Here is a 41,206-nt window from a genome sequence, read left to right on the forward strand (position 1 = left end):
ACCACTACAGCAACGTACAAATGTTTTTTCCAAGCTGATCAAGCTGTAAAAATCAACTCATACACCATCTTCACAATCAAGGTAATGGATACGACCAAGAACAACGGACGGACATAACGTACCCCCGTTTTGATGGCCATTTTGGCACCGAGGTTTGCCCCCAACAGCATCGCAATCCCCATGATGAGCCCAGTCATGAAGACGACCTTGCCCTCCATTGTGAAGACAAAAAGCGCTGAAATGTTACTGGCCAGATTCAAAATTCGGCCATTGCCAGCTGCAATCACAAAATCATAGCCAAACAAAAGCACCATCAGAAAAACAAAGAACGAACCGGTTCCCGGCCCGAAAAATCCATCGTAAAATCCGATTAAAAAGGTAAAAGGAATACCGATGCCAAGCGTAAATTTGGTCAGCCCTTTGTAGTTGGAATCTTGACCGAATCGTTTGTTAAAAAGGGTGTAAACAAAAATGAGTGCCATCATAATAACGACAAGGGTCTTCAAAAACTCCTGAGGAACGAACAGAACTGTTTTCGCTCCGAAATAGGCGCCGACCAGGGAGACGGGAAACAAGATCAGCATGAGCTTCTTGTCAAATTTACCGCTCTTGATAAAGGTGTAGGAGCTGGTGGCAGATGAAATCGTGCCAGCCAACTTGTTCGTGCCAAGAGCAAGGTACGGTGGCATTCCTAGACCGAGCAGAGCGGGGAGAGAGATGAGCCCACCTCCACCAACAGTACTGTCAATGAAAGCTGCAACGAATCCAAAGACGGCGAGAAGTACGATCGTTGATAAGTCCATTTCCACTAGTAATCACCTGATTCTCTTCGTTTGTAATAATCCAAGTCTAGCACGCTCCTTTTCGTTTGCAAGATAGAATTTCTTTGAAATAGTAAATAGATTAATATACTTTGCATACCGATTTGTTGAAAAACTGTTTGGCATACAGTATAATGAAGTCGTAAGCTTGACCTACATAATTTGAGGAGGAATGTTACAATGGCACATCAACTTCCTGCATTGCCTTATGCACACAACGCTTTGGAACCACATATCGACGCGCAAACCATGGAAATCCATCACGGACGCCACCATGCTACTTATGTCAACAATCTGAATGCAGCTCTAGAAGCACACGCTGACCTGCAAGGTAAAAGCATTGAAGAGCTCATCAGCAATCTGGATGCTCTGCCTGAGTCCATCCGCACTGCTGTTCGCAACAACGGTGGAGGCCATGCTAACCACACATTGTTCTGGGAAATCATGAGCCCGAACGGCGGCGGCGCACCAACTGGTGAACTGGCTGACGCAATTAACGCGGCATTCGGAAGCTTTGACAACTTCAAAGCAGAATTCGCAAAAGCAGCTACTACTCGTTTCGGTTCCGGATGGGCTTGGCTGACTGCAGAAGGCGGAAAAGTAGCAATCAGCTCTACTCCTAACCAAGACAGCCCAATCATGGAAGGTAAAACACCTATCCTTGGTCTGGATGTTTGGGAGCATGCATACTACCTGAACTACCAAAACAAACGCCCTGACTACATCGGTGCGTTCTGGAACGTAGTAAACTGGGATGAAGTTAGCAAGCGTTTCGCAGCAGCGAAGTAATTGTAACTTTACCAGCTATAAGGCTTGTCGTTCTTTAGGAACGGCAAGCTTTTTTTGTTCAGAGAAAAGAAACGGCATCAATTCTGGATACACTTGTAACCGTGATGATTATGCGATATAATACTTACAAAAAGTAACTAAGTTTAAAAAGTATAGAGGAGAGTGTACGCATATGATGCCGTCTTTTTTCATTGCACATGGTGCCCCGTTACTTGCTATAGAAAACAATGCCTATACAGAAGCACTGAACAAATTGCCTGGCCTGCTCCCGCGCAAGCCGCGTGCTATTGTCATTTTTTCCGCTCACTGGGAAGCCTATGATCAAATGGTGGGAACCATGGACACCTTCCCGACCATTCACGATTTTGGCGGTTTTCCGCAAGCGTTATACGAAATCGAGTACCCGGCAAAAGGAGAGCGTGAAGTAGCGGATGAAACCATCCGCCTTCTTCAGGAAGCGGGTATTCCTGTTGCTTTGAACACGACAAGAGGCTTGGACCATGGACACTGGGTTGTTTTGCGCCATATTTATCCGAATGCAGATATTCCTGTTGTTGCCTTATCAGTTAATCCGAACCTGACTGTGAAGGAGCAATATCAGATCGGCAAAGCACTCAGTCCGCTCCGCAAAAAAGACGTTCTGATCCTCGGCAGTGGCGGAACTGTCCATAATTTTTCCTATATGGACCTAAGAGAGTCTGGTAGTAATACCTTTGAGTGGGCGGAGCAATTCGAAGACTGGCTGCAAACAACATTGACTGACTGGAATGTCGAGGATCTCGCCAACTATCGCGAACTTGCTCCACATGCCGAAAAAGCTGTTCCCGCGTATGGAACCGAGCATTTTGTCCCACTCGTGTACGTCATGGGTGCTGCCGACGATGAGCGTACAGCGAAGCGCCTGCATATGAGCATCCGCTATGGAAGTCTCACTCACACCCTTTGGCAGTTTGGTGATCCCAAATAATGACCGTGCACATGGAGGATGTTTATCGGGAGTATAAATCATTACTGTTTTCCCTTGCGTACCGGATGACTGGCTCGGTAACGGAAGCGGAGGACATTGTTCAGGATACTTTTCTTGTATTGGCAGGTACCGACATCCAAGACATTCACCATGTAAAAAGCTATCTGTGCAAAGCTGTGACCAATCGTTGTCTGGACGTATTAAAATCAGCCCGTTGGAAGCGGGAGCAGTATGTAGGGGAATGGCTGCCGGAGCCGATGTTGGATGCTTCGGAAACCAATGATCCCTTGCAAACGGTGATTGCCGAAGAAGCCGTCTCGTATGGCTTACTTGTTCTCTTGGAAAAACTACCGTCGACGCTACGGGCCGTTTTTGTGCTCCGAACAGCACTCGACTACGAATACAGCGAAATTGCTGCGATGCTCGGAATGACCGAAGTAAATTGCCGTAAGAAGTTTAGCCTTGCGAGAAAAAAGCTGGCTGAAGCAGGTTATCAGGCGATCGTCCCTCAGTCGAGTCGGACTTCGAGTTTGGTAGAACAGCTAATGCAGGCCATCTCCAAGTCAGATGCGAAGTCGTTGATCGGACTTTTGACAAAAGATGCCGTGTTTGTCAGCGATGGTGGCGGGAAAGTCCGTGCGGCTATTCATCCCATCTTCTCAGATGAGCGGATTACTGCCTTCTGGATGGGGGTATGGCCGAAGTGGGCTTCTCATGCTACTATGCAGATTCGCTCGATCAACGGTCAAGATGGAATCATCGTCTACTCCGAAGGTCAGCTGAAAATGATCATTCAGATCACTATGAATGAAGAAGATCGCATTGCACGCTTGTACATGATGGTCAATCCAGATAAGCTTGCCCATTTGCAAAAAGAAAATGGATGATTCGTCACAAGAACGACGCTTCACTCGTCTTTGAGGGTGAAAGCAAATTCGAGTGGAGAGGAAAGATGAATCATGCAAGCTAGAATCAATCATCGTACAGTAAATCCCGAAGCGTATCAAATTATGCTCAAGCTGGAAAAATTCGTGAATGAGAGCGGCTTGGACAAAAAACTGATTGAGCTGATCAAAATTCGTGCCTCCCAAATCAACGGCTGCGCTTTTTGCATGGATATGCATACGCAAGATGCGCGCAAGCTAGGTGAGACAGAGCAACGAATTTACTTGCTCAGTGTATGGAGAGAATCCGCGGTTTACACAGAGGCAGAGCGCACCGTCCTTGCTCTGACAGAAGCAGTCACTGTCATTACAGCTAACGGTGTTTCTGAAGAGCTTTATCAGCAGGTTCGCGAGCATTTTGACGAGAACCAGTACGTTTCCCTGATTATGGCAATCAACACGATCAACTGCTGGAACCGAATTGCGATTTCTACAGGAATGAGTGCTCCGTATAATAAGTAAAGATCAGTCAAGCAAAAGACACGTCTCTTATAATGGAGCGTGTCTTTTTTCGTTGCTATACATCCATCTCGACTTTTCTGCCGGGATAGAACTGATTCTCTTCGGAAAGTGGGTTACCTTTGGCGGTCAGTGCAGTAGGCGTAATCCGGAAGATGGCGGTTGTACTGCCCATCGAAGAACGATACTTGATGACATGCTGCAAAGGCAACGGTTCTGAATAGTAGCCGGGTACGTACTTGTCGATCATGGATTGCATCGCATCGCGCATTTCCTCAGGTTCAGAAACACGCTCAATTGTTCCGGCGATAAACAAACTCATGTAAGCCGTATCGACATGGGCAGGCACAGGTGAGGCGATCGTGCCGTACTCCTCGCAAACACTGAAACATACGCGGTTGTTGCCATTGATCATTTCGATTTTTCTGCCAGAATCCGCGCCGTGAAAATAAATACAGCCATTCCACCAAGCAAAATTCAAAGGCAGGATGTACGGCTCGATTTCATTGGACAAGCCGAGATGGCCGACCTTTGCCACTTGCAAAAATTGGTCAATTTGCTCCTGATCAGTAATGGTACGCTTGGAATAACGAATTGGTATCATGTCGAGTCCCCCAGTCTGTCGTTGTTATTTTGATCGTAATGGGTATTTGACTAGGGGAACAGGTGCAATTTTGGTAAAAATGAACGGGTCAGATGACCAAAAAATAACCGCCCTCTTTTAGCAGGGGCGGGAGTCTCGTCTTATTACGAGCGTTTGGAGTCCAATTTTTTAGTGAGCTGTTCTTCTCCGCGGTGGATCCAGCCGACGAATGAATCGCGGATGGTCAGATCAAAATCGAGGTAGACCACGGCGACGAACATGTAGTGACTTTTCCCTTGAAAACGCGAGCGGTAGCGCAGATCAATCCATTTGACCTCATAGCCAAAGGAACGCTCCTTTGTTTCTACATGCACATGATGAGTAAAAGCGAGGAAGGACTGGACTTTGTAACTTTTCTTGGCTGCCGCAATCCGCTCATTTTCCGGTTTGATGGAGAAGGTGTCCAAGATGACGACGTCCCCCGAAATGACTTCACCTACATACCAATGCTGCTCTGTCTTTGCGACGAAGGTCCAATACGTCCAGGAAAGTGTAGGGATGATGGTGAAGGTACCAGCTTTGCCGATTCGTTGGCGAACCAGCTCCGTCGTACGTCTTTGCACCTGACAACGCCAGTAGTAGTATCCGGCAATGATCACGTATATCCATAAAAAGACGTGTCCAGGATGCGCGCCTGCCGCCCATAGCATAAAGCCGACGAGATGAGCAGCAAAAATGAACGGATCGAAAATGAAAATGGCGTTGAGCGCCACCCATTTGTCGCGAAACGGGTACAGGCCCTTTGTGCCATAGGAATTGAACAAATCAACGAATACGTGTAAACAGACGGCCAGGAATATCCAGCCGAGCAAATGCAGCCAATGGGGCTGTGGCATTATGGCCTGGATGAGAACAAAAATGGCTCCAGTCCAGAGAAATAAAGCGGGAACCGAGTGAGAAACGCCTCGGTGGTTGCGAATGTAGGCAGCGGTACCACGAAGGCGGACTAAGCCATCCAAATCAGGTGCCTGCGAGCCAATGACCGTTCCAATCATGACGGCCATTGCAAGTGACGGAGTAGAAGCTACGACAGGATCAAGATAGGCGAGCCCGGCCAATCCAAAGCCCATGGCAAAATGTGTGGCTGTATCCATGGAATCGTTGTCTTCCTCCCTTCCTTCCACTGTTATTGTTTATTATAGCGTTTGCCTAAGGTTAATTCCCGCCCGTTCTGAAAATATTTGTGTGCTTGTTCGTACGGGGTGGGAAAGGTATGATGAAAGCGTTGAATCGGTAAAGGAGGAACACGTTGCATGCTAACGGTTTTCATTGAATACAAGCTGGATACTGAAAAACGAAGTCACGCTCTGCGATTGCTCACCTCGATGGCTGGGCGAATGGAAGCGATGGGTGCACATCAGTATCGCTTAATGGAGGGCCTGGATCAGCCCGGTCTGTTTGTCGAAACATTTGAGGTCGAGACTGTTCAAATATACGAAGAAATCAAGGCAAGTCGATTGGCAGATCAAGACTTTTGCGACTGTATTTCCGGCGGAGCTGCAAAACTGCATGTGTGGGCGTTTCGTCCCGCTTAAACTGGGTTGAAAAGGAGTAGAGTAAACGGAAATGGCAAGAAAAAAAGAAAGCTTGAAATATACACTTCCTGAACAATTTCATGTGTTTGGCTTTGCTCAGGATTTGCTGGCCTGGTACGACTCACAAAAGCGGGATTTGCCTTGGCGGATCAACAAAGACCCATATCGTATCTGGGTATCGGAGATTATGCTTCAGCAAACACGCGTTGAGACCGTTAAACCTTATTATGCGAATTTCATGGAGAAATTTCCGACAGTGAGTGAGTTAGCGAAAGCACCCGAGGAAGATGTCTTAAAAGCGTGGGAAGGACTCGGTTACTACTCCCGCGCGCGCAATCTTCAAGCTGCAGCCCGCGAGGTAACGGTTCGCTATGGAGGCGTTGTGCCGGATACACCAGAAGAGATTGCTACACTAAAAGGTGTCGGGCCGTATACAGCAGGTGCCATTCTTAGCATTGCCTATGAAAAGGCGGAGCCGGCTGTGGATGGAAATGTTATGCGTGTTTTTTCACGCCTGCTGTATTTAACCGATGACATTGCCAAGCCTGCCACAAGAATCAAAATCGAACATCTCGTACGCCAAGTCATTCCAGAGGGAAGAGCGGGAGATTTCAATCAGGCTTTAATGGAGCTGGGAGCGATGGTCTGTGTTCCACGCACTCCGCAATGCTTGACCTGTCCAGTGTTTGACTACTGTATGGCGCGCCAAGAAGGAGTGGCAGAAGAGCTGCCGGTCAAAGGCAAAGCCAAACCTCCACGTCCTGTTGATCTGCAAGTAGGTATTATCATTCGCGACGGCAAAGTATTGATTAATAAGCGTCCCGATCAGGGGCTACTCGCCGGCATGTGGGAATTTCCTACTGTTGAAACCGAACAGGAAAGTGATGCTGCCAAGCAGGAGGCACTCGCAGTTGGTTTGCGTGAACGATTCGGAATCGATGTAGAGGTCATGCAGCCGTTAGGGACGGTTCAGCACGTCTTCTCCCATTTGCAGTGGAACATGCAAGTATGGTCCTGTGACTGGATCGAAGGGGAAGAGCTCCCCGCTCATGCAAAATACGCTGCTTGGGAGGAATTAGATGCTTACACCATTCCGATGGCGCATCAAAAAATTCGTGAGCTGTTGGGACAAAAATAACAGGTAGGCAAAGCTGTCGGGCATTTCTCGGCAGCTTTTATTTATTTCATCAGACCGATGTGACGCAAGCCGTGAGATATCCCGCCATCATCGACGTGGCGCGTGACGTAATTGGCATGCGGCAACAAAGCTTCATGCGCATTACCCATGGCGATTCCCATCCCGACATAAGAGAGCATCTCTTTGTCATTCAGACCGTCTCCAAAAGCAACTGCCTTGCTTGGCGCAAGCCCGATATGGGAGAGAAGCGCTTCAATACCAAGCGCTTTTGAACCGCCTTTTGCAAAAACATCCATACAATACTCATGCCAGCGTATAAACGTGAGAGCGGGAAGCTCTTCTCTGTATTGCTGCTCATGCGCATCTGGTGTAAACAACAGCGCTTGATAAATGTTTTCAGAATGGGCGAAATCCGCATTGTGATCAGGGGAATCAAGCTTCAATTGCTGAAAGGTCCAATCCAAATACGGATGCTGCTTATGGGTAGAAAAGCCCGCCGTACTGCCTTGAAACAGGATAGGATGGTCATGCTGGGCCGCGATCTGTTGCAATTGATCGAGTGTTTTGGTCGGGATGGGGCGATCATAAATGGTTGTTCCTTGATAGACGACATATGCGCCATTGCAACTGACATACGAGTCGATGCCGCACCGTTTGGCAAGCTCGTCAAAATAATAATGAGCTCTACCTGTTGCTAAGACGACCTCGATCTTGTTTCTTTGCAGCTCTTGAATGGCTTCGAGTGTATCCGGTGGTATGACTTTCTCTTCGTTGATGAGTGTCCCATCAATGTCTAAAAAGACGATTTGATACTCCATGATTTCACTCCCCACTTTTCTCTTTTGAATCATTATAAAGCTTCGAGAGAGGGGAAGAGCAGTGGAAAATAAAAAGATCATGCCCCCGCAGACATGATCTTTGTGAAACTGTTACTTTTTATCGAATCAAAAACTCTGGAAATTGTGTCACGATCTGATGCTTTTGTTCTTCGATGCGTTTCAGCGCTTGTTGTTGCATGTATTTTGCTTCAAGCTGCTTCGGTGTCAATTTCCGTTTCTCAATAATGATTGTGAAGAAAATCATTGGAATGTACATGAGTGTATCCCTCCCATCCCGTTAGTTTGGTGCAGTCAGCTACCGTCTATCGCTTTGACTCCTGTAAACCTCATCATCTGACGCCGTTGTTTGTTTTTCATACTAAAATCCCTCCTGTAGTCAAGTAGTGGTGTCCATTAAATGCGGCTCACAAATTGTGCAGCTTCAAAAGCGTGTTCTTCGGCGCGTTCTTCGAGATAGCGACAGCGAGCAGATTCTGCGAAAAGTTTCTCTGCTTGTTCCTTATTGCGTTCAATCTTGACAGTGAAAAGCAAGAAGTTCAGTACCATTACCAGTCACCCCCTTTCAAGGTGGAAAATGTTAATTCATGAGAAAGAAAAAGACCACGGGCGAAAGCCTGCGGTCTTCTGGCAACAAAAACGGACATGCCGTTTTGAAGGGCATAGAAAGACCACAAGCAACAACGCCTGTGGTCGGTAATAGACGAAAAGGAAATGTTGAAGAGTACGAATACTACTGGAATTCGTCGACCCAGGAGGCGCTGCTATATTCAGTTGTAACATCCACAAGACGATCCATAAGAGCTGGTTTCAGGTTCATTGCTATCATCATCATGGTGCTGCCTCCTTTCTTTCAGAAGTAGTAGTGTGAGTGGAACGTACTCTTAGAATATGGCATTTTTTTCTTGTTGTAAAGCGATTTTTTACCTATTTCTAGAAGAAAGTATATTCTGAATATAATAAAAGATAATAAAAAATAAACAAATATGTAGTCTGGTGGGCAATGGAAAGTTTACAATGAGACATATATCGGGTAACCATATAGGACAATCATGACACCAGAAAGGTGATGCTAGCGAATGAAAACACCCAGACTTACTGTGAAATCCAAGCTGATCGCTACATTTTCCACGATATTAGTGGTCCCCATGCTTTTGCTCGGGCTGCTCTCTTATCAGAGTGCCAAGACAGAGCTGTCAAATGAATTGCTTACGACTGCCTCTGAAAATGTTCGGTTGGTAGACGCGCTTTTGAATCGGACACTGATGGAGCAATCAAGGAATGTGGGGTGGATCGCTGCTGATATTGTACGCAAAGACATTCAGGAAGAGAACAGGGTGATCACCAAAAAGAAATTGCAGCGTTTTCTCGCTTTAAACTCGGAATTGAGTGAAGCGTATATCGGGGACGAGAATGGCGGCATGATGACTGCAACCGATTCCAAGCTCCCGGACGGATTCGACCCGCGAAAGAGAGATTGGTACATAGCAGCCATGAAGCAGCCAGGAAAGACCATCATTGTGGACCCGTACATAGATGCCATTACCGGCAAAGTCGTGGTAGGAATTGCGATGGCATTGCCTGATCAGTCCGGTGTTTATGGAATTGATATTCAACTGTCAGCGCTGGACGCGACGGTCAAGCAAGCGAAAATCGGTACCCAAGGATTTATGACGATTTTGGATAAAAACCGAAAAATGCTAGTCAATCCAAATGGAGAGTCTGGCGTTGAGGTTGCAGAGTCTTGGGTGGATACTGTATATGCAAAAGAGTCAGGTCGATTACAATTTCAGCACGAAGGAAATCCTGTCCAAGCCGTGTTTACTACGAATGAAAATACGGGTTGGAAGCTGGTTGGCGTGATGTATGAAAGCGAAGCAGGAGAAGCAGCAAATCCGATTTTTTACACGATGCTCGTGATTATAATTGCTGCGCTGGTGGTAGCTGGCGGAATCATTTACGTGATTTTGCGCTCCTTACTCCGTCCTTTGCGCATGTTGACAGAAGCAGCGGAAAAAATGAGCCAAGGCGATGTGACACAACAAGTACATATACGTAGTGACGATGAGTTGGGTACGTTGGGCAAAGCCTTCAATCACATGGCGGAATCTCTTCGTTCCTTGCTCCATTCTGTGAATGATTCTGTTCAGCAGCTGGCTTCTTCGGCAGAGCAGCTCTCTGCAAGTGCGGACCAGACAAGCAAAGCGACAGAACAGATTGCAGAGACCATGCAAGAAATGGCGGAAGGAACTGAGCAGCAAGTCTCCCATACGCAGGAGGGTAACGCAGCAGTCGAACAAATGTCGGCAAGAATTGGTCAGATCGCAGAGCATACACAAAACGTTTTCATCGCAGCTCGGGAATCGTCAGACTTGGCAGTGACCGGAAACATGGCCATTCAATCGGCTGTGTTGCAAATGAATGCATCCAGCGAATCGATTCACGGTCTGGCAAAAGTCGTGGATAATTTGGGTACGCGTTCCCAGGAAATCGGAAACATCGTGGATGTGATCACTGCCATCGCAAACCAAACCAATCTGCTCGCACTAAATGCGGCAATCGAAGCGGCTAGAGCAGGGGAGTATGGACGAGGCTTTGCTGTGGTGGCTGATGAGGTACGCAAGCTGGCAGAGCAATCCGCAAGCTCGGCACAACAAATTAGTCAGCTGATCACCGCGATTCAAGCGGAGACAAACCATGCTGTGCTTGTCATGGATCAGAGCAAGCGTGAAGTCACGCAAGGTATTGAAAAAGTGAACGAAGCTGGCCAGTCCTTCGAGCAAATTCAATCAGCCGTCAATGAAGTGGCAGAGAAAATCGGTCAGGTATCTGAAGCGACAAATGATTTCTCCACAAGGGCACAGAAAGTGGTTGAGATTATTGGTCATATTTCCGAAGTGACACTGCAAGCGTCTGATGGAACACAAAGTGTATCCGCAGCTGCCCAGGAGCAGCTAGCCTCTATGGAAGAGATCGCTTCCTCAGCCGTTTCTCTCGAACATCTCGCGGAGGAATTGCAAAACCAGATCGGCCAATTCCGTATCTAAAAACAAGCCCGGGTGCCGTGTCTACATACACGAGCAGCCGGGCTTTTTACTTAATCGTAAATAGGTGACGAGGAATGATCCCATCCCCCGCTGTCTCCATTCACAGGCCCTCTGGATTCAAGCTCATGGATGACTTTGACGTGAAGAGAGGCTCCTTCTGCACTGAGGTAAGCTGCCAATTGCGAAAAATTGTGATGGTAATAAAGCAGCTCATTCATTTCCCAATCAGCTAGTGGCACCATGGTTAATTCGGATAATTCCCGACCTATGTACACCCTGCCATTCCTCCTTATGTGGTAGTGGTTGCCTGATACCGCGAGCTTAGTATGGCTATAGTTGAGAGGATCAAGTCATGCCGGGATTTTTTCCGTAGGTAGAAAAAGCGCAGGTGGAGTTGTATAATGAAAAGGTGATTTTTACATATTAGTACCTGCTATTAATAGTTGGTCAGGTTGGGAGGTAATCTTTTTATGAATACAACGAAAAAAGTTGCACTGGTTACTGGCGGGACCCGAGGGATCGGAAAAGCGATTGCTCTTCAATTGGCGGAACAGGGTTATGACCTGGTGCTGAACTATTTGCGTAACCGCACTGCGGCAAGAGAAGCAGCAGCAGAGCTGGAAGCAAAGGGCGCTCGTGTCCATCTGATCAAAGCCAATGTAGGGGATGTAGCAAAAATCAAAGAATTGTTCGCAGAAATTGACCAGGAATTTGGTCGCTTGGATGTCTTTGTGAACAATGCGGCATCGGGTGTATTGCGTCCGCTGATGGAGCTGGAAGAAAGCCATTGGGACTGGACCATGGAAATTAACAGCAAGGCGCTGTTGTTCTGTGCGCAAGAAGCGGCAAAACTAATGATCAAGGGTGGCAACGGCGGAAAAATCGTGAGCTTGTCCAGCCTTGGGTCCATTCGCGTACTCGATAACTATACAGCGGTTGGCGTATCGAAGGCAGCTGTAGAAGCGATTACTCGTTATTTGGCAGTCGAGCTTGCACCGCATAATATTGTAGTAAACGCTGTATCTGGCGGAGCGGTGGATACGGATGCACTCAAACATTTCCCGAATCGTGAAGAATTGCTCGGTAGCTCAGCAGAGCGTACGCCAGCAGGACGCATTGTGGAGCCGGAAGATTTGGCTAATGCTGTGATGTTCTTGCTCTCCGACAAAGCGTGGATGGTTCGCGGACAGACATTGATTGTAGACGGCGGTATTTCTCTTTTGACATAATGATTTATTGTAGATGGAGTATGGAGTTGGAGACTTTGTGGTGTTGCGACACAAGACAAAGTTGTCCATGTGTTGTACAATAGAGGAAGAAGGTTACGAAGGAGGCAACACATGCTGATTCGTCCGTTTCGACTCGGTGACTATTCGGCTATCACACGTATTTGGCAGGAGACGGGGTTGGACCAATCGGACAAAGAGTCATTGAACGATTTGGCCCAGCATTTGGCTTGGGACAGCGATCTGGTAATGGTTGCGGAAATTGAAGGCAGAGTGGTAGGGGTCGTGGTTGGCACGATCGACGGAGCACGTGCCTATTTCTACCGATTGGCTGTACTTCCAGAGATGCAAGGCTCAGGTATTGGTCGCGAACTCGTTGAAGCAATTGAAAAGCGTTTCAAGCAACGAGGTGTCAATAACGTCTTGATCATGGTCAATCAATCAAATCCGGAAGTCCTTCCGTTTTACCTTTCACTTGGCTATGAAGTACAAAAATATGTTACACTTTCCAAAAAGCTCTCTTCTTAAAGGAGGCTTGTCCCCATTCAAATAGAGAAGAGAAGAAAGGGGAGAGTCATGTCACCAACTCCGGGCTCCAATATCCGCATAGAAAGTTATAAACATGACCATTCGTTGCACCGCATATGGGACAAATCTACGTTGATTCATACCAGTGATGCGGTGGTGATTGGGGGAAATGATCGGGTCAAGGTGACAGAAGCAGACGGGCGGGAATGGCGTACGCGTGAACCGGCCATTTGTACATTTGGTAGAGGCCAGTGGTTCAATACCATTGCCATGATTCGTGATGACGGTATTTATTATTATTGCAACATTGGTTCGCCCTTCAGCATGAAGGGACAATTGCTAAGCTACATAGACTATGATCTCGACGTAAAAGTGTTTCCCGATATGACGTACTCGATTCTCGACGAAGAGGAGTTTCTTTTACATAGCAAACAGATGAACTATCCTCCATTTGTTGTGGAAAGAGTGCAGACAGCATTGCGAGAGGTGCTGGATTGGGTAAGCGCACGACGTGGCCCTTTTCAAAACGGCTTCGTCCAACGCTGGTACGAGCGTTATCTTTTAGTACGAGATGATGAGGAATAATCCCTTTCCCGAATGACCGGGGGAGGGATTTCCTTGTTTGCAAAGGAGGTATGACGCTTGAGCATACGCCGCTATTTGGCTTATGTCCTGCCCTATTGGAAACAAATATTGGGCACTATATTGATTGGAATTATTAAGTTCGCGATCCCACTTGCTCTGCCACTTCTTATCAAATACGTCATTGATGACCTGCTGCCAAGTCCGCTTCCTCAAGAGGAAAAGCTGAGACAGCTATTTTGGCTGATGCTCGGGGCTTTTTTGTTATTTACCGTCGTTCGCACCCCTGTTGAGTACATCCGGCAATACTATGCACAGTGGGTATCCAGTCGTATCTTGTTCGACATTCGCAATCAATTGTTTTCTCATTTACAACGACTGTCGATGCGCTACTACAACAATACCAAAACGGGTGAGGTCATCTCTCGGGTCATTAACGACGTGGAATCAACCAAAAGCTTCGTGGAAACAGGATTGATGAATCTTTGGTTGGACCTGATTACGATTACATTGACGATGGGGATCATGCTCTATATGGACGTGGAGCTGACGATTGTCGCGATTATCGTTTTCCCTTTGTACAGTATCTCCGTCAAGTTTTTCTACAAGCGCTTGCGTCAATTGACAAAGGATCGTTCCGCTGCACTGGCGCATCTACAAGGGTATTTGTACGAACGTGTAAACGGCATGTCGCTCATCCGCAGCTTTGCATTGGAAAAGCAGGAGAGCAAGGAATTTGCCAAGGAGAACAATCAGTTTCTGGATAAGGCACTGGCACATACGCGGTGGAATGCCCGAACCTTCGCTGTGGTCAATACCGTGACGGATATCGCACCACTTCTGGTCATTGCCTATGCTGGCTACCAAGTCATCGGCGGGAGCATGAGCGTAGGGACGCTGGTTGCGTTTTATGCTTATTTGGAGCGCTTGTACACACCACTGCGACGTCTGGTTAATTCCAGTACGGTACTGACGCAGGCAATTGCATCGATGGACCGGATGTTCGAGTTTATCGATGAAACGTACGATATCGTAGACAAGCCAAACGCAGGAGAGTTGCCTGTAGACCCTGCAACCAAACGCATTCGCGGCGAAATTCGCTTTGAGAACGTGTCCTTCCGCTATCGGGAGGAAGGCCCTCTTGTCTTGAATAACGTGAATTTGAACATCTCTTCTGGTGAAACGGTTGCGATTGTCGGGATGTCAGGCGGCGGAAAATCTTCGTTGATTAGCTTGCTGCCGCGTTTTTGGGACGTGACAGAAGGGAAAATTACGATTGATGGCCTCGATATCCGCGATGTGAAGCAGCAAAATTTGCGTCACCACATCGGGATGGTGCAGCAAGATAATATTTTGTTTAGTGAATCAGCAAAAGTGAATATTTTAATGGGCAATCCTGATGCAGATGACAATGCTGTGCAAGAAGCTGCGAAGGCGGCCAATGCCCATGACTTTATTAGCGAATTACCGAATGGCTACCATACGGAGCTGGGGGAGCGAGGCGTAAAGCTCTCTGGCGGGCAAAAACAGAGAATCGCGATTGCGCGAGTTTTCCTGCGTGACCCAGGTATTCTGATTCTGGATGAGGCGACATCTGCCCTCGACTTGGAATCAGAGCATACGATTCAGGAGTCTTTGTCCAGATTGGCAAAAGGAAGAACCACGCTCATCGTGGCCCATCGACTTTCAACGATTACCCATGCGGACAAAATCATTGTCATGAAAGAGGGACAAATCGTTGAGGAAGGCACCCACGAGCAATTGCTGGAGAGAAAGGGAGTATACTATGGCCTGTGGAGTGTGCAAGATTTAGGAAGTACATCCGACCTGCAACAGGGATAAGCAGATGGGATTGGAGGAAATCCGATGGAGATATGGCGCCGTAATTTATATGTGCTCTGTGGATCGTTGTTTTTCGTCATGGTGGCGATGAGCATGATCATGCCTTTTTTACCGCTTTACATTCAGCAGGATTTCGGAATTGAAGACCCTCATCAAGTCACGGCTTGGGCGGGGATTATTTTTGGAGCCAACTTTTTGACGGCGGGCCTCGTCTCGCCTATTTGGGGAAATTTGGCCGATAAGCACGGGCGCAAGATTATGATTCTGCGTTCGGGATTTTTTATGTCCATTACCATGGCAATGACCGGTTTTGCGGGAAGTCTGTGGCAGCTTTTGGCTCTTCGTTTGCTTAATGGACTCGTAGGTGGAATCATCCCTGCCAGTACCGCATTAGTAGCATCCTCTGTACCCAAAGAACGAATTGGCTATGCAACAGGGTTGCTTCAGTCTTTTATTACGGCCGGAACTATTATGGGACCGCTCTTTGGCGGTGTTCTTGCAGAGAAGATCGGCTTTCGGATGATTTTTGTAATTACTGGTTGCGTATTATTACTGGCGACCTTGGTCATTACGTTTACGGTGAAAGAGAATTTTGTTCCACCTGAAAAAAAGGAACAGTCGAGTCTACGTGAAGATTTTCAGATGATCTTTTCTTCCAAAGAACTCCCGGCGCTCTTTTTTGTAACCGTAATGATCCAGTTTGCGTTGTTTAGCATTATCCCTGTGCTGCCGATTTACATCTCGCAGTTGCTCGGTTCAGAAGGGGCAAAGGTAGCGTTGTGGGCCGGAATTGTCCAGGCATGCATGGGGGTAGCAAATGTCTTTGCTTCCCCACAGCTGGGGCGTTTAGGAGATCGGTTCGGCTCGCAAAAGGTGCTTTTGTTCTCGCTTTTGGCTGCCGCAATCATCTTCATTCCACAAGGTCTCGTACATACGGTATGGCAATTGGTCGCGCTCCGATTTTTATTAGGCTTGTCCCTGGGAGGATTACTCCCATCCGTCAATGCTTTGCTACGGCGAGCAACACCTGTACATATGGTGAGTCGCGTCTACGGATATAACAATAGCTTTGTCAGTATTGGCAGCATGCTTGGACCGATGATTGGCGGCTTTTTGGCAGGTTATGTGAGCATTAGCGGAGTTTTTTACATGACGAGTGCTTTCCTGTTTATTAACGCAGGCTGGGTGTACTACAGCTTTTTCCGAAACAAATCTGTACAGCATCCTGATTCTGGAATAGAATAAAAGGTAATTTTCGCGAAAAGAGGTGCACCTCCATTGTGACGGCGAGTCGGTGTGAATAACTTCATATTCCATCAGGACGTATAGGCTGGTCCTGAACCGACAGGAGGGTGTGCTTTATGTGGCATCGACGCTTTATTTGCCTCTGGGCGGGTCAGACATTGGCCAACCTTGGGGATGTATTTTATATTGTCGCGTTTATTTCGGTCATGTATGCTGCAACTGGTTCTGTCATGTACACGGCGTTCATACCGGTTGTCATCGTAGCTTCGCAATCTGTGAGCAGCTTGTTGGCTCCGCTAGTGTTTCAGCGTTTGTCGTTGACGGGCATGCTCGTGCTGTCGCAAGGCTTGAAGACGATACTTTTGGCTATAGCCTCATTAGCTGTCAGCAGCGGTGTGGGAGAGCAGGGAGAGTGGATCTGGCTGTTGTTCGGATTGGGGTCAACCATCGCCTTTATGGATGGATGGGCAAACCCTGCACGAAACGCCATGGTGCCGCAGTTGGTAGGACGAGAAGATCTGATGCGAGCGAATGGTTTGCTTGCCACCTCAGATCAAACGGTTCATTTTGCTGGCTGGGCCGCAGGCGGATTACTCGTTTCGTGGTTGGGAGCGGGTGTTGTTCTGTGGGGGACGGTTGGTGCCTATATAGTGGCAACGATCACGATGACAGGCATAGCACCGGCAAGCGAAAAGCTGCGAGAAGAACAGGCAGCTGGGGCGACAACCAACTGGCTCACTGGATGGAAAGCCATTCGCGATGTACCTGTCCTGCGACTGCTGGTCGCGATGGATGTCGTGATCGGCTTGTCCGGTGGTGTGTGGATCGCTGCGATTATGCTGCCATTTGTCCTCAATGTGCTTGGACAAGGAGAAGAATGGTGGGGCTATATCAATGCCGGTTACATGCTTGGAGCCATTGCGGGTGGGACGCTGCTATTGATGTATGCGGAGCGGATGCGGCGTCATTTATTTCGTTGGATCATTTGCGGTACAATTGGCGTCGGATTTTTTACCTTTTGTTTTGGCAGTAGTACGAACGCTCTGGTGGCACTGTTGTTTTCGTTTGCGTTGGGACCGTTTTTGGAAATGGTGCATGTAAGCAAGCAGACGCTTTTGCAGCAAGAGACGGAGGAATCAGTACTGCCCTATGTCCTGTCAGCAAAGGTGACGATTGAATTACTCGTTTTTGGTACTTCTGCCCTAGTGATGGGTGCTATCGCTGAATGGCTGGGAGTCCGGGCTGTTTATTATGTATCTGCTGGATTGCTACTCATCGCTTTTCTTTTGGCGTTGCGCTTGCAAAAAAAGCAGAAGGATCATACTAGTGGGGTTTCCGTTAATTAAACATGAAACAGGCTGTCTTATCCGTAGATTTTTCTACTGGTAAGGCAGCCTGTTTTGAAGATTGCTGTGCTGTGGGTAACGGTGCCGCTCATCAGCGTAAAATAAGGGACATTTATTGTTTAAGGTTTGAGTAAGCTAGATTTTCTCCCTACAATAAAGAGGAGTGAACATTAGGAGTAAGGATGGGTGAGCACATGAACATTCTCGTATTACATGGTAGTTCAAGAGACGCAGGGAATACGGAGCAATTGACAAATGTAGCATTGGAAGGCGTGCAGCACACCAGTATCCGTCTGCGAGAGAAAAACATTCGCCCGATTCACGACCAGAGGCATGACGAAGGAGGCTTCGATTCAGTCACGGATGATTACGATGAAGTAACGGAAGCGGTGCTCGCCCATGATTTTCTCATTTTCGCTACACCGATCTATTGGTACGGCATGTCGGGGCATATGAAAAACTATGTGGATCGCTGGTCGCAGAGCTTGCGAGACAAGCGTTATTTCTTCAAAGAATCTCTCGGGAAAAAGCAAGCATATGTCATTACGACTGGCGGAGACCAGCCCAGATTGAAGGGGTTGCCACTTATTCAGCAGTTTCAGTATGTTTTTTCTTTTGTCGGAATGCCATTTGCGGGCTATATCATCGGGGAAAGTAACAAACCCGGTGATGTATTGTCAGATCAACGGGCAGTAGAGGAAGCAAAGATTTTAAATGCGTGGCTGAAGGCCAAACAATAGCGGATCGTACGACAAAAGACCGGAAGCAATTCCGGTCTTTCGCTTTGTCATCTTTCACGAATTAGGAGGTGAAGCTATCAAAGTTCGGTTATGGTACCAGAATGGAACAGACTTCTTCGAACACCCTGTGCATCATAGGTATAATGGGTATAGACCAGCATTCGATTAAAATCAGCAACCTGGCTGACCGTGTAGACTTCTTCCAGCCAATACATAAAGTAAACGCAAGGAGCTATTTCTACGTAATTGAATGTATAGTAACCTTGGAATCCTTTATGCGGTCCAGCAATCCCTTCATCATGTCGATGAGTAGCGTCAAAGAAATGAATGATAAATACATTGCCATCATCATAATCGTAGCGAAAGGTCTTACCAGCGTATAAAGGGAGTCGATGACTGTATTGTACATATTGAAAATTTGAATAATGCATATCATACTCCTCCTTTTGTATGCAATATATGTCAAATGTAGGCGTATGCTCTGCGTGGAATACAAAAAAACAGCGGCCAGTCTAAGACGTTATTTTCAGGTCTTAGGTAGCCGCTGTTATTTTATGTAGGGTCAGTCTAATCTAGAAAACTATTTTCCACCAAGGTGACGCAGGATCGCCATCAAATCGAGCTCACCCAGCCCTGATTCCAGTGCATGACGATAGGTGGCATTGACGGATTCCGCCAATGGTGTAGAAACGCCTGCTTCATGCGCCAGTCGAAGGTCCTTGGCCATATGCTTCAGGGCAAAGGCAGCTGGATAGGCGTAGCGGCCTGATTTCCCATTCCTTGCTTCAAATGTTTGCAAGTTTCATATAATGCTCATAACCGGCATCTACACAAGCTGTTCATTTTTGCTTTTTCAGCTTTGTATTGTACCTATCCTTTTGATTAAAAAAAGTAATATCAGCATAGCCCGCAAATATTTTTCCGGAGTGTTTTACATCTTTTTCAATAAAGTACCTATCGCCTTTAGTATAAATATTTTTTACACCATTTATGGTTAATTCAATCTTGCCTTCAAGCACGATGCCCCATTGACTTTCGTGCGAGTGTTCTGGCAAATCAATATCCTCATTAAATTGCATAAAAATTATTTGGTGATTCTCTCCTTGGGAAAGGTATGCTTGATAATTGGAAAAAGGCATATCTGCTTCTGGAAGGTTGCTAATCGGCTCTGGAAATAAATTTGACATATGTTACCCTCCTTGCAATTTGCATTATATAAATAATTTTTAGTTCAACTCAGCTCTACAATTTTCTGTTCCCTCTTAATACTCATTCTACCACATAAATCCAACCCTGTCATTTCCGTTTCATCCTTCGCTTGCCTTTAGGAATATTCAGATGCTTGGATTTTTTCAATATGTTAATCAATGTCTGAAATTCCTCCGGCGTCAGTTTTGTATAGTCTATTCCCAACTGGCGGCACATCACAACGACTTGCTGTATCGGCTGCGGGAAGATTTACACCACCGAACTGGAAGCCCTTGCCTATCAGTAGATGGTAAAAAAGCTGGCAAGCTACAAGACACTGACGGGACGGAAAAAGGCGGCAAAGGGTAACCCGAAAATCACCGCCTTGCAAGTGAAGCTTGTCCGTGTGGACAGCGAAATTGAAAAGCTGGTGGACAGCCTTACCGGGGCAAACAATGTCCTGCTCTCCTATGTGAATGTGAAGATAGCGGAACTGGACAGCCACAAGCAATCTCTTGTCAAAGAGATTGCGGAATTGACGGTGGAAACCATCAGCCCGGAACAGGTACAGCAAATTTCCGGGTACTTGGACACATGGGAAACCGTCAGCTTTGACGATAAGCGGCGAGTGCTGGATTTGCTGGTTACTACTGTGGAAGCCACCAGCGACAAGATGAACATTACATGGAAAATCTGGCGGGCAGTATACCTCCCGTCACACCGTTACCTGTGTAGTCCCTTGTAAACTGTACTTTGTTGTTGGACAAGTATCTTCAAAGCAGCGTGCTTGGATTCTGTCATCGCAAACAACTCGTCAAATCCAGAAGGAAGCGTCTTGTCCAGAACACGCAAGCCTTCCTCGGTAATGCCACCTTTGGTAGCAACACGCTCGATCAACTGGTCGAAGCTAAGCTGTTCGTTTTTGAGCAAAAGAGCGGTTCCCAGCATCGTTTCCACCAGCATGCTTCTCGCAGTATCCAAGTCAAGCTCTGGTGTTTTGCGAACGGCAGCCTGCGCGAACGAATCAAGAATCCCTGCGATCAGTCCTGGGGCACTACTGGTGAGGATCGTCGCTGTTTCGATCTCGACTTCGGATACTTCCTGTGGTTGACTAATGGAAGACAGGAGGGTGAGAAGCTCATTGCGATCCTCTATACTTGTTCGACTGCTGCATGTAAATAGAGATACACCATGCAGCTCTTGCGAAGTGACGGTAGGAATTACCTTGCTCACAGCACCTGCATGGACGATTTCCAAATCCTTGATGCTAACACCTGCTGCTACAGAAACGATATGTACACTTTCAGGGATAGACAACTCACGCAATACAGGCAGGATATCCAGTGGCTTTGTGCAGAGAAAGACCAGCTTTGCCTGGTCGCACACCTCTTGCGCACTTTCGGCTATGAGAATGCCATGTGATGCTTGCAGATTTTCAGCCTTTTCTCTTGTTCGATTGAAGACGGTGATATGCTCGGGCTGGATCACACCGCTTTTACAGAGTGATTTCACCAGCATTTGACCCATACTGCCTAGTCCAATGATTCCAATTCGCATGTGCAAAACCCCCCGTTTTATTGTAACGTAGGCTCATGAAAAAAGGTACAGCCTCCCATGTGAGAGAGCTGTACCTTTGATGTTTCATTTAACAGATTAGTCGTCAGAGCTTCGGAAAATCATGATATACTTCGCCAATTCCAGAACAGAGATCAGAGCGGCAGCTACGTACGTCAGAGCGGCTGCACCCAGTACTTTGCTTGCGCCGCGTTCTTCTTCATTGCGGATGAAGCCCATTCTGATCATCAGTTCTTTTGCACGGCTACTTGCGTTAAACTCGACAGGCAGTGTGACGAGCTGGAAGGCAACTGCTCCGGAGAAGAAGATAATCCCGATCAACAAGAGGCCAGCCATTTTAAAGAAGAAACCAGCCAACAGCAGCAATGGCGCCACACCGGACACCAGGTTGACTACTGGGAAAATGCGGTGGCGAGCTACCAGCATCGGGTACGAGACCTTGTGCTGAATCGCATGGCCAACCTCGTGACAAGCAACGGACAGAGAGGCAATCGAGTTGCCGAAGTATACAGGATCAGACAGGCGTACGACACGGTCAGTCGGGTCGTAGTGGTCGGTCAATGTACCTGGGATGTGTTGAACAGGAACGTTCGTCAAGCCGTTGGCATCGAGCATGCGGCGGGCGGCCTCTGCACCGGTTAGACCGGAGGAGGTAGGAACTTCGGCGAATTTGTTAAAAGTTCCTTTCACACGGAACTGTGCCCAGAGCGACAGTCCGAATGCAATCAGAATCAAGAAATCCATAGGATGGAAAAACATTCCACACTCACTCCTCGTTGTAATCTATGAAAACGAATGTTGCTAAGCCATACATGTAACCTTACTACTACATTCTGTCCCATATTCATGTATACGAATAAGTCCTATGGCAGTTTCACTAATTTATTGTACATTCTCTGACCATTATTGACAATGTTGCCGCATGCCAAAAAAACAGACACATTCCTCGTCAGTATGATTGAGAATGTGTCTGTTTTGATACTTATCTGTCGTGATTTTGGGTTTTATGATGCTCGGTTTTTCGCGGGGTTTGAAAGCCCTTCACTTCGAGCATTTTACTGCTCATTTTAGAATCCAACGTCTTTTCAGGAGCCTGCGGATATGATTTTTCACCTTTGGACACCGAAATATCCTCCTCGAAAACATAATCGCGAACAGGCTTATTATTTCCACGGAAGGATGCGAAAGGACGTGGGAATGGTTTACAGCTGAGAAAAGGCGCGGTCTACAGCTGCGATGGTGAATTGAATGTCTTCTTCTGTATGAGCTGTCGTCACGAACCAAGCTTCATATTTAGATGGTGCCAGGCAAACACCTTCGTTCAGCATCAGCTGGAAGAAGCGAGCAAATACTTCTCCATTCGCTTTCTGAGCTGCATCGTAATCATGAACAGGCTCGTCCGTAAAGTAAACAGCCAATGCCCCTTTTACACGATTGAGCTGGATGGTTACGCCGTGTTTGTTTGCCGCTTCGATGATTCCGTTCGCAAGCATAGCGCCCAGTCTTTCGAATTCATCGTACACGCCCGGCTGCTTCAATACCTCCAGGCAGGCAATTCCCGCACGGATGGAAGCAGGGTTACCAGCCATTGTTCCTGCTTGATACGCAGGTCCGAGTGGCGCGACCTGCTCCATGATTTCCCGACGACCGCCATAAGCACCGATTGGCAGACCACCGCCGATAATTTTTCCCAATGCAGTCAGATCAGGCTCAACTCCAAGGAGGTTTTGTGCTCCGCCATAGCAGAAGCGGAAGGCCGTGATGACTTCATCGTAGACGACAAGTGCGCCCGCTTCGTGCGTAATGCGGTTAACCTCTTCCAGGAAGCCAGGCTCAGGCGTTACGATACCGAAGTTGCCGACAATCGGCTCAACGAGGACGCAAGCCGTTTCGCTTCCCCATTTACTCATAGCTTCTGCGAATGCCTCGATATTATTAAAAGGTACCGTAATGACTTCGCTGGCAATGCTTTGTGGTATGCCTGCACTGTCCGGAATCCCTAGGGTAGATGGCCCGGAGCCCGCAGCAACGAGGACCAAGTCAGAGTGGCCGTGGTAGCAGCCTGCGAATTTGATGATTTTGACACGCCCGGTATAAGCACGTGCTACACGAATGCAGGTCATGACTGCTTCTGTACCGGAGTTGTTGAAGCGAATGCGCTCCATCGAAGGAATTGCTTCGCGGATCATGTTTGCAAAGGTAATTTCCCATGGAGTAGGCGTACCGTAAAGGGTTCCGTTGGTGGCAGCTTCGCAAATCGCGTTGGTCACATGTGGATGTGCATGGCCAGTAATGATGGGGCCATATGCTGCTAAATAGTCAATATATCGATTGCCGTCCACGTCCCAGAAATACGCGCCCTGGGCACGTTCCATCGTTACGGGTGCTCCCCCGCCTACAGCCTTGAAAGAGCGGGAAGGGCTGTTTACCCCGCCTAGAATGACGTCGAGTGCTTGCTCGTGCAGTTGCGCGGATCGTTCACGTTTCATGCATGTTCCCTCTTTTCTTTTGGAAAAAGTCCTTCATTATCTTACCACAGCACTTCAACAACTGGATATGAACGGAGAGCTATAGATGAAGGAAAGGAAAAATGATACAATTTTCAAGCAAATCACTCCATGGGTAAAGGCGGGAGCATCATGAAACTTGAGTGCATCTCCATGAAAGGAAGCGGCAAAAGCAATGAGGACGCCTATGTGATTCAGCAGGTCAAGCATGTGTATGCGGTCATCGATGGCATTACGTCGCTGGTCCCGTATGAGAACGCAGCAGGACAGACAGGCGGAGCTATCGCGGCTGAGCTTATAAAAAAGCAGCTGGAAGCAATCCCTGAGGATGCAGTTTTGCACGATTATATGGAGATGATAAACGAAGCACTTCGGGAGCAGATGAGGCAAAGCGGCATCGATCTTGAGAAAAAGGAAGCATTGTGGGGAGCGGCCTGTGCAGTCGTCCGTGTAAAAGATGCCCAAATCGAGTACGCGCAGTTGGGAGATTGCATGATATTTGCCGTTTATGATGATGACATGGTAAGACCCCTGACCCATACGCAAGTCAGCCATTTGGAACAGGCGGCCTTGGCGAAGTGGGAAGAAGGAATCACCGAAGGATTGTGTACCCGAACAGAGCTGTACGAACGATGTATGGGCATCTTGATCCATAACCGCTATCAGGCGAATGGACCAGGGGGCTACGGTGTGTTGAATGGCGATGTTGCCTGTCGGAATTTTATCGAGTATGGACGCATGAATCGGGTTGGCGTGAAGGCGTTGGTGCTGGCAACGGACGGTCTGTTCATGCCGAGAGCTTTAGGGGGAGCACAGCCGGAGTGGGAAGAAACGGTGCTGCCGATCGTACATAAAGGGCTGCAACGTTATACAGACGAGCTCATTTCTCTAGAAAACAACGATCCCGAATGCATCCACTATATTCGCTTCAAAAAGTCTGACGACAAAACGGGCATGATCCTTTCTCTTCATTAACAGTTTGATGCAGTTTACCTTTTGCACAATTCGATTAGCTCATATACACTACAAATGGTATTTAAGCGAAGAAAAAAGGACGGTTTTCCATGATTCAAGTAAATCATTTACAAAAGGATTTCCGCATCCATCAGTCCAGACCGGGCCTTGGTGGTGCTTTTCGTGATTTGTTCAGTCGGGAGTACAAGACGGTAAAAGCAGTGGATGACCTTTCCTTTACAGTAGAGGAAGGGGAAATGTTCGCGCTGATTGGGGAAAATGGTGCTGGGAAATCGACCACGATCAAGATGCTGACCGGTATCTTAACTCCGAGCGATGGCGAAATCGTCATTAACGGCTTCGTGCCTTTCAAGCAGCGGGAAGAGTATGTTCGTTCTATCGGAGTTGTTTTCGGGCAGCGCTCTCAGCTTTGGTGGGACCTATCTCCACTAGAGTCCTTCCGTCTATTGAAAAGCGTTTATAAGGTTGACGAAGCAGAAGGAGAAAAGTGGCTGGAGCGTTTGATTGAGGAGCTGGAAATTACTCCATTCGTCAGTCAGCCAGTGCGCAAGCTGAGTCTCGGACAGCGGATGCGCTGTGAAGTGGCTGCTTCGCTGATTCATAAGCCACGTCTGCTGTTTCTCGATGAACCGACAGTTGGACTCGATGTGCTCGTTAAGCAAAAAATCCGTGAGTTTCTCCGCAATCTGAACGAGACGGAAAATATGACGATCTTGTTGACGACTCACGATATGTCAGACATCGAAGCTCTCTGTAAACGTGTGCTTGTCATGGACAAAGGGAAGCTGATCTTCGATGGCTTGCTGAATGACCTCAAGGAAAAATGGGGCAATGGCACTGAGGTGTCCTTCCAAATGAAAAAGCGCACTTCCGCAGCCGCACTCCGTCAGGCATTGGGAGAGATGCCTTGTGAGATCGAGCAAATCAATGATTTTACCCTCAATGTAAAAGTAGCGCGAAGTCAGGAAATGCTGCCCTTTGTTTTGTCGACGGTCATGTCATCGTTTGAAGTCAGTGACGTGAAAATCGAGGAGACGAGCACAGAGGATATCGTTCGCAACATTTATTCCTCAGACCAAGAGGTAGCCAGCCATGCGTAAGCTTTATATGGAACTTATCCGCATGAGGTTTTTGACGATGCTTGCCTATCGTGTGAACTATTACAGCGGGATCATTATCTACGCGATCAACATCGGTGCGTACTACTTTTTATGGGGAGCGATATACGGAGGCCAGCCGCAGCTGGGCGGGCTAACGGTGGAACAGATGACTTCCTACGTCGCGATTGCTTGGATGTCACGGGCGTTTTATTTTAACAACATCGATACAGAAATAGCCCAGGACGTCCGAGAAGGCAAGGTCGCGATCGAAATGATACGCCCCTATAATTACTTGTCCGTGAAAACGGCGCAGGCGTTTGGGGAAGGGATCTTTCGCTTTCTCTTTTTCGCGGGTCCAGGAATCTTTCTTATCAGCCTGATCATTCCGTTCAGCTTCCCGGCTACAGCGACCGGATGGGGGCTTTATTTGCTCAGCTTGATGTGTGCGTTTTTGATCAATACACAAATCAATTTGGTGACAGGCTTGTTGACTTTCTTCCTGTTCCGAAACGATGGCATGATGCGCGCCAAGCGGGTCGTAGTGGATCTGATGTCTGGTCTCGTGCTGCCGATCAGCTTTTTCCCCGGTTGGGCGCAAACGGTAATGGGCTATCTTCCATTCCAGGCGGTCAACTACTATCCGAGCCTGATCTTCACAGGTGCGATTTCAACGGAACGCTCTTGGGAATTGATCGGTTTTCAGTTCATCTGGATGTTTGTCATACTGGTCCCCATCTTGGTGATGTGGCGTCTTGCCCGCAACAAGCTGGTTGTGCAAGGAGGGTAGAGCATGCAAAACATGAGACATATTTTTAGTATTTTTGCCGACTACCTAAGCCAGTATTTCAAGACGAGACTTGCCTATCGAACGGATTTTCTCGGAGATTTTGTGTCCAATCTGGTTTCTGAGTTGATCAATCTCGTCTTTATTGTTGTTGTGTTCACTCATGTTCCGCTGATGGGGGATTGGACGCGTGACGAGATTATCTTTATCTATGGTTTCTTTTTGGTTCCATACGCATTGTTCTCGATGTTCTTCGGTTTTTGGGACTTCAATGAACGGTATATCATCCGTGGCGAGATGGATCGCATCCTGACGAGACCGATTCACAATCTGGCGCAGGTGTGCCTCGAGTCGATTGCGCCTGACCGCATTTTTGGCGTCATAACCGGAATCATCATCATGGGGTATGCTGCCGTTCAACTCGATTTGTCGTTTTACTGGTACGACGTGTTCATCTTTATCGGGCTCTCGATCAGTGGGGCACTGATTTACGGTGGCGTGTATACCGCGATTGCTGCGGTTAGCTTCTTTTCCGACTCGCGAACAGGGATTGCCCCGATGATTTACAACATCCAGCAATATGGGCGCTATCCGGTAGATGTGTACAACAAGGCTATTCGCTTTGTGCTCACCTACGTGCTGCCGTTTGCCTTCGTGGGTGTTTATCCAGCGGCTTACTTTTTACGCAAGGAAGTCTGGTACACGTATGCGGCAATGACGCCGGTAGTTGCTGTTATTTTCTTCGGGATTGGGCTTCTTGTTTGGAACTGGGGTGTTACGAAATATCGGGGAGCTGGTTCTTGATGATTTATAATCCGAAATCGATGTTGCAATATTAGATGTAACGAGATATAGAAGCATAAAGTAAAAAACGACCGTCCCGGCTGCAACCGGAACGATCGATACAATAGGCGCTTCCCGCATAGGGGGCGGCTCAATTCTTGGTGTGAAATAGACCGCAGAGCTGGTGAACTCAAGGGCGGTCTATTTCTTTTTGGTCAAGGTAACAACCAAGCCGATTAAAGCGACCAGGAACAACCCAAACTGAAAAGCAGTCCGAGTGTTTCGTTCGTTACCACAGGCCTCACCCCCTTTTAAATGGGGATGAGCCTTATTCGCATTAAACTCATCGGAAAAATAAACAAGAAGTGTCGAGCTGGCAGTTTCCTCTATTGTCAAATCAAAAAACAGCAGTATAATATGCTGTATACAACTACACATTCCTTCGGGGCAGGGTGAAATTCCCGACCGGCGGTGATCATGCTTTATGCATGTTAAGCCCGCGAGCCTCCCGAGCTGATAGGTAGCGACGGAGTGCAGGATCTGGTGTGATTCCAGAGCCGACAGTACAGTCTGGATGGGAGAAGGATGACGACAGTACGTTTATCACACGTGCTTGTTTGCCTGTGCAAACGGGATGAGAACGTAGAGGCCAGCCCTCTTGTTTCTTGTACCTTTTATTTGCGCATGGTTTGTCATACGCTTGCAAATGCCCTGTGGAACTTTTAGCCACAGGGTTTATTCTGTTTGTGTAACAAGACGTGTGAGCTTACAACGACTGTTGCCATTCCTCAAGAAGGAGTAGAACAATGAGGAGATGGTAAACATGAAAGAAACAGCGCTGCATTCTTCGCGCACACGTGCAACCCAAAAGCTGGTGACGATTCCCATGCTGGCGGCGGTTGCATTTATTCTGCAGTATCTCGAGGTTCCTGTTCCGCTGATGCCAAGCTTTTTGAAGCTCGACTTCAGTACACTCCCGGCATTGATCGGGGGGCTCATGTACGGACCTGTAGCTGGCGTTATTATCGAGGTACTGAAAAATACACTGCATATGCTCTTCAAAAATACAGACGGTCTGTTGATCGGTGAGCTCGCAAATGTCGTAGCAGGATCAAGCTTTATTTTTGCGGCTGTCTACATGCAGCGTCTCGGCCAAGGCAAAAAAGGCTTCCTGACTGGTCTGGCTCTAGGAACGATTTTGATGACGATAGTCATGGCTGTAGCGAATGCTTATGTGCTGTTGCCTGCGTACGCTGTGCTTTATCAAATGCCGATTGAACAGCTCTTGTCCATGTTCAATGCGACAAGTATCTGGTCATTGGTTCTGTACGGAATCGTACCATTCAATCTTTTCAAAGGTGTTATGATTTCAGTGGTTGCATATCCGATCTACGTGAAGCTCGGCTCCAGAATCGCTGCGCGAACCAACAATTGACAACCACGACATGACTCGCTAATATGTTTACTTAATAGAAAGTCATAAAAGGCTATGAAAGGACCCGCAGCTATACCCACGTGACAGAGAGTCGGCCCTAGTCTGGAAGGCTGATACGTAAAGGATAACTGCACCCCATCCTGAAGCCGCTGGTGAAGAACTGAGCCGGATGCCCACCGTTATCGGGTTATTGAGAGGGCTATGGCGTCTGCTGTAGTCAATCAGGGTGGTACCGCGGAAGTTAATCCTCCGTCCCTTTTTGGGATGGGGGATTTTTTGCATTTTACGTAAGAACAAAAAGGAGCGTAGACGGATGAAAGAGGACAAAGCGTTTGTAAAAGAAATTACACCGCAATCGGAGGATTTTTCGCGTTGGTACATTGATGCCATCAAAAAGGCGGATTTGATGGACTACACACCAGTACGCGGCTGCATCGTGTTCAAGCCGGATGGCTTCGAGCTATGGGAGCGAATTCAAGAGGTGATGAATAAGCGCTTCAAGGAGACAGGGCATCGCAATGCCTATTTCCCGATGCTAATCCCCGAGTCTTTCTTTCAAAAAGAAAAAGAGCATATCGAGGGCTTTAATCCCGAGCTGCCTTGGGTAACAGAGGCCGGGGGTGAGCCGCTAGAGGAAAAGCTCGCGCTACGTCCAACCTCCGAGACGATCATCGGACATATGTATAGCCAATGGATTCAGAGCTATCGTGACCTGCCTGTATTAATCAACCAGTGGGCAAACGTGTTTCGCTGGGAGAAGCGGACGATGCCGTTCTTGCGGACATCAGAATTTCTTTGGCAGGAAGGTCACACGGCACATGCGACAGAGGAAGAAGCTCGTCAGGAAACGATGCAAATGCTAGAGATTTACCGAGAGGTCGTCGAGCAGGAGCTAGCCATTCCGGTTTGGAAGGGACAAAAAACACCAAGTGAACGCTTTGCTGGTGCTGTCGACACGTATTCCATTGAAGCGATGATGAAGGATGGCAAAGCAGTGCAAGCGGGCACCTCGCACTATTTGGGCGATAAATTCGCGCGCGGCTTTGAAATCAAGTTTTTGGATCGTGACAATCAATTCAAGTACGTTCACACCACATCATGGGGAACCTCTACGCGACTGATTGGTTCGATGATCATGGTGCATGGCGATGACCGTGGTCTCGTGTTGCCACCTCGCATGGCTCCGACACAAGTGATTATGATCCCAGTCGGTCCGATGAAGCTGCGCGAGAAGGTCATGGAGGCGTTTGATCCACTCTTTGACGAGATTAAGGCTGCAGGTGTGCGTGTCCGTGCTGATCTTCGCGAAGAAACGCCAGGCTGGAAGTTCAATGAGTGGGAAATGCGTGGGGTTCCTCTGCGTCTGGAGCTCGGCCCGCGTGACGTGGAAAATGGTCAAGTAATTTTGGCTCGACGAGATACAGGAGAGAAGGTGACGGTTTCGCTTGAAGGTATCGCGCAAACGGTTGTTCAACTGTTGGAAGAGATTCAGCAAAATATGTTCCAAAAAGCGCTAGCCTTTCGGGATGAGAACTCCCATTTGGGGATCGATACACTGGAGCAGCTATCCGCTCATATTGCCAAAAACGAGAGCGGAAACAAAACGAGTGGATGGGTATTAGCTGGCTGGTGTGGGGATGATGCATGTGAATCGAAGATCAAGGAAGAAACGAAGTTCACCTCCCGCAACATCCCGTTTGAGCCTCCTGTACAAAAGAAATCCTGCATTTGCTGCGGCAAAGAGTCACAGCATAGTGTCTGGTTCGGTAGGGCGTATTAATCAAACAAAGGGTGTGTCCACGCTTTGGCGGCAGGGCACACCCTTTTTTCATCTAGCGTCCGAGTATCCAATCAGTAAAAGCTCGAACATCCGTAAAGTGGTAGTCAGGCTCGGGAGCGAATTTTCCCGACTTTTGTGTAACCAAAAGCCAATCCACACCGACTGTTTGCAAACCAGCGGCACGACCAGCCAACACATCGGCATCACTGTCACCTACAAAAATGGTGTCCTCCGGTGTAGCGCCTAGTTGTTTCATAGCGGTAAAAATCCCCTCTGGGTGTGGCTTCGGATTAGTGACCTCATCCCCTGTGATTACGACGGAAAAATACTTGTCTAATCCCCATTCTCGGAGGGAGATATCAGCGCTTTTGCGGCCTTTTCCTGTCACGATCCCCATTTGGATACCGGCTGTGTGTAGTTCATCGAGCATGTTTCGGATATTTTCCGGGTTTTGTATACGAGAGTGTTCATCTGTGTATACACGATAAAAATGAGCGAGGGCGTTGTCATGCACATGGGAGGGCAGCTTGTTTTGCAAAATGCCTGTCTCTGTGGGGCCAAAGAGAGCTACAATCTGCTCGTCGGTATAATGCTCTTGTAAAAACTGCTGAAAGGTAGAGCGAAAAGCGGTGAAGATCAAGGGGAGAGTATCGGCAACTGTGCCGTCGAAATCAAACAAGATTGTCCGCATGGGAGTCCTCCTTTGATTAGAAAATAAAAGAAAACCATCGTATCTGATGGTTTTCTTGGTGACTTACTCATCCGAATCATCAAAAGGATCATCTGAATCATCTGTTGGGTCAGCTGGAGTCAATGGGAACAGGGTGTCGAAAAACTTGAATTTTCGACGACCAGATTCCTTTTTGAACCCTTTGTACTTTTGCAACAGCTCAGAGATGTCTTCGACAAATTGATTACGTTCATCTTGACTCAAATAAAATTCAGTCAAATTATAAGCGAACGTATTTTTATACTCTTTCCTAACATCTTGGTCGCTTGCGACGAAGCGATTGAGAGTTCGCATGAGGTCCTTTTCCGTAGTACGAAACGGAGTGAACATGACATCACTTAATTGTTGAGCGTTTTCTTCGATCATCAATTGGAGCTTGACCTGAATGACCTTGGCAACAGGCTCATAATATTTCTCCACAATGGAGCCTTTTACCCGGGTATCCACTTGCTCGAGCAGCCCAACACGCACGAGCTCCTTCACATGGTAATGTAGCCGTGCAGCATTTTCGCCTAGTTCTGTAGCGATTTGTTTGGCCGTTCTGGGCTCCAAATCTTCAAAGAGTTCCAAAATTTTAACCCGTTCCGCTATAGCAAGCGATTTTAGCGCTTCTGGATCTGTTACTTCATAAAACTCTTTCATGCGAATTCACCATCCAACTGACTAGGCCAAATTTTATTTTTTTTTATTCTATCCTTTTCTGAATCAAAGCGCAACTTGTATGCGGATGAAGTCACTACTAGATTGTGGTAAAATGGGACCAGCAAAAACAGGATATTATCGAGAGGAGGGAAAAGTTTGACGGCAGTAGGACAAGCTGCACCTGCATTTACTTTGCAGGCGAGCGACAATCAGACCCTCTCACTTTCCCAATTTCATGGTCAAAATGTAGTACTCTATTTTTATCCGAAGGACCAAACGCCGACATGTACCACAGAAGCATGTGATTTCCGTGACTTCCATTCGGGCTTTGCTGAGCTGAATACAGTTGTTCTCGGAATCAGTCCGGATTCTGTGAAATCGCATGATAAATTTATCGCGAAGCACGAATTACCTTTTCCACTTTTGGCCGATCCGGATCATCAAGTGGCTGAGGCTTATGGTGTGTGGGTGTTGAAGAAAATGTACGGACGAGAGTACATGGGTATAGAACGCACCACGTTCGTCATCGACAAAGAAGGCAATATCGCAAAGGTATGGCCAAAAGTAAAGGTCAAAGGACATGTGCAGGAAGTGCTTCAATTTATTAAGGAAGGGCTTCAATCCTAACGTTTATTTCGCAATGAGCAAATGGAGGAATACAGATGAGTGTATCCACGGAATATGTTGTACAAAGCTTTTGCCAATTGGCGAACATCCCAAGTCCATCCGGGAATACGGAAAAAGTAATGGCTTGGGTTGCACAAGAGTTAGAAAAGCTTGGCGTTTCTTATAAACGGACAAACAAAGGGGCAATCGTTGCAACAGTAGCGGGGGCCAATAACGAAAAGGCAAGACTCTTGACCGCTCACGTCGATACGCTGGGCGCGATGGTAAAGGAAATAAAGAGCAACGGGCGCTTGAAGCTGACCTTGATCGGCGGCTTTGCATTCAATGCGATTGAAGGAGAGCACTGCGTTGTAGAGACTAGCAGCGGTCGTCTTGTAACCGGTACCATTTTGTCCACCAAAGCTTCCGTGCATGTTTACAGCTCAGAAGCGGGGAAAGCTGAGCGCAATGAGGCGAACATGGAAGTTCGACTGGATGAAAAGGTCACAAACAAAGAGCAAGTCCTTGCGCTTGGGATTTCCGTTGGAGATTTCGTCTCCTTTGATCCGCGAGTGACGGTAACGGATAGTGGCTTTATCAAGTCCCGCCATATTGACGACAAAGCAAGCGTAGCTGTGCTGCTGGGGGTTCTGAAAGAACTGAGTGAATCCGGCTTGAAGCTGCCTTACACCACGCACTTTTTTATCAGCAATAACGAAGAGATCGGCTACGGTGGCAACTCCAGCATCCCTGACAACGTGGTGGAGTACCTGGCTGTTGACATGGGAGCGATTGGGGACGGTCAGACGACAGATGAGTATTGCGTGTCCATATGTGCGAAGGATTCCACAGGACCTTACCACTACGGATTGCGTAGCCATCTGACCAAGCTCGCACAAGCGAACGGTCTGAACTACCAAGTGGACATTTATCCTTACTATGGTTCTGACGCAAGTGCTGCGTTGAGAGCCGGATATGACGTTGTCCATGGCTTGATTGGACCGGGAGTAGATGCTTCCCACTCCCATGAACGTACACATAAAGAAGCGCTCGACAACACGGCAAAGCTCGTGATGGCCTACCTTCAATCGAAAGAAATGCAAGCATAGGAGGACCAGATGAGCAATATGTATCAATGGGCTGACTACTATGACCTCACGCAACGCGGTGTTACGGGTGATGTTGAGTTCTATCTGGAGCAAGCCAAGCTGGCAGGCGGCAAAGTGCTGGATCTCGCTTGCGGCACCGGAAGAATCAGCATTCCTATGGCGCAGGCTGGCATCGACGTTACCGGAATTGACCTATCCCAGGATATGCTGGCAAGGGCTCAGGTAAAGGCTGAGGAACAAGGTGTGACATCCGGCTTGAAGCTATTGCAAGGGGATATGCGCGCCTTTGATCTGCAGGAGTCATTTTCACTGATTATGATTCCTTTTCGGTCGTTTTTGCACCTTTTGCATGTTCAAGAGCAAATGAAGGCATTAACGTGCATTCGCAAGCATCTGGCTCCAGGCGGGAAGTTCATCATGAACGTGTTTGTACCCAAGATCCATCATTTTTACGAAGAAAATGAAAAAATGTCCTTGCGTGGCACCTATCCACTCCCGTCAGGAGAAGAGGTTGCGATGTGGGATTACACCCGCTATGACCACTTTCAGCAACTGTCCGAAGTGACACGCATATACGAGCGTACGGATGCACAGGGAGTTGTGACGGAACGGGTGAAGGGCCGATTTACCCTCCGCTACATTTTCCCTGCGGAGCTCCATCATCTGCTTCGTTTAAATGGTTTGAAGGTTACACAGCGATACGGTTCTTTTGCAAAGACGCCTTTTGATGCAAATAGCTCAGAATTGATTCTGGTCGCAGAGGCTTTGTAAACGGAACCTGTGGAGGGGATATGGAATGAAGATTTATACAAAGTCAGGGGATAAAGGTGAGACGTCACTGGTTGCAGGTGTCCGCGTGCCTAAGTTTGCGGACCGTGTAGAGGCATACGGTACTTGCGATGAAGCCAACTCGCAGATTGGATTGGCACTGGCTCTGTTGCCTGCGACAGAAGAATGGAAGGAATTGCAGGATGTGTTCCATGTCATTCAGACAAAGCTGTTCCATGTAGGAGCTGAGCTTGCGACGCCAGAAGGCAAGAAGGTCGGTTGGCCGATTGCAGAAGAGGACGTTACTTTTCTGGAAGAGCAAATTGACATGCTAGATGCAAAGTTGCCGCCTCTCACCAATTTTATTTTGCCTGGCGGACATCCAGCTGCGGCTGCCTTCCATGTTTCGCGTACGGTCGTCCGACGTGCAGAGCGCAAAGCTGTTCATGTGGCACAGCAGGAGCAGGTAAACCCGTCCGTGGTCAAATACCTCAACCGACTGTCCGATTATCTGTTCGTTGTAGCTCGTCATATTAATAAAGGGACAGGTGCAGTAGAAAAAACACTGCATGAATAGGCAAAAGCCCCCTGGGATCGAGCAGGGGGCTTCCGCTTTTTATTTGGTACGCAGGTAAGAGGTGATTCCCGGCAGAAAATCGATTTTCTCTGTATGAAAAGTCTCGTAGAGAAGCTTTCCATCCTTACATGCGTTTCCTTCTAGCAGCATAGTGAGCTGCGTGTTGGTAATCGGGAAAAATGGAAATCTCTCCATCATATTTACCACAGGCTTCATGAGAGCGAGGGGAATGTGGATTTTATTGACCTTTCGTTTTCCAATGGCCTCGCCAATCGTATCGAGAATTTGTCCGTAGGAGAGCCGTTCGGGTCCACCTGTTTCGTAGGTTTGATTGGTTGATTCCGGTCTGCTCAAGGCTTGGACGAATACATCCGCCACCGTCTTGCGAGCAACTGGCTGCAAAGGGTAAGAGCCATCACCAATGACTGGTGTGACAGGTAACCGCACCAGATCGGCGAGCATGTTCACGAATTCATCCCCAGGGCCAAAAATAACAGATGGACGGAAAATGACATACGGAATACCGCTTGTTTGCACAAGCTGCTCTGCTTCGTATTTGGTTCGATGATAGGCGCTCGTGGCGTTTTTGCGTGCACCAAGAGCACTCATATGGACAATGCGCTTGATTCCAGCTTGCTTGGCGGCGTCCAGTACATTTTTTGTACCTTCTACATGGATACGAGAAAAGCTAATGCCTTTCCCCGGTTGTTCGCGAATAATTCCAACGAGGTGGATGATAGCATCGCAGCCTTGCATTGCTCTCATCAATGATTCTTTATCAAATAAATCGCCAGTTGCTTCCGTAACATGTGGATTTGCGGTTTCGGTGAAGGGAAGATTACCTGTTGAACCAGCTCTGGTGAGGCAAACCGTCTCATATCCTTCTGCCTGCAAGCGCTCGAGTATACCTCGTCCAACAAAACCTGTGGCACCAGTCAGGAATACTTTCATGGAAAACCTCCTCCCGTTAAATACTTCCAGATTTCATTGTACAACAGTTGCAGTCTCCGGTGCTATCGATCGCTGTGTTGACCAAGGCGGTATAATGTAGGGAAAAGGGGGATATATTTATGGCACAACGCAAAGTACCTGTGGCCGACATTTTGGATAATTTGCAGCAGCTTTATCCGGATGCGCACTGTGAATTGAATTATACAACCCCGTTTGAACTTCTCATTGCGACCATTCTTTCGGCCCAATGTACAGATAAACGGGTGAATGAGATTACCGCACCCATGTTCCAGCAACTAAACCAGCCGGAGCATTACCTTCATTTGACACAGGAAGAAATGGAAGAGCATATAAAAGGGCTCGGGTTGTATAAGAATAAGAGTAAAAACATTTTAGAGACCTGTAGAATCTTGTACGAAAAATACAATAGCGAAGTTCCACAAACGCATGCCGAGCTCGAAGCATTGCCGGGGGTAGGGAGAAAGACTGCAAATGTCGTTTTGTCTAATGCATTCGGGATTCCTGCGATTGCGGTGGATACGCATGTATTCCGCGTAGGAAACCGGTTAGGCCTTGCGAATAGCGACAATGTGGACGAAGTGGAGCGTCAGCTCATGAAGCGCATTCCGAAAGAGAAGTGGACGGATGCACATCATTGGCTAATCTGGCACGGCAGACGTGTATGTTCGTCGCGCAATCCACAGTGCGGTAGCTGTACACTTCAATCCATGTGTAAGTTTGCACAGGCTGAAGCCAAAAAAGCCAAAAAACCTGCAACCAAAAAGCCTGCAAAAGCAAAGTAAAAAACTTGATTTTCCACTTCTTTCTGTTCAAATCGAATGAATGGATATTGACAGTTTTCGCCGACTAGACGTACACTTATTTATAGTAATTCTAATCAATGACATTAGAGAAGCTTGTTCTTTTGTCTTGCGAAAGACTGTGGGGTGTAACAAGATGGTACAACGTGTGGAGAAAGCTGTTGAAATCCTGAAGAATACCGGGGTTCGCATGACACCACAGCGCCATGCAATTTTGACCTATTTGCTGGAAACGATGACTCACCCGACGGCTGACGAAATATATAAAGCCCTTGAAGGCAAATTCCCGAATATGAGCGTTGCAACGATTTACAACAATCTACGAGTCTTTAAAGATGCTGGATTGGTTACAGAGCTCACTTACGGGGATGCGTCCAGCCGATTCGATGCCAATGTGGAAGAAGATCATTATCACGCGATCTGTACCACCTGTGGGGCAATCAGTGACTTCCACTTTCCGTATTTGCGGGATGCAGAAGTAGCTGCTTCCAAGGACATCGGCTTCAAAGTAACCGGACATCGTATGGAAGTTTATGGCGTTTGTGATTCCTGTCAAAAGAATCCCCACTAAGAATGTATTTGATGGATGAGCACCTCCTGCTTGAATCGGATAATCCCGGTGATGCAGGAGGTGTTTGTTTTTGGAGGACATAACCCTTTCTGTCGATATCTGTAACCTTTTGGCTTCTCGTACGTCTTCTTTTTGGTAGAAGCTTGTCCGTGATTTACCAGAATACAAAAGGTTGTGAATGTATTGAACCAACGCTATGATCGAAATAATGAGTCAAATCATACAGCCCAAGTCAGAAGACAGGCTTATGTACCGGGAAGCAGGTGGAGATTATGAGCAGGGGGGCAGGTAGAGCTCTGCGACCAAGACGAAGAAAAAGAAGGGCTTTTGGCAGGTTGTTTTTATTAAGCTTTTTCTTGTTGGCAATCTTTGGCAGCATTTACTGGTTTTTTGTACTCCGTGCCTCAACTGAGCATGTGCAGCCGTATGATGGTGATAAAAATGTGATTGTATACGAAGGCTCGCGGAAAGAGTCTACGTATTTATTGGAATCAGAGCAAATGTTGTTGCCCTTTGATTTCATTAAAGAAAACATTGATCCAGCGATTTTTTGGGATGAACCTACACGTTCCGTTATCGTCACGACGAAGGATAAGGTGCTTCGGATGGAGAGCGGAGAAGTTGTCGCTTATCTGAACAAAAAACCTGTGGATTTACTCGTTCCGGTGAAAGAGGTCGACGGCACACGCTATGTCCCTTTAGATCCTTTGGAAAAGCTGTACCCGTATTCTTTTGAGCGAAAAGCAGACACGGGTGTTCTGGTCGTCGAAAAAGAGGGCTATGAAATTCAGCAAGCGAAAGTAATCGCTGCGGAGGAAAAACAAGCAGTCCGCACTGGTGCTTCTCACCGAACTCCGATTGTAGCAGAGCTGTCTGCGGGTGAAGTTGTCGACGTTCTTGGCAAAAAGGAAAACTGGTATCACGTTTTGACGGCTTCGGGAGTAGGAGGATTCATTTCAGAGAAAAGTATTGGAATGACTGATGTGCGCAAAGTCCAGCTGGAGCATACGACTGCTACCGGACAACAACACGCTGCCTGGAAGCCTGAGGGAAAGATCAACCTCGTATGGGAGCACGTCGTCAGTAAAAATCCGGATGTTTCAAAAATTGGTGCATTACCAGGGGTAAATGTAGTTTCACCTACTTGGTTTGAAATGAAGGATGCAGAAGGAAAACTATTGAATAGGGCCGACCCTGCATACGTCAAATGGGCCCATAAGAGAGGCTACAAAGTTTGGGGGCTTGTTACAAACGGGTTTAATCCAGATTGGACCAAGTCCGTTCTCAGTAGCTATGACAAGCGAGATCAATTAATTGCCCAGCTTCTGTACTACGCTCATCTATACGATCTCGATGGCATCAACATCGATTTTGAAAACGTGTATTTAGAAGAGAAAGAGGAGCTCGTACAGTTTGTTCGCGAGCTGACGCCGTATCTCCATCAGCAAGGACTGACCCTTACCATAGATGTGACGATCAAGTCAAACGCGAAGCAATGGTCCATGTTCCTGGATCGGAAAGCGTTGGCCGAAGTCGTCGATTATGTTGCGGTGATGACGTATGATGAACATTGGGCAGCGAGTCCAAAAGCTGGTTCCGTCGCATCATTGCCATGGGTGGAGCGGGGCTTGCAAGGAGTGCTGGAAGAAGTCCCTAACGAAAAACTGTTGCTGGGTGTGCCGTTTTACACACGCTTATGGACGGAAGCGAAGCAGGCTGATGGAACCGTGAAGGTGAGTTCCAAAGCTTATTCCATGACGAAAGCGCAGGAATGGATCAACGAACGCAAGCTGACGCCAGTTATGGATGAAGCTTCAGGTCAACATTACGTGGAGTATAAAGATCCGAATGATGGCAATGTCTATAAAATGTGGATAGAAGATGTGACGTCAATGAAGAAGCGTATGGAGATCGTTAATAAGTATGACTTGGCGGGTGTGGCTTCTTGGCGCAGAGGTTTTGAGGTGCCGGAGATCTGGGAAGCAATTGACGAGACTCTGAAATAAAAGACAGACAGCTTTCACGAAAGAAAGCCACCTGCACCCCGAATGCTGGGGAATTGGCAGGTGGCTTTTTACGTATAGTTGAAAGGAATCATATTATGTCTGGTTTTGCTGAGGATGTCCGTCTTCTAGGCGTAAAGGTTGTCCACAAAACATACAGGCGTCTTCTTTTCCCAACATCTTCGTGACTTTTTGGCATGAAGGGCATTGCACCTGTGGAGCTGAAGTGGAGACCATCCCGGAAATCATAAACAAGACTGTACTGCCCATTGTCAGAATGAACCCGATGATCAAAAGCAGCGTCATAAAAATGTAAGAGCCTTTTAAGAGGTTTCCAAGTAAAGGAATAAAGTCCAAATAACCTGCAAAAAATGCGTACCCTGTATACATCAGCAAAATGCCGATTACCATGCTCCAGTTGCCCCATGTGCGCATGCGTTTGATCTTGCTCAGGCGTTCTGTATTTTTCATGATCATTCCTCCTACCCTATAGTATAGCATACAAAGGATTTGTCTGTTGACAAGCAGGAAACCGACAAGACTTGTAGAATCCATAAGTTCAACCCAGGGGGCAGGGAGGAACAGGGTATGACTTTAAAGCAGACGTATCTGGAAAATCTCCAGCAGCGTTTGGATGTGCAAGCGGTGCTTGTTTTAAATGATTCGGATATGCTAGTCCCATTTCGCGAGGGAATCTTTTATTTCGTCGTAGTAAATGAGCCCCAAGCAGATGGTAAAATCCGTCGCATGCTATTTCAGGAACAAGTGATCATCGAGCAGCAAATCAGCACGTGGCAACTGGAGAAGGGAGCCATTTGCGGTTTGGATGAACGACTTGCCGAGATGCTTCGAAGGGCAGAAATTGTTTGGGACAAAGAGCATTATATGAAACAAATGAAGCTGCGCCTGGCTAGTTTGTCATCTTCTCTTCAGAAAAAACATATTTGTAAGGAGTATTCCCAAATCCTTCGTTTTTTTCACGAGACAAAAGAGTTTTTGCAGCAAGGTATGATGCTGGATGCACATCACTCTGCCATTCAAACGATTCACTATTTGGCTCGTCTCATTGTATATGAAGCGGGAGATCATCCTCAGCCAGCTTTATGGACGCAAGTCAAACAGATAGATCCTTCTATATATAAGTTGTATGAGGAGCTGTCTTTTAATGCGGAAGCATTGGAGAAGCGAATTGAACTACTTGTACTGGCAATTGAATTTTGGATCGCATCGAGAACAAAGGAATCTGTTCGATACCTGGTTGAGCTCATGGAGACGAAATCAGGGCCTTGGCGTTTGGAAGAGCTGATGAATCATCCAATGATTCAAGAGGCAGAAATCGAGATTCCTCTTGTGATAGATAAGATGCTTCAGCGCTTGTTGATTCAAGAGATTGTATGCAAGGATGGGGAAAAGGGCGACAGAGAAACAGGTTTTATTTTAATGGGATAAAAAACTTTTCAATTAGTGTTGACTTTCGTCTGTGATCCATGCTATATTAACAAACGTCGCTGCTGCGCTAACGCAGTACGGCTGAGAAAAAAGTTTTAAAAAACACTTGATTTTATAAGTGGTTATGTGATAAATTAAGAAAGTCGCCTCTGGGCGACGAAACA

At 47.3% G+C, this 41,206-nt stretch carries 48 protein-coding genes and 1 riboswitch; of the genes, 30 read left to right on the forward strand and 18 right to left on the reverse strand.

Annotated features, from left to right (window positions below; translation table 11 throughout):
• Positions 1 to 38 precede the first annotated feature (38 nt).
• On the reverse strand, positions 39 to 809 hold the full coding sequence (locus HP401_RS26805) for a sulfite exporter TauE/SafE family protein (protein ID WP_016742792.1): 771 nt from the start codon (positions 807 to 809) through the stop codon (positions 39 to 41).
• A 192-nt stretch (positions 810 to 1,001) separates the two neighbouring features.
• On the opposite strand from HP401_RS26805, the gene HP401_RS26810 reads away from it, so the two are divergent.
• The 4 genes from HP401_RS26810 to HP401_RS26825 all read left to right on the forward strand — a co-directional run bounded on the left by HP401_RS26810 (position 1,002) and on the right by HP401_RS26825 (position 3,983).
• Positions 1,002 to 1,610, forward strand: a complete 609-nt coding sequence (locus HP401_RS26810) for a superoxide dismutase (RefSeq protein ID WP_012684750.1) — start codon at positions 1,002 to 1,004, stop codon at positions 1,608 to 1,610.
• 172 nt (positions 1,611 to 1,782) lie between these two features.
• Positions 1,783 to 2,577: a dioxygenase family protein gene (locus tag HP401_RS26815; protein ID WP_173607238.1), complete on the forward strand. Its 795-nt coding sequence runs from the start codon at positions 1,783 to 1,785 to the stop codon at positions 2,575 to 2,577.
• On the forward strand, positions 2,577 to 3,464 hold the full coding sequence (gene sigJ / locus HP401_RS26820; protein WP_173607239.1) for an RNA polymerase sigma factor SigJ: 888 nt from the start codon (positions 2,577 to 2,579) through the stop codon (positions 3,462 to 3,464). Before HP401_RS26815 ends, sigJ begins: the two co-directional genes overlap by 1 nt.
• A 72-nt stretch (positions 3,465 to 3,536) precedes the next feature.
• The gene (locus tag HP401_RS26825; protein ID WP_173607240.1) at positions 3,537 to 3,983 is read left to right on the forward strand and encodes a carboxymuconolactone decarboxylase family protein; all 447 of its coding nucleotides are present in this window, start codon (positions 3,537 to 3,539) and stop codon (positions 3,981 to 3,983) included.
• A 55-nt stretch (positions 3,984 to 4,038) separates the two neighbouring features.
• On the opposite strand, the gene HP401_RS26830 is transcribed toward HP401_RS26825, so the two are convergent.
• A complete protein-coding gene (locus HP401_RS26830) occupies positions 4,039 to 4,584 on the reverse strand; it encodes a pyridoxamine 5'-phosphate oxidase family protein (protein ID WP_173607241.1) in 546 nt (181 codons plus the stop codon).
• A 143-nt stretch (positions 4,585 to 4,727) separates the two neighbouring features.
• Positions 4,728 to 5,717 carry a metal-dependent hydrolase gene (locus HP401_RS26835; RefSeq protein ID WP_016742786.1) on the reverse strand — a complete coding sequence of 330 codons (990 nt, stop codon included), beginning with the start codon at positions 5,715 to 5,717 and terminating at the stop codon, positions 4,728 to 4,730.
• Positions 5,718 to 5,876: 159 nt separating this feature from the next.
• Here HP401_RS26835 and HP401_RS26840 point away from each other — a divergent pair, with 159 nt between their 5' ends.
• The gene (locus HP401_RS26840) at positions 5,877 to 6,158 is read left to right on the forward strand and encodes an MFS transporter (protein ID WP_173607242.1); all 282 of its coding nucleotides are present in this window, start codon (positions 5,877 to 5,879) and stop codon (positions 6,156 to 6,158) included.
• A gap of 31 nt (positions 6,159 to 6,189) precedes the next feature.
• A complete protein-coding gene (mutY, locus tag HP401_RS26845; protein WP_173607243.1) occupies positions 6,190 to 7,296 on the forward strand; it encodes an A/G-specific adenine glycosylase in 1,107 nt (368 codons plus the stop codon).
• Between the two features lie 41 nt (positions 7,297 to 7,337).
• Here mutY and HP401_RS26850 read toward each other — a convergent pair whose 3' ends face one another.
• The 3 genes from HP401_RS26850 to HP401_RS26860 all read right to left on the reverse strand — a co-directional run bounded on the left by HP401_RS26850 (position 7,338) and on the right by HP401_RS26860 (position 8,681).
• Positions 7,338 to 8,114, reverse strand: a complete 777-nt coding sequence (locus HP401_RS26850; RefSeq protein WP_173607244.1) for a Cof-type HAD-IIB family hydrolase — start codon at positions 8,112 to 8,114, stop codon at positions 7,338 to 7,340.
• 118 nt (positions 8,115 to 8,232) lie between these two features.
• Entirely contained in the window at positions 8,233 to 8,391 is a 159-nt protein-coding gene (locus HP401_RS26855; protein ID WP_012684759.1) for a hypothetical protein, read from the reverse strand.
• A gap of 137 nt (positions 8,392 to 8,528) precedes the next feature.
• Positions 8,529 to 8,681 (reverse strand): hypothetical protein, encoded by a 153-nt coding sequence (locus HP401_RS26860; RefSeq protein WP_012684760.1) that lies wholly within the window; start codon positions 8,679 to 8,681, stop codon positions 8,529 to 8,531.
• Between the two features lie 38 nt (positions 8,682 to 8,719).
• Here HP401_RS26860 and HP401_RS26865 point away from each other — a divergent pair, with 38 nt between their 5' ends.
• Together HP401_RS26865 and HP401_RS26870 are read left to right on the forward strand one after the other, a co-directional pair.
• Positions 8,720 to 8,995 (forward strand): hypothetical protein, encoded by a 276-nt coding sequence (locus tag HP401_RS26865; protein ID WP_173607245.1) that lies wholly within the window; start codon positions 8,720 to 8,722, stop codon positions 8,993 to 8,995.
• Positions 8,996 to 9,211: 216 nt separating this feature from the next.
• Positions 9,212 to 11,179, forward strand: coding sequence for a methyl-accepting chemotaxis protein (locus tag HP401_RS26870; protein ID WP_173607246.1), 1,968 nt, complete (start codon positions 9,212 to 9,214; stop codon positions 11,177 to 11,179).
• Positions 11,180 to 11,229: 50 nt separating this feature from the next.
• Here the strand turns inward: HP401_RS26870 and HP401_RS26875 are convergent, their stop codons facing one another.
• A complete protein-coding gene (locus tag HP401_RS26875) occupies positions 11,230 to 11,454 on the reverse strand; it encodes a hypothetical protein (protein ID WP_012684762.1) in 225 nt (74 codons plus the stop codon).
• Between the two features lie 195 nt (positions 11,455 to 11,649).
• Between HP401_RS26875 and fabL the strand changes: the two genes are divergently transcribed.
• From fabL to HP401_RS26910, 7 genes are all read left to right on the forward strand, one after another.
• On the forward strand, positions 11,650 to 12,408 hold the full coding sequence (gene fabL / locus HP401_RS26880; RefSeq protein WP_012684763.1) for an enoyl-[acyl-carrier-protein] reductase FabL: 759 nt from the start codon (positions 11,650 to 11,652) through the stop codon (positions 12,406 to 12,408).
• 111 nt (positions 12,409 to 12,519) lie between these two features.
• On the forward strand, positions 12,520 to 12,933 hold the full coding sequence (locus HP401_RS26885) for a GNAT family N-acetyltransferase (protein WP_016742780.1): 414 nt from the start codon (positions 12,520 to 12,522) through the stop codon (positions 12,931 to 12,933).
• A gap of 48 nt (positions 12,934 to 12,981) precedes the next feature.
• Positions 12,982 to 13,518, forward strand: a complete 537-nt coding sequence (locus HP401_RS26890) for a DUF402 domain-containing protein (protein WP_007729805.1) — start codon at positions 12,982 to 12,984, stop codon at positions 13,516 to 13,518.
• A 57-nt stretch (positions 13,519 to 13,575) separates the two neighbouring features.
• Complete coding sequence (locus HP401_RS26895) at positions 13,576 to 15,357, forward strand: ABC transporter ATP-binding protein (protein WP_173607247.1); 1,782 nt, start codon at positions 13,576 to 13,578, stop codon at positions 15,355 to 15,357.
• 24 nt (positions 15,358 to 15,381) lie between these two features.
• Positions 15,382 to 16,602, forward strand: coding sequence for an MFS transporter (locus tag HP401_RS26900; RefSeq protein WP_012684766.1), 1,221 nt, complete (start codon positions 15,382 to 15,384; stop codon positions 16,600 to 16,602).
• A gap of 116 nt (positions 16,603 to 16,718) precedes the next feature.
• The gene (locus HP401_RS26905; RefSeq protein ID WP_173607248.1) at positions 16,719 to 17,948 is read left to right on the forward strand and encodes an MFS transporter; all 1,230 of its coding nucleotides are present in this window, start codon (positions 16,719 to 16,721) and stop codon (positions 17,946 to 17,948) included.
• 194 nt (positions 17,949 to 18,142) lie between these two features.
• Positions 18,143 to 18,688, forward strand: a complete 546-nt coding sequence (locus tag HP401_RS26910; protein ID WP_173607249.1) for a flavodoxin family protein — start codon at positions 18,143 to 18,145, stop codon at positions 18,686 to 18,688.
• A 77-nt stretch (positions 18,689 to 18,765) separates the two neighbouring features.
• Here HP401_RS26910 and HP401_RS26915 read toward each other — a convergent pair whose 3' ends face one another.
• The 3 genes from HP401_RS26915 to HP401_RS26925 all read right to left on the reverse strand — a co-directional run bounded on the left by HP401_RS26915 (position 18,766) and on the right by HP401_RS26925 (position 19,875).
• Positions 18,766 to 19,119 (reverse strand): MoaF-related domain-containing protein, encoded by a 354-nt coding sequence (locus HP401_RS26915; RefSeq protein WP_173607250.1) that lies wholly within the window; start codon positions 19,117 to 19,119, stop codon positions 18,766 to 18,768.
• Positions 19,120 to 19,268: 149 nt separating this feature from the next.
• Complete coding sequence (locus tag HP401_RS26920; protein WP_254457204.1) at positions 19,269 to 19,487, reverse strand: NAD-binding protein; 219 nt, start codon at positions 19,485 to 19,487, stop codon at positions 19,269 to 19,271.
• Between the two features lie 40 nt (positions 19,488 to 19,527).
• The gene (locus tag HP401_RS26925) at positions 19,528 to 19,875 is read right to left on the reverse strand and encodes a cupin domain-containing protein (RefSeq protein WP_012684775.1); all 348 of its coding nucleotides are present in this window, start codon (positions 19,873 to 19,875) and stop codon (positions 19,528 to 19,530) included.
• 308 nt (positions 19,876 to 20,183) lie between these two features.
• Here HP401_RS26925 and HP401_RS26930 point away from each other — a divergent pair, with 308 nt between their 5' ends.
• A complete protein-coding gene (locus HP401_RS26930) occupies positions 20,184 to 20,621 on the forward strand; it encodes a hypothetical protein (protein ID WP_173607251.1) in 438 nt (145 codons plus the stop codon).
• Here HP401_RS26930 and HP401_RS26935 read toward each other — a convergent pair.
• The 4 genes from HP401_RS26935 to HP401_RS26950 form a co-directional block, all read right to left on the reverse strand.
• Complete coding sequence (locus HP401_RS26935; RefSeq protein ID WP_173607252.1) at positions 20,600 to 21,433, reverse strand: pyrroline-5-carboxylate reductase family protein; 834 nt, start codon at positions 21,431 to 21,433, stop codon at positions 20,600 to 20,602. The two genes, HP401_RS26930 and HP401_RS26935, sit on opposite strands and share 22 nt — an antisense overlap.
• 96 nt (positions 21,434 to 21,529) lie before the next feature.
• Positions 21,530 to 22,210 carry a zinc metallopeptidase gene (locus tag HP401_RS26940; protein WP_016742767.1) on the reverse strand — a complete coding sequence of 227 codons (681 nt, stop codon included), beginning with the start codon at positions 22,208 to 22,210 and terminating at the stop codon, positions 21,530 to 21,532.
• A 223-nt stretch (positions 22,211 to 22,433) separates the two neighbouring features.
• Positions 22,434 to 22,574 carry a hypothetical protein gene (locus HP401_RS26945; RefSeq protein WP_012684780.1) on the reverse strand — a complete coding sequence of 47 codons (141 nt, stop codon included), beginning with the start codon at positions 22,572 to 22,574 and terminating at the stop codon, positions 22,434 to 22,436.
• 79 nt (positions 22,575 to 22,653) lie between these two features.
• Positions 22,654 to 23,940 (reverse strand): glutamate-1-semialdehyde 2,1-aminomutase, encoded by a 1,287-nt coding sequence (locus HP401_RS26950; RefSeq protein ID WP_173607253.1) that lies wholly within the window; start codon positions 23,938 to 23,940, stop codon positions 22,654 to 22,656.
• 150 nt (positions 23,941 to 24,090) lie between these two features.
• Between HP401_RS26950 and HP401_RS26955 the strand changes: the two genes are divergently transcribed.
• The 6 genes from HP401_RS26955 to proS all read left to right on the forward strand — a co-directional run bounded on the left by HP401_RS26955 (position 24,091) and on the right by proS (position 30,815).
• Positions 24,091 to 24,933: a protein phosphatase 2C domain-containing protein gene (locus tag HP401_RS26955; RefSeq protein WP_254457205.1), complete on the forward strand. Its 843-nt coding sequence runs from the start codon at positions 24,091 to 24,093 to the stop codon at positions 24,931 to 24,933.
• A gap of 89 nt (positions 24,934 to 25,022) precedes the next feature.
• A complete protein-coding gene (locus tag HP401_RS26960) occupies positions 25,023 to 26,033 on the forward strand; it encodes an ABC transporter ATP-binding protein (RefSeq protein ID WP_173607255.1) in 1,011 nt (336 codons plus the stop codon).
• The gene (locus HP401_RS26965; RefSeq protein WP_087349779.1) at positions 26,026 to 26,820 is read left to right on the forward strand and encodes an ABC transporter permease; all 795 of its coding nucleotides are present in this window, start codon (positions 26,026 to 26,028) and stop codon (positions 26,818 to 26,820) included. The genes HP401_RS26960 and HP401_RS26965 overlap by 8 nt, the downstream gene beginning before the upstream one ends.
• Positions 26,821 to 26,823: 3 nt before the next feature.
• Positions 26,824 to 27,621 (forward strand): ABC transporter permease, encoded by a 798-nt coding sequence (locus HP401_RS26970; RefSeq protein ID WP_375140441.1) that lies wholly within the window; start codon positions 26,824 to 26,826, stop codon positions 27,619 to 27,621.
• A 413-nt stretch (positions 27,622 to 28,034) separates the two neighbouring features.
• A riboswitch (FMN riboswitch) is annotated at positions 28,035 to 28,190 on the forward strand.
• A gap of 233 nt (positions 28,191 to 28,423) precedes the next feature.
• Complete coding sequence (locus HP401_RS26975; RefSeq protein ID WP_012684787.1) at positions 28,424 to 29,035, forward strand: ECF transporter S component; 612 nt, start codon at positions 28,424 to 28,426, stop codon at positions 29,033 to 29,035.
• 313 nt (positions 29,036 to 29,348) lie between these two features.
• Complete coding sequence (gene proS / locus HP401_RS26980; protein ID WP_173607256.1) at positions 29,349 to 30,815, forward strand: proline--tRNA ligase; 1,467 nt, start codon at positions 29,349 to 29,351, stop codon at positions 30,813 to 30,815.
• A 52-nt stretch (positions 30,816 to 30,867) separates the two neighbouring features.
• Here the strand turns inward: proS and HP401_RS26985 are convergent, their stop codons facing one another.
• Entirely contained in the window at positions 30,868 to 31,506 is a 639-nt protein-coding gene (locus tag HP401_RS26985; protein WP_173607257.1) for an HAD family hydrolase, read from the reverse strand.
• A gap of 63 nt (positions 31,507 to 31,569) precedes the next feature.
• Positions 31,570 to 32,187, reverse strand: a complete 618-nt coding sequence (locus tag HP401_RS26990; RefSeq protein WP_012684790.1) for a winged helix-turn-helix domain-containing protein — start codon at positions 32,185 to 32,187, stop codon at positions 31,570 to 31,572.
• 156 nt (positions 32,188 to 32,343) lie between these two features.
• Between HP401_RS26990 and bcp the strand changes: the two genes are divergently transcribed.
• Genes bcp through HP401_RS27010 form a run of 4 tightly spaced genes read left to right on the forward strand, consistent with a single transcriptional unit; the run spans position 32,344 to position 35,247 of the window.
• Positions 32,344 to 32,814, forward strand: a complete 471-nt coding sequence (gene bcp, locus HP401_RS26995; RefSeq protein ID WP_173607258.1) for a thioredoxin-dependent thiol peroxidase — start codon at positions 32,344 to 32,346, stop codon at positions 32,812 to 32,814.
• Between the two features lie 35 nt (positions 32,815 to 32,849).
• A complete protein-coding gene (locus tag HP401_RS27000) occupies positions 32,850 to 33,902 on the forward strand; it encodes a M42 family metallopeptidase (protein ID WP_173607259.1) in 1,053 nt (350 codons plus the stop codon).
• 9 nt (positions 33,903 to 33,911) lie between these two features.
• Positions 33,912 to 34,673, forward strand: a complete 762-nt coding sequence (locus tag HP401_RS27005; protein WP_142498337.1) for a class I SAM-dependent methyltransferase — start codon at positions 33,912 to 33,914, stop codon at positions 34,671 to 34,673.
• 25 nt (positions 34,674 to 34,698) lie between these two features.
• A complete protein-coding gene (locus HP401_RS27010; RefSeq protein WP_173607260.1) occupies positions 34,699 to 35,247 on the forward strand; it encodes a cob(I)yrinic acid a,c-diamide adenosyltransferase in 549 nt (182 codons plus the stop codon).
• Positions 35,248 to 35,286: 39 nt separating this feature from the next.
• Here HP401_RS27010 and HP401_RS27015 read toward each other — a convergent pair whose 3' ends face one another.
• Positions 35,287 to 36,198 carry a complex I NDUFA9 subunit family protein gene (locus HP401_RS27015; protein ID WP_173607261.1) on the reverse strand — a complete coding sequence of 304 codons (912 nt, stop codon included), beginning with the start codon at positions 36,196 to 36,198 and terminating at the stop codon, positions 35,287 to 35,289.
• Between the two features lie 119 nt (positions 36,199 to 36,317).
• Here HP401_RS27015 and nth point away from each other — a divergent pair, with 119 nt between their 5' ends.
• The 3 genes from nth to HP401_RS27030 all read left to right on the forward strand — a co-directional run bounded on the left by nth (position 36,318) and on the right by HP401_RS27030 (position 39,596).
• Positions 36,318 to 37,001, forward strand: coding sequence for an endonuclease III (gene nth / locus HP401_RS27020; RefSeq protein ID WP_012684795.1), 684 nt, complete (start codon positions 36,318 to 36,320; stop codon positions 36,999 to 37,001).
• 154 nt (positions 37,002 to 37,155) lie between these two features.
• On the forward strand, positions 37,156 to 37,590 hold the full coding sequence (perR, locus tag HP401_RS27025; protein ID WP_012684796.1) for a peroxide-responsive transcriptional repressor PerR: 435 nt from the start codon (positions 37,156 to 37,158) through the stop codon (positions 37,588 to 37,590).
• Positions 37,591 to 37,862: 272 nt separating this feature from the next.
• Positions 37,863 to 39,596 carry a glycosyl hydrolase family 18 protein gene (locus tag HP401_RS27030; protein ID WP_173607262.1) on the forward strand — a complete coding sequence of 578 codons (1,734 nt, stop codon included), beginning with the start codon at positions 37,863 to 37,865 and terminating at the stop codon, positions 39,594 to 39,596.
• Between the two features lie 93 nt (positions 39,597 to 39,689).
• On the opposite strand, the gene HP401_RS27035 is transcribed toward HP401_RS27030, so the two are convergent.
• Complete coding sequence (locus HP401_RS27035; RefSeq protein ID WP_012684798.1) at positions 39,690 to 40,064, reverse strand: YgzB family protein; 375 nt, start codon at positions 40,062 to 40,064, stop codon at positions 39,690 to 39,692.
• A gap of 117 nt (positions 40,065 to 40,181) precedes the next feature.
• Between HP401_RS27035 and HP401_RS27040 the strand changes: the two genes are divergently transcribed.
• On the forward strand, positions 40,182 to 41,042 hold the full coding sequence (locus HP401_RS27040; RefSeq protein WP_173607263.1) for a hypothetical protein: 861 nt from the start codon (positions 40,182 to 40,184) through the stop codon (positions 41,040 to 41,042).
• Positions 41,043 to 41,206 lie beyond the last annotated feature (164 nt).

This window comes from Brevibacillus sp. HB2.2 (assembly GCF_013284275.1).
GTDB classification, from domain to species: domain Bacteria; phylum Bacillota; class Bacilli; order Brevibacillales; family Brevibacillaceae; genus Brevibacillus; species Brevibacillus brevis_D.

Bases quoted from the DNA above. Each gene is read 5' to 3' on its own strand.
- HP401_RS26810 (WP_012684750.1), top strand. From the start codon at position 1,002: ATGGCACATCAACTTCCTGCATTGCCTTATGCACACAACGCTTTGGAA.
- HP401_RS26815 (WP_173607238.1), top strand. From the start codon at position 1,783: ATGATGCCGTCTTTTTTCATTGCACATGGTGCCCCGTTACTTGCTATA.
- sigJ (WP_173607239.1), top strand. From the start codon at position 2,577: ATGACCGTGCACATGGAGGATGTTTATCGGGAGTATAAATCATTACTG.
- HP401_RS26825 (WP_173607240.1), top strand. From the start codon at position 3,537: ATGCAAGCTAGAATCAATCATCGTACAGTAAATCCCGAAGCGTATCAA.
- HP401_RS26830 (WP_173607241.1), bottom strand. From the start codon at position 4,584: ATGATACCAATTCGTTATTCCAAGCGTACCATTACTGATCAGGAGCAA.
- HP401_RS26835 (WP_016742786.1), bottom strand. From the start codon at position 5,717: ATGGATACAGCCACACATTTTGCCATGGGCTTTGGATTGGCCGGGCTC.
- HP401_RS26840 (WP_173607242.1), top strand. From the start codon at position 5,877: ATGCTAACGGTTTTCATTGAATACAAGCTGGATACTGAAAAACGAAGT.
- mutY (WP_173607243.1), top strand. From the start codon at position 6,190: ATGGCAAGAAAAAAAGAAAGCTTGAAATATACACTTCCTGAACAATTT.
- HP401_RS26850 (WP_173607244.1), bottom strand. From the start codon at position 8,114: ATGGAGTATCAAATCGTCTTTTTAGACATTGATGGGACACTCATCAAC.
- HP401_RS26855 (WP_012684759.1), bottom strand. From the start codon at position 8,391: ATGTACATTCCAATGATTTTCTTCACAATCATTATTGAGAAACGGAAA.
- HP401_RS26860 (WP_012684760.1), bottom strand. From the start codon at position 8,681: ATGGTACTGAACTTCTTGCTTTTCACTGTCAAGATTGAACGCAATAAG.
- HP401_RS26865 (WP_173607245.1), top strand. From the start codon at position 8,720: ATGAGAAAGAAAAAGACCACGGGCGAAAGCCTGCGGTCTTCTGGCAAC.
- HP401_RS26870 (WP_173607246.1), top strand. From the start codon at position 9,212: ATGAAAACACCCAGACTTACTGTGAAATCCAAGCTGATCGCTACATTT.
- fabL (WP_012684763.1), top strand. From the start codon at position 11,650: ATGAATACAACGAAAAAAGTTGCACTGGTTACTGGCGGGACCCGAGGG.
- HP401_RS26885 (WP_016742780.1), top strand. From the start codon at position 12,520: ATGCTGATTCGTCCGTTTCGACTCGGTGACTATTCGGCTATCACACGT.
- HP401_RS26890 (WP_007729805.1), top strand. From the start codon at position 12,982: ATGTCACCAACTCCGGGCTCCAATATCCGCATAGAAAGTTATAAACAT.
- HP401_RS26900 (WP_012684766.1), top strand. From the start codon at position 15,382: ATGGAGATATGGCGCCGTAATTTATATGTGCTCTGTGGATCGTTGTTT.
- HP401_RS26905 (WP_173607248.1), top strand. From the start codon at position 16,719: ATGTGGCATCGACGCTTTATTTGCCTCTGGGCGGGTCAGACATTGGCC.
- HP401_RS26910 (WP_173607249.1), top strand. From the start codon at position 18,143: ATGAACATTCTCGTATTACATGGTAGTTCAAGAGACGCAGGGAATACG.
- HP401_RS26915 (WP_173607250.1), bottom strand. From the start codon at position 19,119: ATGCATTATTCAAATTTTCAATATGTACAATACAGTCATCGACTCCCT.
- HP401_RS26925 (WP_012684775.1), bottom strand. From the start codon at position 19,875: ATGTCAAATTTATTTCCAGAGCCGATTAGCAACCTTCCAGAAGCAGAT.
- HP401_RS26930 (WP_173607251.1), top strand. From the start codon at position 20,184: ATGGTAAAAAAGCTGGCAAGCTACAAGACACTGACGGGACGGAAAAAG.
- HP401_RS26935 (WP_173607252.1), bottom strand. From the start codon at position 21,433: ATGCGAATTGGAATCATTGGACTAGGCAGTATGGGTCAAATGCTGGTG.
- HP401_RS26940 (WP_016742767.1), bottom strand. From the start codon at position 22,210: ATGTTTTTCCATCCTATGGATTTCTTGATTCTGATTGCATTCGGACTG.
- HP401_RS26950 (WP_173607253.1), bottom strand. From the start codon at position 23,940: ATGAAACGTGAACGATCCGCGCAACTGCACGAGCAAGCACTCGACGTC.
- HP401_RS26955 (WP_254457205.1), top strand. From the start codon at position 24,091: ATGAAACTTGAGTGCATCTCCATGAAAGGAAGCGGCAAAAGCAATGAG.
- HP401_RS26960 (WP_173607255.1), top strand. From the start codon at position 25,023: ATGATTCAAGTAAATCATTTACAAAAGGATTTCCGCATCCATCAGTCC.
- HP401_RS26965 (WP_087349779.1), top strand. From the start codon at position 26,026: ATGCGTAAGCTTTATATGGAACTTATCCGCATGAGGTTTTTGACGATG.
- HP401_RS26970 (WP_375140441.1), top strand. From the start codon at position 26,824: ATGCAAAACATGAGACATATTTTTAGTATTTTTGCCGACTACCTAAGC.
- HP401_RS26975 (WP_012684787.1), top strand. From the start codon at position 28,424: ATGAAAGAAACAGCGCTGCATTCTTCGCGCACACGTGCAACCCAAAAG.
- proS (WP_173607256.1), top strand. From the start codon at position 29,349: ATGAAAGAGGACAAAGCGTTTGTAAAAGAAATTACACCGCAATCGGAG.
- HP401_RS26985 (WP_173607257.1), bottom strand. From the start codon at position 31,506: ATGCGGACAATCTTGTTTGATTTCGACGGCACAGTTGCCGATACTCTC.
- HP401_RS26990 (WP_012684790.1), bottom strand. From the start codon at position 32,187: ATGAAAGAGTTTTATGAAGTAACAGATCCAGAAGCGCTAAAATCGCTT.
- HP401_RS27000 (WP_173607259.1), top strand. From the start codon at position 32,850: ATGAGTGTATCCACGGAATATGTTGTACAAAGCTTTTGCCAATTGGCG.
- HP401_RS27005 (WP_142498337.1), top strand. From the start codon at position 33,912: ATGAGCAATATGTATCAATGGGCTGACTACTATGACCTCACGCAACGC.
- HP401_RS27010 (WP_173607260.1), top strand. From the start codon at position 34,699: ATGAAGATTTATACAAAGTCAGGGGATAAAGGTGAGACGTCACTGGTT.
- HP401_RS27015 (WP_173607261.1), bottom strand. From the start codon at position 36,198: ATGAAAGTATTCCTGACTGGTGCCACAGGTTTTGTTGGACGAGGTATA.
- nth (WP_012684795.1), top strand. From the start codon at position 36,318: ATGGCACAACGCAAAGTACCTGTGGCCGACATTTTGGATAATTTGCAG.
- perR (WP_012684796.1), top strand. From the start codon at position 37,156: ATGGTACAACGTGTGGAGAAAGCTGTTGAAATCCTGAAGAATACCGGG.
- HP401_RS27030 (WP_173607262.1), top strand. From the start codon at position 37,863: ATGAGCAGGGGGGCAGGTAGAGCTCTGCGACCAAGACGAAGAAAAAGA.
- HP401_RS27035 (WP_012684798.1), bottom strand. From the start codon at position 40,064: ATGAAAAATACAGAACGCCTGAGCAAGATCAAACGCATGCGCACATGG.
- HP401_RS27040 (WP_173607263.1), top strand. From the start codon at position 40,182: ATGACTTTAAAGCAGACGTATCTGGAAAATCTCCAGCAGCGTTTGGAT.